At 42.1% G+C, this 56,307-nt stretch carries 59 protein-coding genes and 2 pseudogenes; 43 read left to right on the forward strand and 18 right to left on the reverse strand.

What is annotated here, in order from left to right; all coding sequences use genetic code 11:
• Nucleotides 1–100: 100 nt before the first annotated feature.
• Nucleotides 101–898, forward strand: a complete 798-nt coding sequence (locus J9317_RS07405; RefSeq protein WP_211557507.1) for a peptidoglycan-binding protein — start codon at nt 101–103, stop codon at nt 896–898.
• Between the two features lie 71 nt (nt 899–969).
• Here the strand turns inward: J9317_RS07405 and J9317_RS07410 are convergent, their stop codons facing one another.
• The gene (locus J9317_RS07410; protein WP_035408884.1) at nt 970–1,152 is read right to left on the reverse strand and encodes a YkvS family protein; all 183 of its coding nucleotides are present in this window, start codon (nt 1,150–1,152) and stop codon (nt 970–972) included.
• A gap of 234 nt (nt 1,153–1,386) precedes the next feature.
• Between J9317_RS07410 and J9317_RS07415 the strand changes: the two genes are divergently transcribed.
• From J9317_RS07415 to J9317_RS07425, 3 genes are all read left to right on the forward strand, one after another.
• Nucleotides 1,387–2,259: a patatin-like phospholipase family protein gene (locus tag J9317_RS07415; protein ID WP_211557509.1), complete on the forward strand. Its 873-nt coding sequence runs from the start codon at nt 1,387–1,389 to the stop codon at nt 2,257–2,259.
• 61 nt (nt 2,260–2,320) lie between these two features.
• A complete protein-coding gene (locus J9317_RS07420; protein ID WP_211557510.1) occupies nt 2,321–2,959 on the forward strand; it encodes an SDR family oxidoreductase in 639 nt (212 codons plus the stop codon).
• Between the two features lie 60 nt (nt 2,960–3,019).
• The gene (locus J9317_RS07425) at nt 3,020–3,214 is read left to right on the forward strand and encodes a hypothetical protein (protein ID WP_211557513.1); all 195 of its coding nucleotides are present in this window, start codon (nt 3,020–3,022) and stop codon (nt 3,212–3,214) included.
• Between the two features lie 49 nt (nt 3,215–3,263).
• Here J9317_RS07425 and J9317_RS07430 read toward each other — a convergent pair whose 3' ends face one another.
• Nucleotides 3,264–3,740: a sigma-70 family RNA polymerase sigma factor gene (locus J9317_RS07430; RefSeq protein WP_211557515.1), complete on the reverse strand. Its 477-nt coding sequence runs from the start codon at nt 3,738–3,740 to the stop codon at nt 3,264–3,266.
• A gap of 286 nt (nt 3,741–4,026) precedes the next feature.
• Here J9317_RS07430 and J9317_RS07435 point away from each other — a divergent pair, with 286 nt between their 5' ends.
• The 6 genes from J9317_RS07435 to J9317_RS07460 all read left to right on the forward strand — a co-directional run bounded on the left by J9317_RS07435 (nt 4,027) and on the right by J9317_RS07460 (nt 10,472).
• On the forward strand, nt 4,027–4,647 hold the full coding sequence (locus tag J9317_RS07435) for a cell wall hydrolase (RefSeq protein WP_249292043.1): 621 nt from the start codon (nt 4,027–4,029) through the stop codon (nt 4,645–4,647).
• Nucleotides 4,648–4,976: 329 nt separating this feature from the next.
• Nucleotides 4,977–6,452: a spore germination protein gene (locus J9317_RS07440; protein ID WP_249292406.1), complete on the forward strand. Its 1,476-nt coding sequence runs from the start codon at nt 4,977–4,979 to the stop codon at nt 6,450–6,452.
• A gap of 14 nt (nt 6,453–6,466) precedes the next feature.
• Complete coding sequence (locus J9317_RS07445) at nt 6,467–7,561, forward strand: GerAB/ArcD/ProY family transporter (RefSeq protein WP_211557517.1); 1,095 nt, start codon at nt 6,467–6,469, stop codon at nt 7,559–7,561.
• Nucleotides 7,558–8,628, forward strand: a complete 1,071-nt coding sequence (locus J9317_RS07450; protein ID WP_211557519.1) for a Ger(x)C family spore germination protein — start codon at nt 7,558–7,560, stop codon at nt 8,626–8,628. Before J9317_RS07445 ends, J9317_RS07450 begins: the two co-directional genes overlap by 4 nt.
• A 66-nt stretch (nt 8,629–8,694) precedes the next feature.
• The gene (locus J9317_RS07455) at nt 8,695–10,020 is read left to right on the forward strand and encodes a polysaccharide biosynthesis protein (protein ID WP_211557521.1); all 1,326 of its coding nucleotides are present in this window, start codon (nt 8,695–8,697) and stop codon (nt 10,018–10,020) included.
• 71 nt (nt 10,021–10,091) lie between these two features.
• Entirely contained in the window at nt 10,092–10,472 is a 381-nt protein-coding gene (locus tag J9317_RS07460; RefSeq protein ID WP_211557523.1) for a sulfurtransferase, read from the forward strand.
• A 202-nt stretch (nt 10,473–10,674) separates the two neighbouring features.
• Here the strand turns inward: J9317_RS07460 and J9317_RS20790 are convergent, their stop codons facing one another.
• Nucleotides 10,675–10,809, reverse strand: coding sequence for a hypothetical protein (locus J9317_RS20790; RefSeq protein ID WP_284143260.1), 135 nt, complete (start codon nt 10,807–10,809; stop codon nt 10,675–10,677).
• 318 nt (nt 10,810–11,127) lie between these two features.
• Here J9317_RS20790 and J9317_RS07465 point away from each other — a divergent pair, with 318 nt between their 5' ends.
• From J9317_RS07465 to J9317_RS07475, 3 genes are all read left to right on the forward strand, one after another.
• Entirely contained in the window at nt 11,128–11,562 is a 435-nt protein-coding gene (locus tag J9317_RS07465; protein ID WP_211557525.1) for a NucA/NucB deoxyribonuclease domain-containing protein, read from the forward strand.
• Nucleotides 11,563–11,565: 3 nt separating this feature from the next.
• Nucleotides 11,566–11,976 carry a competence protein ComJ gene (gene comJ / locus J9317_RS07470; protein WP_211557527.1) on the forward strand — a complete coding sequence of 137 codons (411 nt, stop codon included), beginning with the start codon at nt 11,566–11,568 and terminating at the stop codon, nt 11,974–11,976.
• 178 nt (nt 11,977–12,154) lie between these two features.
• Nucleotides 12,155–14,047: a heavy metal translocating P-type ATPase gene (locus J9317_RS07475; protein ID WP_211557529.1), complete on the forward strand. Its 1,893-nt coding sequence runs from the start codon at nt 12,155–12,157 to the stop codon at nt 14,045–14,047.
• 47 nt (nt 14,048–14,094) lie between these two features.
• Here the strand turns inward: J9317_RS07475 and J9317_RS07480 are convergent, their stop codons facing one another.
• The gene (locus J9317_RS07480) at nt 14,095–14,286 is read right to left on the reverse strand and encodes a hypothetical protein (protein WP_211557531.1); all 192 of its coding nucleotides are present in this window, start codon (nt 14,284–14,286) and stop codon (nt 14,095–14,097) included.
• A 273-nt stretch (nt 14,287–14,559) separates the two neighbouring features.
• On the opposite strand from J9317_RS07480, the pseudogene J9317_RS07485 reads away from it, so the two are divergent.
• Together J9317_RS07485 and J9317_RS20575 are read left to right on the forward strand one after the other, a co-directional pair.
• Nucleotides 14,560–14,763 (forward strand): annotated as a pseudogene (locus J9317_RS07485) (helix-turn-helix transcriptional regulator).
• Between the two features lie 11 nt (nt 14,764–14,774).
• The gene (locus J9317_RS20575; RefSeq protein ID WP_249292045.1) at nt 14,775–15,068 is read left to right on the forward strand and encodes a hypothetical protein; all 294 of its coding nucleotides are present in this window, start codon (nt 14,775–14,777) and stop codon (nt 15,066–15,068) included.
• Nucleotides 15,069–15,575: 507 nt separating this feature from the next.
• Here J9317_RS20575 and J9317_RS07490 read toward each other — a convergent pair.
• Entirely contained in the window at nt 15,576–16,697 is a 1,122-nt protein-coding gene (locus J9317_RS07490; protein WP_249292047.1) for a glycosyltransferase family 2 protein, read from the reverse strand.
• 168 nt (nt 16,698–16,865) lie between these two features.
• The gene (locus tag J9317_RS07495; protein ID WP_211557533.1) at nt 16,866–18,377 is read right to left on the reverse strand and encodes a phytoene desaturase family protein; all 1,512 of its coding nucleotides are present in this window, start codon (nt 18,375–18,377) and stop codon (nt 16,866–16,868) included.
• Nucleotides 18,378–18,589: 212 nt separating this feature from the next.
• On the opposite strand from J9317_RS07495, the gene J9317_RS07500 reads away from it, so the two are divergent.
• From J9317_RS07500 to J9317_RS07510, 3 genes are all read left to right on the forward strand, one after another.
• Nucleotides 18,590–19,705 (forward strand): glycosyltransferase family 2 protein, encoded by a 1,116-nt coding sequence (locus J9317_RS07500; RefSeq protein ID WP_211557535.1) that lies wholly within the window; start codon nt 18,590–18,592, stop codon nt 19,703–19,705.
• Nucleotides 19,702–20,187 carry a glycosyl-4,4'-diaponeurosporenoate acyltransferase CrtO family protein gene (locus tag J9317_RS07505; protein ID WP_211557537.1) on the forward strand — a complete coding sequence of 162 codons (486 nt, stop codon included), beginning with the start codon at nt 19,702–19,704 and terminating at the stop codon, nt 20,185–20,187. The genes J9317_RS07500 and J9317_RS07505 overlap by 4 nt, the downstream gene beginning before the upstream one ends.
• A gap of 88 nt (nt 20,188–20,275) precedes the next feature.
• Nucleotides 20,276–21,376 carry a M24 family metallopeptidase gene (locus J9317_RS07510; protein WP_211557539.1) on the forward strand — a complete coding sequence of 367 codons (1,101 nt, stop codon included), beginning with the start codon at nt 20,276–20,278 and terminating at the stop codon, nt 21,374–21,376.
• 84 nt (nt 21,377–21,460) lie between these two features.
• On the opposite strand, the gene J9317_RS07515 is transcribed toward J9317_RS07510, so the two are convergent.
• Entirely contained in the window at nt 21,461–22,483 is a 1,023-nt protein-coding gene (locus tag J9317_RS07515; protein ID WP_211557541.1) for an EAL domain-containing protein, read from the reverse strand.
• Between the two features lie 193 nt (nt 22,484–22,676).
• Between J9317_RS07515 and pfkA the strand changes: the two genes are divergently transcribed.
• Nucleotides 22,677–23,636, forward strand: coding sequence for a 6-phosphofructokinase (gene pfkA / locus J9317_RS07520; RefSeq protein WP_211557547.1), 960 nt, complete (start codon nt 22,677–22,679; stop codon nt 23,634–23,636).
• A gap of 36 nt (nt 23,637–23,672) precedes the next feature.
• Here the strand turns inward: pfkA and J9317_RS07525 are convergent, their stop codons facing one another.
• Nucleotides 23,673–24,137: a hypothetical protein gene (locus J9317_RS07525; protein ID WP_211557549.1), complete on the reverse strand. Its 465-nt coding sequence runs from the start codon at nt 24,135–24,137 to the stop codon at nt 23,673–23,675.
• A 157-nt stretch (nt 24,138–24,294) separates the two neighbouring features.
• Between J9317_RS07525 and J9317_RS07530 the strand changes: the two genes are divergently transcribed.
• From J9317_RS07530 to J9317_RS07545, 4 genes are all read left to right on the forward strand, one after another.
• Entirely contained in the window at nt 24,295–24,660 is a 366-nt protein-coding gene (locus J9317_RS07530) for a PilZ domain-containing protein (RefSeq protein ID WP_211557550.1), read from the forward strand.
• Nucleotides 24,661–24,750: 90 nt separating this feature from the next.
• Nucleotides 24,751–24,969 carry a DUF1659 domain-containing protein gene (locus J9317_RS07535; RefSeq protein WP_211557552.1) on the forward strand — a complete coding sequence of 73 codons (219 nt, stop codon included), beginning with the start codon at nt 24,751–24,753 and terminating at the stop codon, nt 24,967–24,969.
• 17 nt (nt 24,970–24,986) lie between these two features.
• A complete protein-coding gene (locus tag J9317_RS07540) occupies nt 24,987–25,205 on the forward strand; it encodes a DUF2922 domain-containing protein (protein ID WP_211557559.1) in 219 nt (72 codons plus the stop codon).
• A 53-nt stretch (nt 25,206–25,258) separates the two neighbouring features.
• Nucleotides 25,259–25,453 (forward strand): YvrJ family protein, encoded by a 195-nt coding sequence (locus tag J9317_RS07545; RefSeq protein WP_211557561.1) that lies wholly within the window; start codon nt 25,259–25,261, stop codon nt 25,451–25,453.
• Between the two features lie 42 nt (nt 25,454–25,495).
• On the opposite strand, the gene J9317_RS07550 is transcribed toward J9317_RS07545, so the two are convergent.
• Together J9317_RS07550 and J9317_RS07555 are read right to left on the reverse strand one after the other, a co-directional pair.
• The gene (locus tag J9317_RS07550) at nt 25,496–28,675 is read right to left on the reverse strand and encodes an efflux RND transporter permease subunit (RefSeq protein WP_211557563.1); all 3,180 of its coding nucleotides are present in this window, start codon (nt 28,673–28,675) and stop codon (nt 25,496–25,498) included.
• A gap of 189 nt (nt 28,676–28,864) precedes the next feature.
• Nucleotides 28,865–29,080 (reverse strand): hypothetical protein, encoded by a 216-nt coding sequence (locus J9317_RS07555; RefSeq protein ID WP_347880506.1) that lies wholly within the window; start codon nt 29,078–29,080, stop codon nt 28,865–28,867.
• Between the two features lie 119 nt (nt 29,081–29,199).
• Between J9317_RS07555 and J9317_RS07560 the strand changes: the two genes are divergently transcribed.
• Together J9317_RS07560 and J9317_RS07565 are read left to right on the forward strand one after the other, a co-directional pair.
• Nucleotides 29,200–29,409 carry a hypothetical protein gene (locus tag J9317_RS07560; RefSeq protein WP_211557565.1) on the forward strand — a complete coding sequence of 70 codons (210 nt, stop codon included), beginning with the start codon at nt 29,200–29,202 and terminating at the stop codon, nt 29,407–29,409.
• An 89-nt stretch (nt 29,410–29,498) separates the two neighbouring features.
• On the forward strand, nt 29,499–29,741 hold the full coding sequence (locus tag J9317_RS07565; RefSeq protein ID WP_211557567.1) for a hypothetical protein: 243 nt from the start codon (nt 29,499–29,501) through the stop codon (nt 29,739–29,741).
• Nucleotides 29,742–29,782: 41 nt separating this feature from the next.
• Here J9317_RS07565 and J9317_RS07570 read toward each other — a convergent pair.
• Nucleotides 29,783–30,142 (reverse strand): annotated as a pseudogene (locus J9317_RS07570) (GrpB family protein); the annotation flags it as partial.
• Between the two features lie 275 nt (nt 30,143–30,417).
• Here J9317_RS07570 and J9317_RS21025 point away from each other — a divergent pair.
• Nucleotides 30,418–30,501: a putative holin-like toxin gene (locus J9317_RS21025; protein WP_426845114.1), complete on the forward strand. Its 84-nt coding sequence runs from the start codon at nt 30,418–30,420 to the stop codon at nt 30,499–30,501.
• 336 nt (nt 30,502–30,837) lie between these two features.
• Here J9317_RS21025 and J9317_RS07575 read toward each other — a convergent pair whose 3' ends face one another.
• On the reverse strand, nt 30,838–30,978 hold the full coding sequence (locus J9317_RS07575) for a hypothetical protein (RefSeq protein WP_211557568.1): 141 nt from the start codon (nt 30,976–30,978) through the stop codon (nt 30,838–30,840).
• Between the two features lie 136 nt (nt 30,979–31,114).
• Between J9317_RS07575 and J9317_RS07580 the strand changes: the two genes are divergently transcribed.
• The 11 genes from J9317_RS07580 (at nt 31,115) to J9317_RS07630 (ending at nt 43,030) form a co-directional block, all read left to right on the forward strand.
• Complete coding sequence (locus J9317_RS07580) at nt 31,115–32,179, forward strand: oxidoreductase (protein ID WP_211557570.1); 1,065 nt, start codon at nt 31,115–31,117, stop codon at nt 32,177–32,179.
• A 45-nt stretch (nt 32,180–32,224) separates the two neighbouring features.
• Entirely contained in the window at nt 32,225–32,635 is a 411-nt protein-coding gene (locus tag J9317_RS07585) for a DUF6843 domain-containing protein (protein ID WP_211557572.1), read from the forward strand.
• A gap of 118 nt (nt 32,636–32,753) precedes the next feature.
• Nucleotides 32,754–33,599 carry a glucose PTS transporter transcription antiterminator GlcT gene (gene glcT / locus J9317_RS07590; protein WP_211557574.1) on the forward strand — a complete coding sequence of 282 codons (846 nt, stop codon included), beginning with the start codon at nt 32,754–32,756 and terminating at the stop codon, nt 33,597–33,599.
• A 236-nt stretch (nt 33,600–33,835) separates the two neighbouring features.
• Nucleotides 33,836–35,935: a glucose-specific PTS transporter subunit IIBC gene (ptsG, locus tag J9317_RS07595; RefSeq protein WP_211557577.1), complete on the forward strand. Its 2,100-nt coding sequence runs from the start codon at nt 33,836–33,838 to the stop codon at nt 35,933–35,935.
• Nucleotides 35,936–36,037: 102 nt separating this feature from the next.
• A complete protein-coding gene (locus tag J9317_RS07600; protein WP_035407000.1) occupies nt 36,038–36,304 on the forward strand; it encodes a phosphocarrier protein HPr in 267 nt (88 codons plus the stop codon).
• Nucleotides 36,304–38,022 (forward strand): phosphoenolpyruvate--protein phosphotransferase, encoded by a 1,719-nt coding sequence (ptsP, locus tag J9317_RS07605; protein WP_211557579.1) that lies wholly within the window; start codon nt 36,304–36,306, stop codon nt 38,020–38,022. Before J9317_RS07600 ends, ptsP begins: the two co-directional genes overlap by 1 nt.
• Nucleotides 38,023–38,236: 214 nt before the next feature.
• Nucleotides 38,237–39,781 (forward strand): ATP-binding protein, encoded by a 1,545-nt coding sequence (locus J9317_RS07610; RefSeq protein ID WP_211557586.1) that lies wholly within the window; start codon nt 38,237–38,239, stop codon nt 39,779–39,781.
• Between the two features lie 109 nt (nt 39,782–39,890).
• Nucleotides 39,891–40,136, forward strand: coding sequence for a transcriptional regulator SplA domain-containing protein (locus tag J9317_RS07615; RefSeq protein ID WP_211557587.1), 246 nt, complete (start codon nt 39,891–39,893; stop codon nt 40,134–40,136).
• Nucleotides 40,137–40,164: 28 nt separating this feature from the next.
• Nucleotides 40,165–41,193, forward strand: a complete 1,029-nt coding sequence (gene splB / locus J9317_RS07620) for a spore photoproduct lyase (RefSeq protein ID WP_211557588.1) — start codon at nt 40,165–40,167, stop codon at nt 41,191–41,193.
• A gap of 150 nt (nt 41,194–41,343) precedes the next feature.
• Entirely contained in the window at nt 41,344–42,129 is a 786-nt protein-coding gene (locus J9317_RS07625) for an SDR family oxidoreductase (protein ID WP_211557589.1), read from the forward strand.
• A 22-nt stretch (nt 42,130–42,151) separates the two neighbouring features.
• The gene (locus J9317_RS07630) at nt 42,152–43,030 is read left to right on the forward strand and encodes an NAD(P)-dependent oxidoreductase (RefSeq protein WP_211557590.1); all 879 of its coding nucleotides are present in this window, start codon (nt 42,152–42,154) and stop codon (nt 43,028–43,030) included.
• Nucleotides 43,031–43,085: 55 nt separating this feature from the next.
• On the opposite strand, the gene J9317_RS07635 is transcribed toward J9317_RS07630, so the two are convergent.
• Nucleotides 43,086–43,973 carry a CAP domain-containing protein gene (locus J9317_RS07635; protein WP_211557591.1) on the reverse strand — a complete coding sequence of 296 codons (888 nt, stop codon included), beginning with the start codon at nt 43,971–43,973 and terminating at the stop codon, nt 43,086–43,088.
• 382 nt (nt 43,974–44,355) lie between these two features.
• On the opposite strand from J9317_RS07635, the gene J9317_RS07640 reads away from it, so the two are divergent.
• From J9317_RS07640 to J9317_RS07650, 3 genes are all read left to right on the forward strand, one after another.
• Nucleotides 44,356–46,515: a peptidoglycan D,D-transpeptidase FtsI family protein gene (locus J9317_RS07640; RefSeq protein WP_211557592.1), complete on the forward strand. Its 2,160-nt coding sequence runs from the start codon at nt 44,356–44,358 to the stop codon at nt 46,513–46,515.
• A gap of 118 nt (nt 46,516–46,633) precedes the next feature.
• The gene (locus J9317_RS07645; protein ID WP_211557593.1) at nt 46,634–46,816 is read left to right on the forward strand and encodes a hypothetical protein; all 183 of its coding nucleotides are present in this window, start codon (nt 46,634–46,636) and stop codon (nt 46,814–46,816) included.
• 754 nt (nt 46,817–47,570) lie between these two features.
• On the forward strand, nt 47,571–49,358 hold the full coding sequence (locus tag J9317_RS07650) for a PAS domain-containing protein (RefSeq protein ID WP_211557596.1): 1,788 nt from the start codon (nt 47,571–47,573) through the stop codon (nt 49,356–49,358).
• Between the two features lie 16 nt (nt 49,359–49,374).
• On the opposite strand, the gene J9317_RS07655 is transcribed toward J9317_RS07650, so the two are convergent.
• Nucleotides 49,375–50,535 carry an aminotransferase A gene (locus tag J9317_RS07655; protein ID WP_211557598.1) on the reverse strand — a complete coding sequence of 387 codons (1,161 nt, stop codon included), beginning with the start codon at nt 50,533–50,535 and terminating at the stop codon, nt 49,375–49,377.
• Between the two features lie 196 nt (nt 50,536–50,731).
• On the opposite strand from J9317_RS07655, the gene corA reads away from it, so the two are divergent.
• Together corA and J9317_RS07665 are read left to right on the forward strand one after the other, a co-directional pair.
• Complete coding sequence (gene corA, locus J9317_RS07660) at nt 50,732–51,697, forward strand: magnesium/cobalt transporter CorA (protein WP_211557600.1); 966 nt, start codon at nt 50,732–50,734, stop codon at nt 51,695–51,697.
• Nucleotides 51,698–51,749: 52 nt separating this feature from the next.
• A complete protein-coding gene (locus J9317_RS07665; RefSeq protein WP_211557602.1) occupies nt 51,750–51,953 on the forward strand; it encodes a hypothetical protein in 204 nt (67 codons plus the stop codon).
• Nucleotides 51,954–51,968: 15 nt separating this feature from the next.
• Here J9317_RS07665 and J9317_RS20795 read toward each other — a convergent pair whose 3' ends face one another.
• Nucleotides 51,969–52,097, reverse strand: a complete 129-nt coding sequence (locus J9317_RS20795) for a hypothetical protein (RefSeq protein ID WP_284143261.1) — start codon at nt 52,095–52,097, stop codon at nt 51,969–51,971.
• A gap of 144 nt (nt 52,098–52,241) precedes the next feature.
• Here J9317_RS20795 and J9317_RS07670 point away from each other — a divergent pair, with 144 nt between their 5' ends.
• Entirely contained in the window at nt 52,242–52,796 is a 555-nt protein-coding gene (locus tag J9317_RS07670; protein ID WP_211557604.1) for a TIGR00725 family protein, read from the forward strand.
• Nucleotides 52,797–52,847: 51 nt separating this feature from the next.
• On the opposite strand, the gene J9317_RS07675 is transcribed toward J9317_RS07670, so the two are convergent.
• The 3 genes from J9317_RS07675 to J9317_RS07685 all read right to left on the reverse strand — a co-directional run bounded on the left by J9317_RS07675 (nt 52,848) and on the right by J9317_RS07685 (nt 56,177).
• Nucleotides 52,848–53,261: a hypothetical protein gene (locus J9317_RS07675; RefSeq protein ID WP_211557606.1), complete on the reverse strand. Its 414-nt coding sequence runs from the start codon at nt 53,259–53,261 to the stop codon at nt 52,848–52,850.
• A gap of 80 nt (nt 53,262–53,341) precedes the next feature.
• Nucleotides 53,342–54,313: a GGDEF domain-containing protein gene (locus tag J9317_RS07680; protein WP_211557608.1), complete on the reverse strand. Its 972-nt coding sequence runs from the start codon at nt 54,311–54,313 to the stop codon at nt 53,342–53,344.
• A gap of 337 nt (nt 54,314–54,650) precedes the next feature.
• On the reverse strand, nt 54,651–56,177 hold the full coding sequence (locus J9317_RS07685; RefSeq protein ID WP_211557609.1) for an MDR family MFS transporter: 1,527 nt from the start codon (nt 56,175–56,177) through the stop codon (nt 54,651–54,653).
• Nucleotides 56,178–56,307: the final 130 nt, after the last annotated feature.

The raw sequence follows: 56,307 nt of genomic DNA on the forward strand, positions 1-56,307 counted from the left end.
ATAGGGCGTCCGTTTTGTTTTTGGCCGGGTGCCATTATAAACAGAAAAACAGAACGAAGATTTTAGATGTTGATTTAGAATCTTAGGAGGAACGTACAGCATGATAAGAAAAACCACTGCTATATTAGGAGTTTGCCTACTGGGAACAGCTATACTTGCACCATCAAAAGGAGAGGCCGCTTTAGGTGATCAGCTGCTGCATAAAGGAATGTCAAATGGGGATGTTAAAGAACTTCAAACCTACTTGCTGGCTAAACAAGTATATCCTTATTACGATAATACCGGGATCTATGGGTCGATCACTGAGGAAGCTGTTCGTGATTTTCAAAGTAAAGCAGGAATAAAATCAGATGGAGTGGCCGGTCCTCAAACCATTGCAAAAATAAAAGTGCTAAAGCCTGGAAACATTGGAAAGCCGGTAGCCGATTTGCAAAGCAAGCTAAAAGCATGGGGTACATACTCAGGTTCAGCTGACGGAATATACGGGAAGGGCACGAAAAGCGCTGTGGCAAAATTTCAATCCGGTAAAGGGCTGTCAGCTGATGGAATCGCAGGCCCAATAACGTTAAATGAACTGAACAAAAGAGCAAATCCGGCTTCAGGTGCAGTGAAAGAAGTAACCGTCCACAGCACTGCCTATACCGCGGACTGTCAAGGCTGTTCAGGGGTGACTAAGATGGGGATTGACTTAAAGCGCTTTGATGAATCCAAGGTGATTGCAGTAGATCCTAATGTTATACCTCTTGGCACAACCGTTGAGGTTGAGGGATACGGTAAAGCTGTCGCAGGTGACGTCGGCGGAGCGATTAATGGCAGCGAAATTGATGTTTTCTTTAATGACCTTAATGAAGCGATGAACTGGGGAAGCAGGCAAGTAAAAGTAAAGGTGTATCAGTGAATTGAAAAGGGATGGCCATATGGGCCATCCCTTTGTTCATGAGATATAACGAGTGAAAAGAAGGAGTCCGTTCAGGATTCCTTTAGGATCTTATAGTTTTTATGGTTCACGACTGTGCGTCTCTCGAGTTCAAGGTCAAGAAAATTCTCCATATACGTTAAATCAACGATTACCGAATTTTCGTTCACCTTTTCAACGATGCCGCGCAGGCCGTTTTTAAATTCAATAAGGTTTCCAACTTTAGCAATCTTCATTTCCTCTCTCCTTCAAACGTACTAAATACCCCCATTAGAAAACATTTTGCACTATTTTGCCAATAAAGTAAAGACTATTTTGACAGCGCTGTCCAGCAGTGTCAAGTCCTGATTTAAGATCGCCCATTTCTATTGTGCTATCATAACAGGGAGGGTTACTTATAAATACGGGGAATTTTTATTTTTATGTTTCTGGTCACGTGTAAGGAGCATGTTTGAAAGGAGCAAGAGAAAGTGGAACAAACAGGTTTAGTGCTGGAAGGCGGAGGTATGAGAGGAGTCTATACAGCCGGAGTTTTAGAATATTTTATGGAAAACGAACTTTATTTCCCTTATGTAATTGGAGTATCGGCGGGAGCATGTATGGCCGCTTCTTATCTATCGAGACAAATGGATCGAAACCGTACAGTTAATATTGATTACGCAGGGGATCCTAAGTATTTATCACTCCAGAATTACATTAAAAGCAGGCAGCTGTTCGGAATGGATTATATTTTTGATGAAATACCGAATCGTCTCGTCCCTTTTGATTTTGAAGCATTCTCCAGTAATCCTGAGCAGCTTGTAATCGGAACGACGGATTGTGAAACAGGCAAACCTGTCTATTATAATAAGCCTGAAACGATGGGAGATTTACTTACAATCATCCGGGCTTCAAGCTCGCTTCCATTTATAGCCCCAATGGTCCCTTTCGGAGGGAAAATGCTCATGGATGGGGGCATTGTCGATTCAATTCCAATCAAAAAGGCCGAAAAGGATGGTATAGAAAGAAATGTTGTGGTGCTCACTAGAAACAAGGGGTATGTTAAGTCGCCGCCAAAGGCCCAATGGATGGTTAGGCGGACCCTTCGAAAGCATCCGATGCTTGCAAAAGCTATACTGGAACGTTATCGAATGTACAATGAAACCCTTTCGTATATAGATGAACTAGAAGCAAAAGGGCAAATTTTCGTTATCCGTCCGACAAAAAAGCTTGAGGTTGGGAGAATCGAGCGCGATCCTGTAAAGCTGGATGCTTTATATAAACAGGGGATAGAGGATGCGAAAAGATTGGCTGAGGATCTGCAAACCTGGCTTGATAAAAGCGGCCAGCCTTTATCGAAGTAAAAAGTTCATCGGTTTAAACTGCTCTTCAGCAGGGAACAGTACGAGCAGAGGAGTGATAACAATGAAAGTATTAATAGCAGGTGCTAATGGAAGCACAGGAAGATTGGTTATTGATAAGGCGGTAAAACAAGGATATCAGCCGATTGCTATGATTCGTGATCCGAAGCAGGCGGAAGAGCTGGAACAAAAAGGGGCTCAAACCGTTATAGCCGACTTAGAAGGGGACGTATCAGAAGCTGTTCAGCTGGCGGATGCCGTTATTTTTGCCGCTGGGTCAGGGTCAAGCACCGGTGATGATAAGACGATTGCAATTGATCAGGACGGAGCGAAAAAGCTGATTGATGCCGCAAAAAAACATAAGGTCAAAAAGTTTGTTATGCTGAGTTCAATCGGGACAGACTCTCCTGAACGGGCCCCTGAAGAAATGAAGCTTTATCTCCGTTCCAAGGCCGTTGCGGATGAGTATTTGAGGAATGCTGAAATTTCTTATACCATCGTCCGTCCGGGAGCTCTCACTGATGATGAAGGAAAAGGAAAAATAGCAGCCTCTAAGTCTGTGAACCCTGAAGGATCCATTCCGCGTGAAGATGTTGCAGAGGTGCTCGTATCGTGCTTAAGCGAACCATCTGCACAAAATCAAACCTTTGAAATTATCAGCGGGGACCGCGACATTTCTGAGGCAATCCAGTCTATCATGTAAAAAGCAATTGATTCACAAAAGCTCTCCCTGTAGACTTATACAGGTAAGGGAGGCTATTGTATGGATCATCAAACAATAAACGAGATGCTCAATCAGCTAAAAAACGGAGAGCGCATGGAATTTCCAGTCTCTAAAGAGGATTTCTTGCCTGTTCGTGAAGTCCTTGTTAAAAGAGATGATTTTAAGCATTTCCGCGGAATTGCCAGACACGGAGGCAACACCGTTTACCGGTATATAGAAACAGCGAGAAGCTGAAGAGGATTTCGCCCGGAAAAGGGCGGAATCCTCTTTTTTTTTGGAAAATTTATTTAGGAAGCTGTTTTTTCAATTTCCTCAACGCATCTCTTCTCCAGCTCTTAACGGCAGCGGGAGTCACTCCTTCAATGGAAGCAATTTCAGTTACTGTAAGTCCGTGAAAAGCATAGCCGTTCATCCATTTCTTCTGATTGTTGGTAAGGCCCTTTGTAAGTTCCTCCCAGTCATACAGGTCTTCGGTTTCCTTTGAAGAATGGCTTTCCTCTGCAAAACTGATATCGTCCTTCAAGTCCTCTCTTTTCAATAATCGGTTATGCCGAGTCATTTCGTTCATTAGCTTTCCTTTAATATACAGATAAAAATAGGCATCCATTGATCCTTTGCCTGGCCTGTATTGATTAGATGCCTCCCAAAGAGCGATACATGCAGTCTGGAAGAATTCCTCATGATTTCTGTAAATGGATAGTCTTTTCATTAAATGCAAGATCATGGGCTTATATCTCTCTAGCAGTTCTGAATAGGTCATTTTTCTTCTTCCCTGATGGGATGCATCCGCATATTTTATTCCGCCGGTAATTACATAGTAAAATTCTTTTTTTCTGAGCGAAAATTAACTTTTCCCCTATATAAGAACTGATTTTTTAAAAGAATTATGAATATGACATTCAATTTTGAGCGGTTTGGCAGGAAAGAAGAGAGACGGATTGCTAATAGGGGCTGAAATCTATTTGGAAACTATTCACTAATGAATTGGAGTGAAAAAGCTGGTAGGCTGAAGCATATGAATTTTTAATAATGACTGGAGGGCTGAAATGAAACAGACGATGAGAAAAATCATTCATATCGCTGCCATAGCCTGTGCAGCATTTATCATTTGCGCAGCACCTGCTTCTGCTAAAATGGCGCATACAGTGAAAAAAGGAGAAACAATGGAGAAGATTAGTTTTGCATACATTGTTTCGATTGACGATATAAAAAAATGGAATCATTTAGAGCGTAATACTGCCATAGAGGGTGATACACTCCGAATCCCTGAAAGAAGCTCAAAGCCGGGCAATGACAGGGGTGAACCGAGTATCGCTGTGTCTAAAGAGGAAAAGAAGCTTCTCGCCCAGCTTGTCCATGCTGAAGCAAAAGGAGAGCCGTATGAAGGGAAAGTTGCTGTTGCTTCGGTTGTACTAAATCGAGTTGAAAGCAGTGAATTTCCAGACTCTGTGAAGGATGTCATTTATGAGAAGAACGCATTCTCGCCAGTGGGCAATGGGACAATTCATGCAGAAGCAGATAACGAATCCAAAAAAGCCGCCGAAGAAGCACTCCGAAAGAAATCTGTAGATTACCTCTACTTCTTTAATCCTGAAACAGCAGAAAGCGAATGGATCAAAACAAGAAAAGTAGAAAAAACCATCGGGAATCACAGTTTTTCGATGTAATATGATAGGTTCAAAAACCCTTCCGCCTTGTGCGGAAGGGTTTTTTGTTATGTGGATGGAAGGGAGAGGTTTTTTGGCGGAAATTGCCGATTGGTTTGCATTCAAAAGAAGTTGGCCCGTATTCGGAAGAAGGTGGCCCGCATACGAGGAATCAATTGACCCATATTTGGTATCGCATAGCCGAGTTGCAGCGCCTGGTTTTTCAGCCGCTTTGCATCTTTGTGCAAGGCAAAGGATACAGGGCGCTACCGGATCCTTGTATAACTTTCTCCCATTTTTCGCAAAATAACCCTAATCATATCGGACCGGGGTTGAGGCTTGTGGATTTGATGAAAAACATGGATGGGTCACCGAAGACCTCGATGCCTGAGCTCATGGCAGTATTGAGGAGTTCTTCTGATTTTATTCAATACGGAAACAAGGGTGTGACCGCTAAGTATTGGATTTCTTATTTTAGGACATTGATTGATTCGAAAATGCTTCATGAAAGTGTTCTGGCAGTTCTTTCAAAAGAAGACTGGAGCTCGCTTGAGGAATTAAAAGATTCTGTGCCGGTTGAAAATATTATTTTAACCTCTGATACCGATGTAGTGAAGGAGAAGCTGCTTCAAGGGTTTATTATGGTAAGCCTTTCTGAGTATGGACAGTCGTGCCTGCTTATTAGGGTGTTTATGGAAAAAGCGAGGCAGGTTAGTCTTCCAGAGGTTGAATTCAGTGTGGTAGGACCGAAAGAAGCTTTTGTTGAATCGCTGGAATCCAACATTCACCTTATACGAAAGCGCATGCCCTCTGATCAGCTGAGAATAAGGGAAATCAATATCGGCAAGCTGACCCGTACGAAGGTTGCTGTTCTTTATGTGGAAAATATTGCGAATGATGAAAATGTGCGTACAGTGTGGCAGAGACTAAATGGAATTGAAATTGATCACATTAGTGACAGTTCCGTTTTAACACAGATTATGTCTGATAATCATCATTCTCCTTTCCCGCAGCTATTGGATTCAGAGCGGCCAGACCGGGTGGTATCCATTCTCTCGGAAGGGAAGATTGTCATCGTAGTTGACGGGTCGCCGCAAGTGCTGATTGGTCCAAGTACACTGGTTGAGTTTTTCTCGGCATTTGATGATTATTTTTTCAATTACATAGTTGCATCATTCTTCCGGATCGTCCGATTAGCGTCTGTTGCCTTTTCTATATTGGTTACGCCGGTATATGTAGCCGCTTTGAATTTTCACTATGAACTGATTCCAAGAGATTTGCTGAATACGCTCGTCAGTTCGAGGGAGGAGATCCCGCTGCCGCCGATACTTGAAGCGGTTTTTTTGGAGCTGACAATCGAGCTGCTCCGCGAAGCGGGGGCCAGACTACCAACAAAGGTCGGCCAGACGATTGGTATTGTAGGCGGTATCGTAATTGGAACCGCATCTGTTGAGGCGGGACTAACAAGTAATGTGCTCCTGATCATTGTGGCCCTTGCGGCACTGGCTTCTTTTACAACGCCAGTTTATAAAATGAGTAATACAATCCGTTTAGTACGCTTTCCGTTTCTGCTGTTTGCAGAATTTTATGGATTGCTTGGAATTGTATTTTGTTTCTGTGTTTTAGCCACTCATCTATTGAAGTTATCTTCGCTGGGAAGACCATTTTTGGAGCCAATCTATCCGCCAAGATCTGCTGATATGAAAGACGCACTGATCAGACTTCCGTTTTCCATGATGTCAAAGAGGCCGATCCAGCTTCGGACCCAACAGCCAATCCGGTTTGATAAAAAAAGGGCTTCTCAGAATAAGGACATTGATGAGTGAGGGAGTGATTCGAGTTGACTAAAATTGCTGAAAAATATCAAGTCTCTCATTTTCTCGTCTTCTATTTAGTTCATGGTCTTCAATTTGGAGTTGGTGTGCTTGGTTTTCAGAGAATTATTGCGAAGGATGCAGGGCAGGATGCTTGGATTCCCGTCATAGTATCCGGTGTCTTTTCCCATCTGATGGTATGGATGATCTACAAAATCCTGAAAGGGGCTGAGGGGAACATCCATGACATTCATCACCGTATTTTTGGAAAATGGCTTGGGAAAGGGGTTAATTTGCTCATTTCCTTATATTTTACTTTGCTCGCTATAGAGGTATTGAGGACGTTCGTAGAAATTATTCAAGTATGGATGTTTCCTGACATGAATGTCCTGATTTTCAGCACCCTGTTTTTAGCATTGGTTTATTATATTGTAACCGGAGGATTTCGAGTTGTGACGGGGATTTGTTTCTTTGGGGTTGTATTACCAGGCTATCTCATTTTAACCTTTTTCTTTCCTCTTGAATTCGCTGAATGGAAAAATTTAATGCCCATGTTTGATCATTCATTTGGTGAACTCCTATCCGGAACGAAAAGCATGTCACTGACCGTTCTTGGTTTTGAAGCGTTACTTGTTTATTACCCGTTCATTAAGAATGCTGAGAAATCTCAGAAATGGGCGCATGGAGCCATTTTATTTACAACATCAGTCTATTTGCTGATCATGGTGGTAACGCTTGTTTTTTTTAGTACTGAACAGCTGCAGAAAAATATTTGGGCGACCCTCACAATTTGGAAAATTGTTGAGATTCCGTTCGTGGAGCGATTTGAATACATTGGGATTGCCAACTGGAACCTTGTCATTCTTCCTAACATCTGCCTGACCCTGTGGTGTGCGAGCAGGGGGATAAAGCAAACACTGAACATCGCACAAAAAAAATCACTGCTGATTGTCTTGGGAATCACGCTGATTGCGGTTAATTTATTTGAGACAAGAGAACAAATTGATCAGTTTAACGGCATAATGGGAGATATAGGTTTGGGTTTTTATGTATACATACCGATTATTCTCTTTCTGCAATTTTTTATGAAAAAAGTGAAGAAGCAGGGGCGATCAGGATGAAGAAAATCATTTGTATATTCAGTCTCCTTTTCTTCATAATTTTTACGCAAACAGGATGTATACAAAAGGAAATCATTGATGATGTAAATATCATCCTTGCATCAGGCTATGATTTGGAGGAAAACGGAAAGCTTAAGGGAACCATACTTGTACCGGTTTACCAGAAGCAGCAGCCGGTAAAAAGTGAAATCCTTGAGGATGAAGCGGTTTTAACCAGAGATTTACTTACAAATCTTCAGCGTAAATCATCTGATCCGCTTGTGTACGGAAAGCTGCAGGTTGCCATTTTCGGAGAAGATTTAGCCAAGGAGGGCTTTTCAAATCTTCTGGATGCTTTGCAGAGGGATGCAAGCGTCGGATCAAGAGTTTATTTGGCCGTCGGGAAAAAATCAGCATCTGAAATATTAAAGGGAGAGTACGGTATTAGAGGAACGGCAGTATATTTAAGCAATCTGATCAAGCACAATATTGAAAGCAGGGATTTGTCCAGGGAGAATCTTCATTTGTTTTTATACAATCTTTATGACAAGGGGAAAGACGCATATTTGCCAATACTTGCTCTTTCAGGGAAAGACGAATTGGAAATAACCGGAGTCGCCCTGTTCAATGAGGATAAGATGGTAGGAGAAATATCAAATGAGAAAATGATTTTTTTTAAACTGCTGACAGATCAGTACATGGAGGGAACGTATACGCTTAATTTAAAGGATGGATCCATGGTTTCTGTGAAGAGTATTACCTCCAGCAAAAAAATAAAGATGAAAACGAAGGAGGAGGTAAGCTTTTCCATCAAACTGGAAGGTCATATCCGGGAGTATACGGGAGAAAAAATCACACCAGAAGTAATTAAAGAAATTGAAACAGAGTTTAAAAAGTCAGTAGAAACCGAATGCCTTGCACTGATCGAGCAGTTTAAAGCGTTAAATATCGATCCTACAGGCATCGGGGATGAGGCGTCCCATACGTTCCGTTCATTTGATATGAAAAAATGGAAGGAACATTATCAGGATATCAAGGCAAATATAAATGCGGAAATTACCATTAATGAATCAGGCGTTATTGAGTAGTCTCGAAATAATTTGTCCACCTCTCTCATAAGATGAAAAAGCAGGATTAAGATGGGAGTGCGGTGGATGAGTTCATTTGCAAAAGGTGCTTTTTTACTGGCACTGGCGGCTTTTTTTGGTGAGTGCCTGGAGTTTTTTTTGAATATGATTTTGGCTAAAGAACTTGGAGAACACGGGATGGGCATGTATATGCAGATATTGCCGGTTATCTTTTTTGTGGTGGTTATATCGAGTTTGGAGCTTCCCGTTTCTATATCAAAATTTGTAGCAGAGCAGAAAAAGGAATACCATTACAGTATGCTCAGGCATGCCCTCAGGTTTGTTTATAAGCTTACGGGAATGATTCTGATCATTGTTTTAGTGATTCTTCCGTTTCTTCCGATTTTCTCAGAATACCATCCGCTCGTGCGGTATATGATGTTTTTGCTGGTGCCGATTGTTTCGTTTTCATCAATTGCCAGAGGCTATTTTATGGGAGTTCAGCAGATGGATAAAATCGCTATCTCCAATTTTTTGAGGAAAGCGGTTCAGCTTTTAGTGCTCTATTTCCTCTTCCATGGAATGCAATTTAACGAGAGTGCCGCTTTATTTACAGCTTTGGCTGTTTTAATCGGCAGTGAAGCAGTCGTTTTCTTTTATTTGTTTACTCAATACCTTATTCAGTACAGGATGATGAAGCATGACCGGTATCACGAAATGAATGAAAAAGAAGTCCGGAAAAGTTTAATGGCGGTATCCGTTCCCACTACAGCACTTCGCATTTTTAACGCAATTACAAATGCTATTCAGCCGTTTTTGATCAAAGGAGCATTGGTTCTTTCCGGTATAGGCACGGTTATGGCGACTGAACAATACGGCCTTCTTGCGGGCGTTGCGATGAGCATTGGGTTTTTTCCTGCTTTTTTATCCCATTCACTAATGGTTGCATTGCTGCCTAATGTTTCAGAATCCTATGCTAAGCAGGATGGCGAGAGACTGCGGAGCTTGCTGCAGCAATCCATGTGGATTACCTGTCTATACGGTATCCCGGCCGTTTACCTCATGTACTGGTTTGCTGAGCCCCTGACACATTTGTTTTTTAAATCCCCGGAGGCTTCTCTTTATTTACAGCTATTATGGCCATATTTTCTTTTTCACTTCTTTATCCATCCGCTTCAGGCCTATTTAATTGGACTGGGTCTGGTTAAGGATGCATTTTATCATTCCGTATGGTCCCATGTTGTGTCTTTTCTAATGATGTACGTTCTCGGTTCAATGGGAGAGTTTCAAATGACGGGAATTATCCTTGGCATGAACATGGGAATTATCCTCCTGTTCCTTCTTCATTATGTAACCATTTGCAGAAAGATTGGGCTATCGCTGATCCTGATTTCAAGCAATCGGTTCACTTAAAGCAATCAAATTGAATATCCTTCTTGTGGAGTATATAATTGCCGTACGAATGAAAAATGAGGAGGATTTCCTTGATCGTGTTCGCAGCTTCAGCAGCCATTGTCCTAATTATTTATTTAATAAGAGAATGGTATAGAAGATACATCCCCGTACGAAACATTCCATGCTTGTCTGTAAAAAGGATGGATGGATTTCCAATCGTTGACGTAAGGGACTTCAACAATCGCCATGCCATTACTTTAGACCAAAGCATGAATATCCCTTATTCTTATTTGCAAAAAACATTTAATGATATCAATGCACAGGAAATCTATCTTATCGCTGCGACAAAACTTGAAAGGAATATGAGTATCCGTTTTTTGAAACGTAAAGGAATTTTGGTTAAAGGCTATGCTTTGTCCGACGAAAAAGAGTGCAATGGAAAGAGCCGGTTAGATACGATGCATATGTGACTCTTTTAACAAAGCTGGTTTCGTAAATGTTGGTGTTTTGACAAAAAAGGCTGATTACGGCTCCAGGTTGCTCGCTCTCCGCAGGGCCGTGGCTTGTGCGCCAGGCCCGCTCTTTAAGCTGGAATTAGCAGGAAACTTTTGCGGATTCAAAAAAATAGAGCAGGAACGAAAAAACGGCTTTCATGAGAATGAAGCCGTTTTTTTAATCTTTAAATGTTGCAGCTGTCTGTTTGCCTTTTCCATTGCAGCTGCTGCACTTTGTATTTAGCGGAAAAAAAGAAATGCGTTTTTGCTTCCCTGATCCGCTGCACGTTTTACAAATAATAACTAAAGCCATAAGCTCTCGCCTCCTCTACATAAATATTCTCTTGGCATAAGGAAAGAATAAAAAACTGAATATTCTATATTTTATATTATACTTAGTTTATGCTCGTTCATTCAATTTGCCTGCATCCTATGAAACAAAAGCTGACATAAATTCATCAATCCGCTAAATTTGTTTTTCTTTCGTGAGAAAGGTCTCGGTTCAATAAGCATAGGTTTACATAATCGAAAACTTTTATTTACATCACCTTTAGATTGGGGTAATGGAGCGTTATCATCCGTCAATTAAATTAAAAGGGTAGTAAAAAATGACATCGGAGGTAACAAATACATGAAATGGCTAAAAACTTTAGCAGCTGGTGCTGCGCTCGCTGCTGCCCTTGTATCCGGATCTGCTGTACAAGCTCCATTAACAGAAAACAAAGCAGAAGCTGCAAGTGCTTATGACGAGGTTTTATACTTTCCTTTGGACAGATATCCATTGACAGGTGACCACATTATTGATGCGATTGCAGCAGGACACTCCGATGTGTGCACCATTGACCGTGATGGCGCGGACCAAAACCGTACTGAATCCTTAAAGGGAATTCCTACTAAATCAGGATATGACCGTGATGAATGGCCAATGGCTATGTGTGAAGAGGGTGGAGCTGGAGCAGATATCCGCTATGTACCTTATTCTGATAACCGCGGTTCAGGTTCTTGGGTTGGAAATCAGCTTGAGGGATATCCAGACGGAACTAAAGTTCTTTTCATCGTTGAATAAACAATGGACGTAATAGGTCAAAATGAAATTCTTATATCTTATCATCAGTTTACGGTTTACCAGCATGGGATGAAACGTCCACACTTCGACTGGCTAGAGAGTGCTCTTGAAAAAGGGTATGTCGCAGATCAGTATGCAGCAGCATTTGCAGCTGAAACGAGCAGCAAAGCACTTATTGAAGTGCGGGTCAGTTCTTCGGGGCAGGAACCGGAATGCACCATTCAAATACCATTTCATGTGAAAGATACAGGAATCGAAGTCAGCAGTGTTATGTCTGAGAAATTGACATGCGAGCTGTCTTCTGGTGACTATATGCTTTGTATGAATGCCATTTCATTGGGAAAGCAAGAAGACACGGGTGAACATAAGATGAAATATGAGCTAACTTTTATACCAAGTGAGAAACCAGCTTAATTGCTGGTTTTTTTTGTGCTTAAATTATAATTATTATTAATTATAAATTAGAATAATTATTATTTAATTTTTTCTATCGTTCTGTTATAATCATACATATATTATTTATTAATCAAGTTTTCTTGGGATGTTTGAATAAACGATGATGATTAATATTCTCAATTAGAGGTGGTTTGGTATGGAGAAGAGTCTTGGAAAAGCGGATAGAAATTTAATTTGGCAGCAGCATGCTGAGTTAATTGCTGCCATCCTCTCAGGTTTATTTATAGCAGCTGGATGGGCATTTCAGCGAAGCGATGAGTTAGTTTCAGTGCCGCTGTTTATTTTGGCCTTCCTCATCGGCGGTTTTGCCAAAGCGAAGGAAGGAATTGAAGAAACGCTATCAGAACGGACACTGAATGTTGAACTGCTGATGATCTTTGCCGCCATCGGTTCAGCCATTATTGGCCATTGGATGGAAGGGGCCATCTTGATATTCATATTTTCACTGAGCGGAGCTTTAGAAACGTATACGATGAACAAAAGCCAAAGGGAAATTTCTTCATTAATGGAAATTCAGCCGGAGGAAGCAGTAAAGATTACCGGGGATGGTCAACAGAAAGTTCATGTCAGCGAGCTTATGAAAGGAGACCTGATTCTCATTAAAGCAGGTGAGCGGGTTCCGGCAGATGGAATACTGGTTAGCGGATCAACAACGGTTGACCAATCAGCGATAACGGGTGAATCAATACCGGTTGAAAAGAAAGAAAAAGATGAGTTTTATGCAGGCACAGTAAATCTGACCGGGTCTGTCACGCTTAGGGTAAGCAGACAAAGTGAGGATACGCTTTTCTCGAAAATTATCCAAATGGTTCAGTCCGCGCAATCAGAAAAATCTCCTTCCCAGCTTTTTATTGAACGCTTTGAAAGCACGTATGTGAAAGCTGTATTAGCAGCAGTCACTTTAATGATGATTGTCCCTCATTTTGCATTTGGGTGGAGCTTAGGTGAATCGTTTTACCGGGCAATGGTGCTAATGGTTGTTGCCTCCCCATGTGCGCTGGTTGCATCAATAATGCCGGCAAGTCTATCAGCTATTTCGAACGGAGCCAGAAACGGACTTTTGTTCAAAGGCGGCGTTCACCTTGAGAGGCTATCCCGGGCTAATGTCATTGCATTTGATAAAACAGGTACTTTAACAAAGGGCGAACCTGCCGTTGCGGATGTGAAGCTGCGGGATGGGCTTAATGCAGCCGAACTATACAGTGCCGTACTATCCATTGAAAATCAGTCCAACCATCCTCTTGCAAAAGCAATAGTGAAATTTGCCCGGCGAATGGCAGGAGTTCAGCTTAAATGGACAGAGGTTACAGAAGAATCCGGAATGGGCATTACAGCAGAATGGAATGGAAAGAAGTATTTTATAGGAAAAGAGGAATTTGTCGGGAAAAAGGAAGCGCAGATATTTGCTGATGGGGCGGCAAAGGAGTTTGCAGAAACGGGGAAGACCGTCGTCTTTGTAAAGGATGAGAAAGGAATTGCTGCTTTATTCGCGTTAAAGGACACTCTTCGTACAGAAACGAAAAAGGCAATTGAATCGTTTAGAGGAAATGGGATACGAACTGTAATGCTGACGGGTGACAGTGAACAAACAGCAAAATCAATTGCAGAAGAAGCTCGTTTGGATTCCTATCGTGCACAGTGCATGCCTGAAGATAAGCTTAATGAAATAAAACAGCTTAAGTCCAATGCCGGCGTAACCATTATGGTAGGGGATGGAATTAATGACGCACCTGCACTTGCACTCGCGGATATTGGGGTTGCTATGGGGGAAGGATCAGAAGCTGCTCTCGAAACAGCTGATATCGTATTGATGAAAAATGACCTGCAAAAGCTTTCGGATGCTATTGCACTCTCAAAAAAAATGAATCGGATCGTAAAGCAAAACATCATTTTTTCAATGGCTGTAATTGCTCTTCTAATTTGCTCGAATTTCCTGCAGATTCTGAGTCTGCCCTACGGCGTGATCGGCCATGAAGGAAGTACAATTCTTGTCATTTTAAATGGACTGAGACTCCTTAAAAGTGAATAATGCAGCAGCCCCCTGAGAGTGGAATCAGGGGGCTTTTTAGTACGCGCTTATGCCCCTGTTTCAGTCTCAGGCCTTCTAACAACAATAATATAGGCGAAGACAAAGCAGATGAAACCTGCAATCCACCCTATAAGGGAACTGAAATAATAAAAATCAATGAGCGCCATACCGATAAACGGACAGGCCAGCCCAAGCAAGGTTAAAATGATTACACTTCTTCTCTTAATAAAACCAGCCATATACACATCTCCTTAGGCATGCGAACAAAGTTATTATACAGAAAAACTGCGGGAAAGAGAAATGCGTTTACCATTAACTTTTCCATTATTTAAGAAATAAACTTACAAAATTGAAAAAGGGGGTTTTATCGTAAATTTGAGTAGAATGGGCATTGTGTGATAAGCAGCTCAGATTTTTAGTAAGGCCGTTTCATAAAAGATTGTTGTGTTATTATCAATTTTGTAAGAAAAATCTTACGTTTTGTAAGAAATATATTACAGTAAGTAGCAGAGGTGGTCCTATTGCTACGCAATAAATTAGGGATTTTTCGAGCGGGAAAAGGGTGGACTCAATAACAACTTGCAGGAATCGTTGGAGTTAGCAGATAAACAATTGCTACTCTAGAGAAAAATAAATATAATCCCTCACTAATTCTTGCCTTTAAAATCGCAAACGTTTTTGAAAAATCATTGACCGATGTTTTTGATTACGGGTAGGAGTGAAAACCATGTTATGGTTTATGATTTCTTTCGTTGTACTAATATTCATTAGTCAAATGTATTTATTGAAATTCCAGTCAAGTGCAGAAGGAAAAGATGAAAGAGGTAAAGGAATTCAATATAAAACAAATAGTATTTTGTTCAATATCATATATTTAGGTATGATCTTACTAATTGTTCTTCATTTAATTGACGTAGTTCCAACTAAAATTATCCCTGATATCTTGTTATATTTTACGGTTTCCTTGAGTTTATTTGGTAGCTGTTTTGTTTTTATTAACAAGAACAAGAAAAACTATTAAGAGCCGTTGTAGACCTCGAATTCGGGGTTTTTATTATGTGATATTTGGTGAAATATCATACAAAGAATGGGGAGGCTAAGCATTCAAGCAATGCAAGAGAATGAAAGATCCAATCATTTTAAAGCTAAAGAATGAAAGATCCAATCATTTTAAAGCTAAACAAATATCCCTTGTGATGATGTGATAATTGGACATGCTCGAGTATGATAAGAAAAAATTCACTGTTAAGAAAAACGGGACTGTCTGCAAAGTCACATTAACTTAAACAGGGAGACGCATTCTAAGCGTTTCCCTGTTTACAGTCTGAGTCAGCTGATTGAAGCGGAAGGGCGACACTCCAGCGGGAGCAGCGGGACAGGTGAGACCCCGCAGGCGCTTGCGCCGCGGAGGCTCACCGCCCGCCCCGCGGAAAGGGAGTCCTGCAGCGGAAATCAGCCTAAGCAAATCTAAGTTCTATAGCAAGTGGGATTCTAAGAAACTCTCTGGACAGCCCTGTTTTCGAATTTCTTAAGAATAAGACCGTCCCTTCCATTCATATCCCTTTTTTCGAATGGAGGTATACATAGATACAAGCATAAGGGAGATAAAAGCAGCAGCAGAAAGCGGCATAGAAAAGGACAGGGAAAGCTTTTGACTGGAACGCCAGTCGATAAACATTTTTTGAAGAACGATCAGGATATAGGGTAAGTACCAGTAGATCGAAAAAGATGAAGAGATGATCAGCTGAGCGGCTCCGTAAAAAACCAAAAGTCCCGGGAACACATAAAACAGAGTATAAAATAAGCAAAGGCTGATGGTAATTGGCAGTGAACGGCCAAAACCCGGGAAGATATTCTTTTTGAAGCCTTCCCATGCTTCCCTGCTTGATCTGTACATATAGCAGGTGACCATATCAGTGACATTTGCCAGCAGGACACGTTTTCTATTCTCTTTCATTTTTCGAGTGAGATGCACATCATCTACTATCGAGTTTTTAATACTCTCATGACCGCCTATTTCTTCATAAGCTGTCCGTTTAAACAGCATGAAAGCTCCATGAGCGGCTGTAGCAGCGGGAAATGCAGTTCGGTTAGCCAATAGGAGCGGCAGATGAAAATATACAAGAAAATGCTGCATTGGAACAAGCCATTTCTCAAGCAAATACTGAACAGGAAATTTAGGAAAGCCGGTTAAAAGGGAAACCTTAGAAGATTCCAGCGTGTGCACAGCACGTTCAATCGTCATTGGTGCTAAACGGACATCTGCGTCTAAAAAAAGGATGAGTTCTGTTTCAGCATGACGGCTCAATGTGTAGCACGCGTGGACTTTTCCAGCCCAGCCTTTGGGAAGACTTCTGCCAGACAGAATTTTAAACCTTGCATCAACGCCAGTATGTCTGTTTAAAAGCTCATATGTACGGTCTTCAGATTGATCATCCAAAAGCAAAAAACAAAGGTTAGGGTACGTCAGTTTTTTTAGCATTGAAATGAGATCTGGTACATTTCGTTCTTCATTACGGAGAGGAACAAGAATGCTTACTGCTGGGTAATGATTTATCTTCGAATCTTTAAGCTTAGGCATAAAAAAGGAGTTGGCTACAGTAAAGAGCAGAAAAATAAAGAGAAGAATGGTGTAGATGATGATCAGCAATTTGGGCAATGCCTCCTTTTTTAAAAAACTCCAAAAATATTGTTTTTACTTACCGGTATCAGCTATAGCATCAACAGAACCAAAAAAGAAGGACAGGCCCGATCAGGACCAGCCCTTCTTTATTAGTATAAATCTTTCTATGCCTTTAAGGGAAGGTTATGGACTGGTTCAGCCAATCTCTTTTTGTGTTGCTTTTGCAAGATCATCCTCTAAGATCAGATCTGCTGTAAGCTGTCCGGAAAGAGTAACCATTGGAACACCACCGCCTGGGTGGGTTGAGCCGCCTGTGAAATAAAGATTATGAAGCAGTTTGCTTCGGCTTGGAACTTTAAATCCTCCGTTTTTCTTCCGGTCTGTCGCGACCCCGTAGATGGACCCTCCGTTTGAACCGTATAATTCCTGGATATCGTCCGGAGTAAACTGGTATTCCCATTCAATGTGATTCCTTAAGTCTGCAACACCCATTCGTTCTAGTTTATCGAGAACCTTTTCACGGTATTGCTCCTTCATTCCCTCCCATGTTTCTCCTTCTTTCAATGGCGGAACGTGGGTAAGAACAAATAAATTTTCTTTTCCTTCCGGAGCTTGAGTAGGATCTGATTTGGAAGAGATGCCGATATAAACCGTTGGATCATCGGCTGGAATGCCTTCATTGAAAATTTGGTCAAATTCTTTCTTCGGATCCTCAGAAAAGAAGAAATTGTGATGGGCCAAGTGTTTGTACTCTTTGTTTACCCCCAGGAGAAGGACTAAGCCTGATACAGTCGGAACATATTTTTCAAGTTCCTCTGCGGCCTTTTGACTGCCGCTGTGGTTTTCCATAACTGTCTTATATGCAGGGATCGCCTCTAGATTGGAAACAATCAAATCTGCATGCAGAATGTCTCCGTCCTCAAGTTCCACGCCCGTTGCTGTATCGCCTTCTGTAATGACTCTTTTCACCTTGCAGTTGAGCCGGACGTCTACGTTAAGCTCACGCATCACTTTACTCATTGCTTCGGCTATTTTGTACATTCCGCCTTCGACGTAGTGAATACCTATGCCAAGCTGTACATAGACAAGCTGGGATAAAATGGCCGGAGCCTGATATGGAGATGAACCGATATACATGATCATAAAATTAAACAGCTGCTGAAGATGCTTGCTCTTGAAATGCTTTTTCGTTACCTGGTCCATTGACTTGATCGGATCCATGGCCAAAAGCTCTTTCATTGAGTGCATGTTCCTCAAATCGTTAATTCCTGTGAGGCTTCGTTTGTAAAAGCTTTTTAAGCTGTATTCATACATTTTGGTGCAGTAGGACATATACTGGAAAAATTCATGCTGATCTTCAGGATTATGCTCCTTCAGCTGTTCCATCATTAGCTGGAGGTCGCTGGTCAGGTCGATTGTTGTTCCATCTTCAAAAAAAGTCCTCCACTGCGGTTCAATCCGTTTAATTTTTATGTAGTCGTGAATATCCCGGTTGGCACTGCGGAAGAGCTGTTCCAATACCCATGGCATCGTTAAAATAGAAGGGCCGGTATCAAATTTAAATCCGTTTCCTTCTCTGACATTTAATTTCCCGCCAAGCCTTTCTCCTTTTTCAATAACCGTTACATCATATTGATCTGCTGCAAGGCGGATTGCGGATGACATTCCGCCAAGTCCGCCTCCGATAACAATCACTTTTTTTCTCAAATTTTCCTGCCTCCTTATGAATTTGATAAAAATGGATTACAATGGTAATTAGATCCGTCTATCATTTTATCCAAACGTGTGAATTTTTCATTCATTGCTATAAGAAGTATTTTCCACAATAAAGCAAGGCGGAAACCTGAATTAAGCCCTTAAGTACGCTTTATTAAAGAAAAAGGGTATAATGAAGGAACCATTTTAGTGAGGTGTCTCTTGTGGCAATTATTATATTCGCTCTATTAATCGGCATCTTTTTATTTTGGAGCATCCCGACCTTAGAATCGATTCCTGCAGAGAAGAGCAGGGTATACGTTCGCGAGAAGCTTTCAATTATTATTCCGGCAAGAAATGAGGAAAAGAATCTCCAAGTGCTATTTGCTTCCTTAGCCTCTCAGAGTGACGCTCCATATGAAATTATTGTGGCAAATGATCAATCTGATGACGGAACCAAAGATACGGCTGAATCGTTTGGAGCAAAAGTGATTGATGTTCCGGAACTTCCAGAAGGATGGTCCGGGAAATCCTGGGCATGCTGGAATGGTGCTCAAGCAAGCACTGGGAAATGGCTGCTGTTCTTGGATGCTGATACTTATTTTGAAAAAAACGGCTTAACAAGGCTGGCGGATTTCTATCGCCATATTGAATCAAAAGGTGTACTGACGATCCATCCGTTCCATGAAACGAAAAGGCTTTACGAAAGCGGCTCCTCTCTTTTTCATTTGATGACGGTAGGTGCCATTGGGGCCTTTGCTCCCGGCTGGGCAAGAAAAAAAGCAACCGGAGCATTCGGGCAGGCGCTTCTATGTACAAGAGAGGATTATTTCGGCTGGGGCGGACATGAATCAATAAAAAGCGAAATCGTTGAAAATATGGCCATGGGAGAACGGATAATCGAGTCCGGCAAAACCATCTTCTTCACAAGCGGCAAAAAAGCTGTATCAATGCGGATGTATCCGAACGGAATGAGAAGCATGACGTACGGCTGGGCAAAAAGTTTTGCATCCGGAGCAAAAACGGCAAAGCTTGTCTACTTAATCTTATCGTCTGTATGGATTGCAGGACTGATCTCTTTCTTGGTGAAAATTCCGCTTATCTTTACAGGCGTCTGGCTTCCTTTTATTCTCCTGTATGCAGCGGCAGCCATTCAGCTCGGAAGCGTGCTGTCAAAATTCGGCCGTTTCTCCAAGTGGAGTGTTCTGCTATTTCCGCTTCTCCTATTGTACTTTTTAGCTGTTTTTGGATTTTCGATCTATCAGACTTTCATCCGCAAAAATGCCAGCTGGAAGGGCAGAAGTATTGTAAAAAGCGCAGAGGGGGCCCATCGGAAATGAGTCCCTTTTTGCTCATCGCCGTTAATGCAATCCTTTTGCTGTTCATACAATTCGGGACAGCCTGGATTTTGTCCTGCATTTCTTCAAAAAACTTTCGCCGGTCTTCTTTTCTTTACAAAAAAAGAAAATGGGAGCGTGATGGAAGGTTTTATGAACGTTTAGCCATCAAATGGTGGAAAGACCGGCTGCCTGAAGCCGGAGGATGGTTTAAAAAAGGCTATTCGAAGAAATCATTGCGAAGCGGAAATGAAGAAAATTTAGACCTGTTTATCCTTGAGACAAGACGGGGTGAGCTTGCGCACTGGCTTCAGATTCTCCCATCCTTTCTCTTTTTTCTATGGAACAGCCCGTATGGCGGCTGGATCATCGTCATCTACTCATTCGCTTTTAATCTTCCTTTCATTGCGATCCAAAGGTATAACCGAATTAGGTTAATCAGAGCTTCAGAAACAAAGAAAAGAATACATAGAAAATTTTCATGAAAAGGGCAGAATTGGTTTACATAAAATTTGCCGTTCTGATAAGATAGCATCGGACCCATACATATATACGCGGAAAGGCGTGGCTTGAATGAATAGCAGAATAGAGCAATTACAGGAATGGATGAGGGAAGAAGCTGTGGATGCGGCATTTATCCACTCACCGGAAAATGTCTATTATTTAACTAATTTTCTCACCGACCCGCATGAGAGGGTAATGGGACTTTTTATTTTCCAGGAAAAGGAACCGTTTTTTATTTGCCCTGGGATGGAAACAGGACAGGCGAAAGAAGCAGGATTTCATAACGAAATTATTGGATATGGAGATCATGAACAGCCGTTTGAGAAGATTCGTGAAGCATTTGCTTCCAGAGGCATGCAAAAGATCAGCAAAGCAGCAATCGAAAGCGAACTCCTTTCCTATTCAAGAGTACAGGAATTTCTGAGCATAACGGGCTCATCGCAGCTTGTTTCAGCTGAGGATAAACTGAATGAGCTTCGTGTAATCAAGGATGCTGAAGAAATTGCTATAATGGAAAGAGCTGCAGCCTTAGCCGATTATGGTGTAGAAGCGGGAACAGCGGCGCTTAAAGAGGGCGTTACTGAAATGGACGTTCTCGCAAAGATTGAATATGAATTAAAGAAAAAAGGCGCTCAGGCTATGTCCTTCTCAACGATGGTGCTTTTCGGGAAGAAGTCAGGACAGCCTCATGGCAATCCAGGTACAGCTGTACTGAAAAAAGGAGATTTCGTTCTTTTTGATTTAGGAGTCGTTGTGGACGGGTATTGCTCGGATATTACAAGAACTGTTATGTTCGGCCAGCCGGATGAAAAGCAGCAGCACATCTACCAAACAGTATTGAAGGCCGAGCTCGCTGCACTTGAAGCGGCGAAGCCAGGTACCAGAATTGGAGATTTAGATAAAATAGCGCGCAGTATTATTGAAGAAGCAGGATATGGCGAGTTTTTTCCTCACCGTTTGGGTCACGGCCTCGGAATCAACGTACACGAATTCCCGTCAGTGGCCTTTACAAATGACGGCTTGCTGAAGGCAGGCATGACGTTCACGATCGAACCTGGTATTTACGTTCCAGAAGTGGGCGGGGTCAGGATTGAAGATGATGTTCTAATTACCGCAGACGGGGCACGTGCTCTGACAGCCTATCCAAAGGAACTTCAAATTATTGAATAAAGCAAACCACGCATGCCCTGGAGGACATGCGTGGTTTTTTAGGCTTCCTTCAGCTTAAAGAAAATTAAATGGCCGTCAGTTCATTTACTGAACCACACCAGCAAACAATTTTTCCTGTGCTGCAGGGGTTTCTTCAGGTTTTCCGATTAAATATCCCTGACCGAGGGGAATTCCGATTGATTGCAAAAAGGTGTATTCATCTTCCGTCTCGATCCCCTCTGCAAGAACGGTGATGGATAAATCGTTAGCAAGTGCCTGTACATTTTTAAGGAATGTTTGTTTTCCATAATTTTTATGGCAATCTGTAATATATTCACGGTCGATTTTCACGAAGTCAGGTTTCAGGTTCTCAAGGACCTCATAGGTAGAATAACCGCTGCCCATATCATCAAGCGCTACCTTCATGCCATTAGCCCGATACGTTTCCAGAATGCTTTTCAAGTGTTCCATATCACTGATTTTTTCGGTTTCTACTACTTCAAATATTAAGTCATCCGGACTGACTCCGTACTGCTTCACCATTTTAAATGTGTGCTGCAGGCAATGCTCAGGGTTGTAAATGGAGGACGGGATGAAGTTAATGAACGACTTGACACCGCGCTGAATTTTATTAGACCGTGCGATAATGGCAAGTTCCCTTGCCCTGCGGTCGAGAATCGATTGCATCCCTGTTTTAATCGCAGTATCAAAAAGCTTAAAAGGCGACACCGGAGGGTCAAAACTTCTAAGCAGCGATTCGTAGCCGAAAATCTTCCCGCTTTCCAGATTCACAATTGGCTGAAAGAAACTTAGAAAGTCCCCTTTGTTAATAATACTGACAAGGTCTTTATATATCACGCGTTCATAAATATAGCTAAAGGGGGAATAGGCAAGCGGCTGTTCAGGATCTTTTGAAAGAGCCCCTTTTAAAAGACTGGTATTTGTCTGTTCATGAAGGTCCTGCAGGAGGCTTGCGAGTTCTTTCACATTTGAATAGGGGATTGATAGGCTTCCATCAGCATACTCCGTAAATTTGCTGGGTTTAAAATTCCGCTCTAAGTTATGCAGAAGCAAAAATCCTTTATCTGGAAATGGAGGCGCGGGTGTACAGGAAGTGCAGAAGTTCATTGTCTCGCTCCTTTTTTGGTTTTTTAGACCAAATGTAATGAGTCTATTGTATCAAAAATAGAGGAAATTTTACAGAGATAAACAAGGATGAAATAATATCCTGTGACTGAAGGTTTTTGTTTTGAGAAATTGCCTGATGGGGATTATAGTAGAAGAGGACATAGTAAGCACGATACATATGAGGTGAAAAGAAATGAAAAAAATTGCTGTACTGACAAGCGGAGGAGATTCTCCGGGGATGAACGCTGCCATTCGGGCAGTCGTAAGAAAAGGGATTTACCTCGGTCTGGAGGTTTATGGTGTATATCAAGGCTACCAGGGTTTAATGCAGGGACAGATTAAAAAGCTAGAGGTAGGATCAGTCGGTGATATTATTCATCGCGGAGGAACCATGCTATATACAGCCCGCTCCGAAGAATTTAAGACAGATGAAGGTCAGCATAAAGCAATTGAACAGCTGCGGGCGCTTGGTATTGAAGGCTTGGTTGTGATTGGCGGAGATGGATCATACCAGGGGGCAGCCAAACTTACTCAAAAAGGTTTTCCATGCATCGGACTGCCGGGTACTATAGACAACGATATTGCAGGAACTGATTATACAATCGGATTCGATACAGCGTTAAATACTGTAGTAGATGCAATCGATAAAATAAGGGATACAGCTACTTCCCACGACCGTACTTTTATTATAGAAGTGATGGGACGCCGTGCAGGAGACATCGCTCTCTGGTCAGGTCTTGCAGGAGGAGCGGAGACCATCCTAATTCCTGAGCATCCTCACGAGCTTGAAGAAATGATGGACAGGCTGCGTAAAGGAATCAGCAGGGGCAAAAAGCATTCCATCATCGTTCTTGCGGAAGGAGTCGGCAGCGCAGCTGATCTTGCCAATGATCTGAAAGCGAAATTTGATCTTGAAACAAGAATCAGTGTACTTGGCCACATCCAGCGCGGGGGCAAGCCGACTGGAAGAGATCGTGTCCTCGCTTCACGCCTGGGCTCAAGAGCAGTAGAACTGCTTATGGAGGGAAAGTCCGGCCGCGCTATTGGAATCGTCAATGAAGTGATAACAGACCGTGACTTGATGGAAATTGCCGGACAAAAGGACCCCCTTCCTGAAAAGCTTTATACATTATCACAGGAACTCTCGATATAAAAGCCACAAAAGCCCGCTGCTGCCAGCGGGCTTTTCCTATTCTTTTTTAAACTTGAGAAGCAGGGATCTAAGGACAAAGCCGGCTGCGAGTCCGGGGATAAGGGAGAGCATAGGAAGCCAGACAGGTCCGGGCATTACTCCTATAAAAGAAACGCGGTCAGAAAACATGATTCCCACTGTAACAAAATAAGCAGAAAAGGCAAAAGGAAGGAAGGATAGACGGGGAGATGGCCCATCTGCAAATTTGTAGGCATCATACATCGCAAACATATATACACAGGGGTAAAACATAAGCCATTGGATATCTGCGGTATTAAACGCTTCAGTGATGTCCCCGTTGAAGCTGTATTTGATTGCAAGATTGAAGACTGCGTTCATATTAATCAAAAATTCCAGAGCAATGAAGACGATGCCTTTTCCGAAATGTCCGTTAAGAAACTGCCCGAACCCAGGCAGGGCGATGCTCCATAAAATGGCTTCCAGTTTGCCTGTTTTTTTCATTTAAAAAGCTCCGTTCACTCGTTTTTAATAGGTTTCCCGCATCTTGTCGGAACATACATGCCGGCTGGTCTTTGAGGAATGCAAAAAAACGATTGAAATATTTTCCTTTATCAGCTACCTTTACATTAGATGAATTGCTAGAAAGGGGACTTTTCTCATGCGCTACAATCGTTCTGAATCATTCCGATTTGTATTCTCAGATCCTATTCAAGCCACATTTTCCATTGTGGAAAAAGCGGGTGAGGAAATCAATACAAAGCCAGGTGATGCTGTCATAATGGATATAAGCCCTTCGGGACTGAAGCTTATTTCACATCTGGAGCTGCCGATGGAGGAGCCGATTATTTTAAATATCGCCTTTAGGATTAGAGATGAAGAGCTTGAACTTAAGGGTGAGCCGATGTGGAAGAAACCAACCGGTTCAGGATATCAGTATGGAATCAGAAGTTTAAATGACCAGATATTAAAAAATAGGATTGTAAAAGAGTTAAAGGAATACGCACAAAGCAAACCTAAAAATTAACAAAGAAACAGGCTTTTTTAAAAGCTTGTTTTTTTTTCGCTACTTTTTCATTCCTGCCGTGTATTGCTATAGCGAAAGGGGGTGAGAAATATGGCACAAGCAGTACTTACTGACAGACAGCTTCGCCTTGTATATGACCTTGGTCTTAATATGGAAGGAAAGCAGGTATTTAAGGCAAAAACTTACAGCAATGTAAAGCCGGCCGCTGACCCAGATCAGCTAATGGCAACAGCAGTCATTCTTTCCGGCCTGCAGAAATACCCGCTGTTCGCAGCGGAGCGTCTGGATACCAACGAAATTCAAAACTAAGAATCGGAGTGAAGTAAATGGCAAAGACACTTGAAATGCAATTTGTGAACGAACAGGGCAAAACCGTGACCATCACTGTGGATGCACCGAAAGATTCTTTAACAAAGGATGAAATTGCTGCAGCGATGGACGGTTTGATGACTGCAAATGTTTTCATCTCCGGAGGCGGAAATCTTACATCAAAAAAAGGTGCAAGAACGGTTGATCGTACAGTAACCGAAATGGACATAAAATAACAGGAGCAGGGGTCTGACATCGTCAGCCCCCTGTTTTGAAAGGAGGAAGCTGAATGGAACAATGGCTTCAGCTAATAGGGGATACGGGATTTCCCATTGTCGTTACCATGTATTTGATGCATCGGATTGAAGGGAAGCTGGATGTGTTAATTCAAACCATTCAAATGCTCCCGGTGCGAATGCAGGAGGAGAATAGGGAGTCAGGCGACCGGCTCAGCAGAATCCATTTAAGTGAAAAGGTGCAATGAAAAAGCCCGGTCTCTCCGAGAGACCGGGCTTTATTTCAAGAATTATGCTTCAGCAGACACGCTGTTTCTTTTACGTTCCTTTTTGGCTTGCTTGATGAAAAATAACTCATATACAACCGGTACGATAATTAACGTAAGCAAGGTTGATGAAGTTAATCCGCCAATTACTGTGATGGCTAGCCCTTTGGAAATCAGCGTTCCTGAAGAAGTGGTGAAAGCTAAAGGCAAAAGTGCCGCAATCGTTGCAAAGGCCGTCATTAATATAGGACGCAGACGGGTTTTACCAGCTTCAATAAGTGCTTCACGAATGACAAGCCCTTTTTGTTCGCGGTTTTGTCCAATCCGGTCTACCATAACAATGGCATTCGTTGTCACGATGCCGATTAGCATGAGCAGTCCAATCATAACACTTACACTAAGCGGTTCTTTCGCTAAATATAATCCTAAGAGAGAGCCGACCGGTACAAAGATCAGGGAAGAAAGAATGACAAATGGGATACGCGCCTGGCCGAAGGTAATCAGCATTGTAATATATACAAGCCCGATTGCCACTGCCATAGCAAGCCCAAGCTGCTGGAATGTCTGTACGGTATCATCGCTTCCGCCGCCGCCTTCAAGTGATACTCCCTTAGGAAGGTCAACGTCCTTCTTTACTCCTTCAATCACAGAGGACGAAACTTCAGCGATATTATCTGATGTAATTTGCGCGCTAACCTGTGCGTAAACTTTTCCATCCAAACGCTGAATGGATGTATAAGCGTCAGTTTCTTTCACATCAGCTACATTAGAAAGCTTAATTGGCCCCTTTTGGCTGAAAATCACCGTATCTTTCAGCTTGTCAACCGAAGTGACATCTTCACCATAGCTTAACTCAACACTGCGTTCCTGTCCGTCCAATTTCAAATCCCCTACATCGACAGGTTTTGTCTGATCAGAAACAGTGCCAAGCACTTGAAAGCCTGAAACGCCATATTCATCAGCCTTTTCAGGTTTGATTGTCACAACAGCCTGCTTTTGTTTTTCGGCAAAGTTGTTGGATACATATTTCAAATCTTTGTTTTTATTTAAGTAATCCTCTACCTTTTTCGCTGCATCGGATAAAGCATTTAAATCATTGGAATAAAGATCAATATTTACATTGTTGTTGGAAGGCGGGCCGCCGCTGCTTTGCTCCTGAATGCCAAGCTTAGCTTCCGGTGCCTGTTCCTCAGCGACTTTTTCCATTTTTGTCTGCAAATCTTTAATGTATTCCGAAACTTCTGTTCCGTCTTTTAAGGTAATAAAGTAACTGGCTTTATTTTCCCTCTTCAGGCCGGTAGTAAAATCACGGCTTCCGACTCCTGCAGTGATTTCTTCGATGGGTTCTTCTTTATCGAACATTTTTTCAAGCTCAAGTGAAACATCATTTGTTTTATCCAGAGTAGTGGAAGATGGAAGCTCAACACTCGCCACTAATGTTTTTTGCTCTTCGTTTGGAATGAAGGTAAAGCCAAGCCCGCTTACTAAGAATACAGATCCGAATAAAAGAAGCATAGATAGACCGATAACCGTGATTTTATGGTTAAGCGACCATTCAATCACCCCAGCATAAAACTTTTGAAGCGGTCCTTCTTTTTCTTCCTTAGGTACTTTTTTAAACGAAAACCTCGCAAGAATCGGAACGATGGTAACCGATACAAGAAGGGAAGTAATCAAAGAAAATATGATTGTTAAAGCAAATGGCAGGAAGAATTCACCAGTAATGCCCCCGACAAAACCGAGCGGAAGGAATACAACTACTGTGGTGATGGTTGAAGATGTGATTGCCTTCAAAATTTCTTTTGTGGAATCCTCAATCAGTTCATTTGTCACACCTGAATTTGTTTTCCTTACTCGTCTGAATACGTTCTCGATCACGACGATACTATCATCAACAACCCGGCCTACTGCAACTGCCATTCCTCCAAGCGTCATGATATTCAATGAAATATCAAGCTGATTTAAGAAAATGGATGTTACAAGCAGTGAAAGAGGGATGGATACAATCGCGATAATCGTTGCTCGGAAATTTCGCAGGAAAACCAAAACAGCAAGCGATGCAAACAGAGCACCGAGCAGACCTTCGCGAATCAGCGTCTCTACGGATTTCTCAATTCCTTCAGCCTGATCAAATCCGATGGAATAATCAAGCTCATCATTGTATTTTTCCAGGGTTTTGATTACTTCGTCTGCAACCTCAACCGTGTTGGCATCCTGTTTCTTTGTTATCGCCATTGATAATGAATCTTTTAAATTATATCTTGTCAGCTCCGGACGTTCTGTTATGGTTTCGATTGTTGCGATATCTTTCAATTTAACAGGTTCCTGCTGAGCTGCTTGAGGACCTTGCTGTGCTGAACCAGCTGCAGCTCCTTGAGGAGGACCTGCTTGTGTTTGGGCGCTTTGGCCTTGCTGGCCTTCAGGAGCCTGACCTTGTGATGCTCCGCCTTGAGCAGCTGATGGGGCAGAAGCTGCTGTGGTCAGCTGCAACTCTTTTAATGTATTGACTTCATTTAAGCCTTCCTGTACCCTGATTGGAATTTCTGTATCCTTTTCGACTACGCTGCCAGCAGGGAAGGATAAGTATTTTTCGTTGATTTTGTCTTTAATTTGCGAAAGGGATAGTCCGCTTTTTTCAGCCTTTTCTTTATCAACTGTTATTCGGACAACCTCTTCCTTTAATCCTCCGACCGATACACTATTGATTCCGGAAATTTTATTTAGCTCTGGGATCACATCGTCCTGAAGGAGTTTTTCAATATCGGCATCCTCTTTTGTGAAAAGTGAAATGTTGAAAATAGGGAAGGTTCCGAATGAAAAACGGTTTACTTTCGTCTCGGCTGTATCGGGCAGACTTGCTTCGCCGATTAAGGTGTTAATTTGATCCTCCACCTTGTCTATATCTGTGTTAAAAGGGAATTCCAGATTTATGATTCCGACACTTTCATATGAAGAACTTGTAATGCTTTTTACACCGTCAATGCCTTTGAATTCATCTTCAAGCTTTGAGGTTACCTGTTCACTTACATCGTCAGGAGATGCACCGGGATAAACTGCTTCAACCGACACTTGAGGAAATTCAATATTCGGCAGGAGATCTACCTTAAGCTGCGTAAAGCTGTATAGCCCTCCAAGAATCAGCAAAAAGGAAATAATAAAAACAGCTACTGCATTTTTAAGGCTAAATTTTGTTAAAAAATTCATGGCTACACCTCTTTGTTTTAGTTGTACAAAAGTTATACAAGATTTACTATACTCTCTTTTTCTTGAAATTGCATCTATTAAACGTTAATTATTTGTGACGAAATTGTAATAATTACATAAAAAAAGACCTCATTTTTAAGCGGCCTGTATGAGAAGGGGAATTAGAGCTTTCCATTCCAATTTGATGAGTCAGCTGTAATAACCGGAAGAAGGGAAACCTGCTGATAAAATCTGATCAATACGAAAAGCCCGCAGTTTTCCTCTGAGCAGGCATCTGGCAATAATCGATTTGGGGGTTTTCTTTAAGATGATGATATTTCTTTGTGTGATTTCACCATTATCTGACAAATAAATCACTTTTATTGGTTTTTGAAGTTCCATACTTTCCTTAAATAAAAAGTTCACCTGTTTCCCCTCCATAAAACTTGTTAAATATATTATATGCGAACGTATGTGCTTTATGCTACTATAAATAAACGAACGTTTGTTCTAATGAAGTTTGGTGATTTTGGAGGTGAATGGGTATGAGGCATTACATTATGTACACATATGTTATACAAGGAGAAAGGTTTGTAAAGGTTATGGATTTTCAAAAAGGGCGTATTATTCATGCCTCCGTTACAGAATGGGAAGAAGGCCGTCTATATGCTGAACTAGCAATGGATCTGGAGGGATTTAAGGGGAAAATTGCTGCAGGGCACTTTGATTATTCGCCTCCAAAAACAAATAAATGAAGGAGCTTAGGGAGATGGCATCGAATTACTTACTACTATAGAAATGACTTTTTACTGCAGGGCATACACTTTACAAAGGGGTGTTGGCTATGTCAGAAAAGGAACAAATCCAGGAAGTTCACAAGCTTTCGCAGGATATTTTAAGAACGCTCTTAAAGGATGGGTACGAAGGAAATAACAGCGGTTTGAGGAAAGCAGTGGAGCTCTTGTCGAGGTCAGTTGGGGATTTGTCGGTCATGCATGGTAAACGGGATATTTGCCACGAGGATTTACTGAAAGGGACACTAGCAAAAGTGCGAATATCCTACAATGCTGTTCAAAACAATAAATAGGCATAGAGTGAATCCGTTTCTTATTTTAGAAACGGATTTATTTACGCTTGTGCCAGTGCCCGCAAAATGAAGTCTGACTTCCCTTCCGTATATTTTTGCCGGTCATCCTGATATTTACCGGCAAGTGAAATCTTTAACGACTCATATTCTGTACGGATTTTCCGGTCCTTGCGAAGGATGTTTCTAAATGTGATGAGATTATTCCAGTAATCATTCTGATATTCGCAGATGTGGAGATGGCACGTTCCTGCTCCAAAGCTCCCTTTTCTAAAAAATACTCTGTATGGAAACTCCTCATGATCCACCATTTCATAGCCTATGCCCGTAAAAGCCTCTTTATAATGCCTAGTCTCTTCCAAAGACATCACACCGGCTGCCATGTCAATGATGGGCTTTGCAGAAAGCTGTTGGACTGGGTGCTGCCGATATGTTCAATATGCAAAAGGAGATCTCATAGAATTAAGCTTATTTTATCCTTCTCTTCGCTGTAAATGCTTCTCCAGTGCGGATTGTATTTGTGCAGAACGATTGTCATTGTGCTTCCCCCTAATGTGGGCTATAGGACTTATTTTACCAAACACATGTTCTGTTTTCATCAGATTATGTGCTATAATGGACTTGCAGCAGGTTGCCCGGATAACGGGAGAATCCCCTTGCGGAAAGGGGGTGAGGTGGCATGACCATTTATGAGAGTCTGATTTTGATGCTCACGTTTGGTTCTGTGGTTATCGCGATTCTTTCTTTTCCGAGAAAAAAATAACCTTCTCAAATAGAGAAGGTTAAAACACTGAGTAATTCTGCTGTGGCTGCATTAGATGTTGGCGCATCTAATCAGCCTTATACCGTTATTCAATCCATTTAAAGTATATCATACTTTCTGTCCTGACTGACCTTCTTTTTTATTGTACAGTTAGGAAAAAAATCTGCTCAAATATCAATGATTGCAGCCAGAATTCAATGTTTTAAAACATTTCGGTTTGTAAGATTCTTTGAACGTTTAGAGCGCTAATCAGCCATTCTCCAAGATTTAAGAAAACATATAAAAAAGAGGCAGAGGAATGCGAACCAGCTCCTTCTGCCTCTTGCTATGTAGCTTTTATTTTTGCTGTTGGTTTCCTTTTTGAGCATTCATTTCTTTGCTGAATTCAGTATCAGACTTCTGGTTTTGCTGATTTTGCTGATTCTGTTGTTTTTGCATTTTCTGTTCCTTGCTTTCGTTCTGGTTGCTGTTAGCCATTTCTAGTCCTCCTTTGCTTAAAAAATTACGTATGGGGTATTAAATCATCACATACGCATCCTATTTTTACCTTATTTCCTCATTTTATACATGGTCTTAACAAAAGATGGATTAACTTAAAAGGAGTGGCTTATTAATGGAAAAGATCCGGACAGGATTGGTTGGTTATGGATTATCAGGCCAAGTGTTTCATGCTCCATTTTTGCATGCAAACCCCCGGTTTGATCTTTCTATGGTAATGGAGCGATCCAAAAACCTTGCTAAAAATATCTATCCCTATACAGAAAGAGTGAATTCGTATGAACAGGTGATCGAGGATGACTCTATAGAATTGGTGATTATTACAACTCCAAATAATCTTCATTATGAAATGGTTCAGAGAGCGCTTTTAAATGGAAAACATGTTCTTGTAGAAAAACCTTTTACCATTTCTTCGTGTGAAGGCTATGAGCTTGCCAGGCTAGCTGAGGAACAGAAGAAGGTTCTCACTGTTTATCATAACCGCAGATGGGATGGGGATTTCCTTACAGTGAAATCATTGCTGGATCAGGGGATGCTTGGAAAGCCTGCAGCTTACGAAGCTCATTTCGACCGGTTCGAAAAGAACTTAAGCACCGATGCGTGGCGGGAGAAGGATCTCCCGGGTTCAGGTATTGTTTATGATTTGGGCTCCCATTTAATAGATCAGGCACTTACTCTCTTCGGCGTACCTAAGGAAGTCAGTGCGGACATTGATATTCAGAGAGAAGGCGGTGCAGCAGATGACGCTTTTGCCATCCGGCTTTATTATCCGGAATTAACAGCCGTCCTGAAATCAGGGATGCTCGTCAGGGAACCAGGTCCCCGCTTTCAAGTCCATGGTAGCAATGGTTCGTATGTTAAATACGGAATCGATCCGCAGGAAGAAAGACTGGGAGCCGGAAGAATGCCGGATGATGAAGAAATTGGCTCGGAGAATGAAGAGTTGTGGGGAATTTTAAATACGGATATCAGCGGGCTGCACTATAGAGGAAGGGTTGAAACGATTCCAGGGCAATACATGGCATTCTATGACGGCCTATACCGGTCAATCCGGAATGAGGAAGAGCCGCCAGTCCTGGCTGAGGAGGCGGCAGATGTGATCAAAATCATTGAATGTGCCAAAATCAGCGCGGCAGAAAAAAGAACTGTTTCCTTTTCTAAGGAGCAGGCTGCTGAATAGAGAAAAGATGATTATGCCACTCTAGTAAAAAGAGGAGTGAGTATAATGAAAAAACGTTTTATAGCTGCCGCTTTCGCCCTGCTGATTTCTTCAGGATGCAAGGAGGATGACCAGGCATCTCCAAGAACATTCTTAATTCCGGAAGGGTATACGGGCTGGGTGAAAATCGAATACGACAGCACAGTAAAAGCTTCTACTTCCCAAAATGAAGGGGAAGTCCTGAAGGCTGATTCCAAAGGGTTAATTAAAACGAGCAGCAGCAGCATTCATGAAGGATGGGCTGAAAGCGACTATTTCTATGTGAGTGAAAAAGGGAAAAAAAAGAAACTGAATCCGGATCAAATGATTCATGGGAACTCCAGCGGAAGAGAGTCAAATGAAAAAACCGAACAATATTTTTTTATTGGAACAAATGAAGAGTTTCAGAAAAATCAATACAAACCTGAACATCCTTAATGACTCCTTTTTGATTCTTGCTCTAAATTTCAACAATATCCGACATTATTCGTTGACGTCCGGCGTAAACACCTGTACGATATGAAGGGTTATAGCATGAAAAGGAGCTGGGTAGGTCGTGAGTACGCCCTTTATCGTTAAGAAAGTCCTTAATAATAATGTGCTGATTGCCGATCACCTGGAGTTTCATGAGGTCGTCCTTATAGGCAGGGGAATTGGTTTTGGCAGATCTAAAGGCGATCAAATTGAAGAGCATTCCTATGAGAAAATGTTTGTGCTCAAAAATGAAAAGGAACAGGAACAATATAAAATGCTTCTTCCTTATATTGATGAAGAGGTTATTGCCGTCATTCATGAAGTGATTCAGCATATTGAGGCAAGGCTTAATCAGCCTCTTAATGAACACATTCATATTGGCCTGACAGACCATATCTCTTTCGCACTGAAAAGAATTAAGCAAGGGATGGATCTGAAAAATCCTTTCATGATTGAAACAAAAACATTGTATCCTCTGGAGTATGAGCTGGCGAAGGAAGCGGTTGATATGATTGAGAAACGCTTGAATGTCTGTCTCCCGGAAGGAGAAGTAGGATTTATCGTTCTTCATATTCACGGTGCCATTACAGATAAGCCGTTACGTGAAGTGAACCAATCTTCACAGCTGATTGCCGTTTTAACAGGAATTATCGAGGACTCTCTTAAAATACAGATTGATCGCGAAAGCATCAATTATTTAAGGCTTGTCCGGCACATTCGCTTTACAATTGACCGGGTACAGGCAGGAGAGAAGCTCGAAGAACCAGAAAAAATGGCAGACCTGTTGAAAAACGAATATCCTCTATGCTATAATACTGCTTGGAAATTAGTAAAAGTGATGCAGCAAACGCTTAAAAAGCCTGTATATAATGCAGAAGCAGTGTACCTGACCATGCATTTATACCGTCTATCCAATAAAATATCGTAACCGGTATCAGCGTGTAACTGATTCGATCAGGCATGAGTGATCAAGGCTTAGGTTTTCCGGCTTCCTATTTTGGGAATGTTTTTTCGGGGAATCTACACACCTTGTTTCACCATGCCTTTTTTATTTGTTTTTTAGCATTTTTTGCTAACGGCTTATAAGAAAACGGTTGCAACTTGCATTTATAGGATTTTTTTGCCGCTGCACGCACAAAATAGGATCAAGGAGGATTGAATCGAATGTTCAAAAATTTATTTGGCGTTTTGCAGAAAATCGGGAAAGCACTTATGCTTCCGGTAGCGATTTTGCCTGCGGCAGGAATATTGCTTGCCTTTGGTAACGCGATGCAAAACCCTCAGCTAACAGCAAAAATACCTGCATTAACAAATGAAACCTTTACTTTAATCGCAAAGGTGATGGAATCCTCAGGGGACATCGTCTTTTCTAATCTCCCGCTTCTTTTCGCGGTAGGGGTAGCAATAGGATTAGCGAAGGGTGACGGCGTTGCCGGAATCGCGGCAATCATCGGATACCTTGTTATGAACGCGACAATGAGCGCCGTTCTTACTCAAACTGGCCAGCTTCCAACAGATGCTGTTGAATTGGCGAAATTTATGGCAGCAGGCCATCCTGAATATGCCAAAGTACTTGGAATGGCAACACTCCAGACCGGAGTTTTTGGCGGGATTATAATAGGTGTTCTTGCAGCTATGATGTACAACCGTTTTTATAATATTGAGCTTCCTCAGTACCTTGGATTCTTTGCAGGAAAGCGTTTTGTTCCAATTGTAACCGCTATTTCGGCTTTAATTATCGGATTGATCATGCTCTTTGTGTGGCCTCCGGTTCAAATCGGTCTAAACGCATTCTCAACTGGATTGCTAGATGCGAATCCAACGCTTGCAGCATTCGTTTTCGGTTTGATTGAACGTTCTTTAATTCCGTTCGGTCTTCACCACATTTTCTACGCACCGTTCTGGTTTGAGTTCGGTAACTACACGAATCAGGCCGGAGAGCTTGTACGCGGTGATCAGCGTATTTTCATGGCTCAAATTAAAGACGGCGCTGAATTGACAGCTGGTACATTTATGACTGGTAAATTCCCATTCATGATGTTCGGTCTTCCGGCAGCGGCTCTTGCCATTTATCACGAAGCACGTCCTGAAAACAAGAAGTTTGTTGCGGGCATCATGGGGTCTGCAGCACTAACTTCCTTCTTAACAGGAATTACAGAACCGCTTGAGTTTAGCTTCCTGTTCGTTGCACCGATTCTATTTGGTATCCATGCAGTATTTGCAGGTCTTTCCTTTATGGTAATGCAATTGCTTAATGTAAAAATTGGTATGACGTTCTCCGGCGGTGTTATCGATTATATCCTATTCGGTATTCTTCCGAACCGGACAGACTGGTGGCTTGTTATTCCGGTAGGACTTGTTCTGGCCGTTGTTTATTATTTCGGTTTCCGTTTTGCAATCCGCAAATTCAACCTCGGAACTCCTGGACGCGAAGAAGTTAAAGCTGATGAAGACGGCGACAGTGCACAAGCTGGCGATGGAGATCTTCCTTACGAAATTCTTCAAGCTCTTGGAGGACAAGAAAACATTAAGGATCTCGATGCATGTATCACCAGACTCCGTGTACAGGTTCAAGATGTAAAAGCAGTCAAAAAAGACCGATTGAAAAATCTTGGCGCATCAGGCGTATTAGAAGTAGGAAATAACATTCAGGCTATTTTTGGACCTAAATCCGATAATCTTAAAGGACAGATTCAGGATGTAATTAATGGTAAACGCCCTCGTCCGGCACAGCCTGTTAATGTGAAAGAGGAAATAGAACAGCAAATCGAAGAAGTGAATCCAGAAGCTCTTCAAAATCACTTTGATTCTGAGCATTTTGTTTCTCCGATTCACGGCCGTATTCACCCGATTACAGAGGTACCTGATCAAGTGTTCTCTGGAAAAATGATGGGTGACGGATTTGCCATCGAGCCAATTGAAGGTTCAGTCGTATCTCCTGTAGATGGAAAAATCCTGAACATCTTCCCTACGAAGCATGCCATCGGAATTCTTTCCGACAGCGGCCATGAAATATTAATTCACGTAGGAATTGACACGGTTAGCCTGAAAGGTGAAGGGTTCGAGTCATTTATCTCTGAAGGAGACCGAGTGAAAAAAGGACAAAAACTTCTTGAAGTCAATCTTGATTTCATTAAAGCTAATGCACCATCTACGATTACTCCGATCGTCTTCACGAATCTTAAGGACGGAGAAACACTTGAGCTTCTGGAAACAGGCGAAGTGAAACTTGAACAGAAAAACATTGTGAAAATTACGAAATAATTTGAATCATACCGTCCCACTTGTCAGATGATGAGCGGGACTGGTAAGATAACATATTGTGAACAATTAAAAATACGCATAATGATAAAGGAGAAGATTAACATGGCTGAAAAAACATTTAAAGTAACTGCGGAATCCGGAATTCATGCACGTCCTGCAACAGTATTGGTTCAAACGGCTAGCCGTTTCGATGCAGATATTAACCTTGAATACAACGGTAAAACAGTAAACCTTAAATCCATTATGGGTGTTATGTCACTGGGTATTGCAAAGGATTCTGAAATCAAAATCACTGCAAGCGGTTCTGATGAAAGCGAAGCTATTTCTGCTCTTGAAGAAACAATGAAAAACGAAGGGCTAGGAGAATAATGCTCGAGCTTAAAGGTATCGGAGCTTCTGCCGGTATTGCGATTGCGAGAGCATATCGCCTTGAAGAACCAGAGCTTACTGTTTCCAAAACAACAGTTGCGGATCAGGATGCAGAGATTCGCCGGTTTGAAGAAGCTATTCAAAAATCAAAATCAGAGCTTGAAAAAATTAAAGACCATGCTTTAAAAGAACTTGGAAAAGACAAAGCAGAAATTTTCGCTGCTCACTTGCTTGTTTTAAGCGATCCAGAGCTTTTAAATCCAGTTAAAGATAAAATCAGCAGTGAAGCTTCCAATGCTGATTTTGCAATGAAAGAGACAGCCGACATGTTTGTCAGCATGTTTGAATCAATGGACAATGAATACATGAAGGAACGTGCAGCGGATATCCGCGACGTAACGAAACGTGTCATTGCGCATCTGATTGGCGTAGAGCTTCCTAGCCCATCTCTTATTTCTGAAGAGGTTGTCATTGTAGCGGAAGATCTAACTCCTTCTGATACTGCTCAATTAAACCGCCAGTATGTACTTGGTTTCACTACGGATATCGGAGGCCGCACATCTCATTCAGCAATCATGGCCCGTTCTATGGAAATTCCAGCTGTTGTCGGAACGAAAGAAGCGACAGCGAAAATTGAAAATGGAACAATGGTTATTGTAGACGGACTTAGCGGAGATGTTATCATCGATCCATCTGCTGAAACGATTGCTGCTTATGAAGAGAAGAAGAAGAAACACGAAGCTCAAAAAGCGGAGTGGGCTAAGCTTGTTAACGAGCCTACCGTCTCTAAAGACGGACAGCACGTTGAGCTTGCTGCAAACATTGGTACTCCTAAAGATGTTAAAGGGGTCATTGAAAACGGCGGAGAAGCAGTTGGACTCTACCGTACAGAATTCCTTTATATGGGGCGCGATCAGCTTCCTACAGAGGACGAGCAGTTCGAAGCTTACAAAGCAGTTCTGACTAATATGGAAGGCAAGCCTGTCGTTGTTCGTACGCTTGATATCGGAGGAGATAAGGAGCTTCCTTACCTTCACCTTCCGAAGGAAATGAATCCATTCCTTGGTTTCCGTGCAATCCGCCTTTGCCTTGAGGAACAGGACATTTTCAGAACACAGCTTCGCGCATTGCTTCGTGCAAGTGTTCACGGAAACCTTCGCATCATGTTCCCGATGATTGCAACTCTTGATGAATTCAGGCAGGCGAAAGCGGTTCTTCTTGAAGAAAAAGCTGCTCTTCAGTCTAAAGGAACAGAAGTATCCGAGAACATTGAAATCGGAATTATGGTTGAGATTCCATCCACAGCTGTTATGGCTGATGTATTTGCTAAGGAAGTAGATTTCTTCAGCATCGGAACAAACGACCTTGTGCAATATACAATGGCTGCAGACCGGATGAACGAACGGGTATCCTACCTTTATCAGCCTTACAATCCTGCAATCCTGCGCTTAATCACACTTGTAATTGAGGCGGCGCATAAAGAGGGCAAATGGGTTGGTATGTGCGGGGAAATGGCTGGAGATCCAATTGCAATTCCAATTCTTCTCGGTTTGGGACTGGACGAGTTCTCAATGAGTGCCACTTCCATTCTGCCGGCAAGAACACAAATCCTTAACCTTTCCAAAGAAGAAGCCGCTTCTCATAAAGAACAGATCCTTGGAATGCAAACGACGCAAGAGGTTATTGATTTTGTAAAGAAAACTTTCAACGTAAAGTAAGACCATTTTTCAGGACAGGCGAAAGCCTGTCTTTTTTTTGCATTTTTTGTAGAAAAATGGGCTATTGGATAGAATTTACTGATATAATGACTATAATCATATACATATGAACGGGATTTTAGATACTGCCTCTATTCAATCCTCATACATTTGAAGGATGAAAAAGGGATGACAGGTCTGACTGCGATTAATCTGATGAAGAAGAGGTTTTACGATGGATAACAAGCAGTTAATTATAAAAAGGAACCGCTTTTTAATTAGGTTGCTGTGTCTTTTTTACATTTTGGATCTTGGATTTATCTACGCGATTGATGGCGTTAGGAATTACTGGCTCTTGTGCCTCTTTTTTGGTGTTCCTTTTGTTTTCTTATTTATTACCGAAAAAAAGATGTATCCGGTATGGCAGATGTACTCGCTTATTGCTCTTTTATACAGCTATTTATTCATGCTGAATCTAACGGTTCCATCCTTTGTTAATATCATGTTTCTTGTTTTGCCGATCTTGGTAAGCACAATCTACCAGGACCGCAGAATCCTGATTTTTTCAGGCCTTTTTACAGCATCGGCGCAAATGTTTTTTTTCTATTCCGATTATGATGTGCTGCTGCAGAGTGTAACAAGAAAAGAAATTGCCTATTATATGCTGTTCACGATTCTGGTGCTTTTCTTCCAGCTTTACTATCTTCAGTTCCTCGGGAAACTTTGGAAACAGGTGAATGAGCAAAAGGATGAAATGGCTGTCACCCTTGAATCAACCAAAGCGCAGCTGGAACTGCTTTTTTCCCAAAGTAAAGATGCCATTGCCCTGCTTGATACTGAATATAGAGTTACAGCTGTGAATCCTGCGTTTGAAGAGTTATATCAAATGAAGGAAAGTGATCTTAAAGGCAAGGTCTATCCGCACGGTGAATATGCATTCCTTGATGACTTCAAACACGTAAGGATAGAAAACAGGATCAGCCGCACGGATCGGACTGGAGATGGGGCCCTCGTAGAAGTGGAAGTGGCTGTTTCCCCTATATATGGTGACAAGGGCGCACTAATTGCCCACTCTGAAGTAATCCGCGACGTGACTGAGAGGAGAACAGAGGAACTCATGCTGATACAAGCTGAAAAGCTTAAAGTGGCTGGCGAAATGGCGGCAGGTGTTGCTCACGAGATCAGAAATCCGCTTACCGTTCTTCAGGGATTCCTCCAGATGCTCCATGAAAATGCACCGGCAAATTACCCTTATACAGAGATCATGCTTGCTGAACTTAAACGGCTTAATGAAATTGTCAGTGAGTTTCTCATTTTGTCAAAACCCCAATCCGTAACTCGGAAATTATTTAATTTAAGGGATATCCTGAATGAAACTATTACTTTTTTCGGTTCTGAAATGGCTCTTAATAACATTGTGATTGAGATTAGCGAAATTCAGTCATTTTCAATAAATGGAGATGGAAATCAGATTAAGCAGGTTTTGATTAATCTTTTGAAAAATTCCAGTGATGCGATGCCTAATGGCGGTGTTATTAAGGTTTCTTTGAAAAAGACAGAGGATCGAAAGGTTGTTCTCCTTATCAAGGACAGCGGAAAAGGAATTCCATCAAACGTTTTAAAGAAAATTAAAGAACCATTCTTTACTACAAAAGAAAAAGGGACAGGTCTAGGTCTTGTCATTACTGAAAAAATAATGAATCAGCATGGCGGTTCGATGGTTATTGAGAGTGAGGAAGGGATAGGGACGACGGTGAAGCTTTATCTCCCGCTGCCTTAAAAGGAATTGACTTTAAACGTCAGTTCCTTTTTTTATCGGGCATCATCATAAAATCTCCGCTATCCGCAAAGATTAAGACAGACGAATAGCAAAGGAGCTGACAGCAGCGATGGACAGACAGCAGGCAAAAGCGGGAGACACCGTCTATGTTATTTACCGGAATCCCCATACAGCGAATGTAGCCGTCATTAAAGAGGCTGAAGTAGTGCAGCATCCGGAAGATGAAAATGACGTCGCACTGTTCTTATATGAGACGTATCACGAGCTTCTGCCGGATGATGCGGTTTTCTCTTCCTATGAAGAAGCGGAACAACTGTACAATGAGCTGTTTAATCATAACCAATATGAAGGCTGAATGAACGTCAATAAAGGAGGAAGCAATCATGGTTAAACCGTTTGTTCCGCAGCTTGTATACATAGAGCCCAGGGCTCTTGACTATCCGCTCGGAGTAGAATTGAAAGAGAAGTTTGAAAACATGGGACTTGAAATCCGGGAAACAACATCTCACAATCAGGTTAGAAATATACCCGGGAAGAATCATCTTCAGCAATACCGCAATGCTAAATCAACCCTCGTTATCGGAGTGAGGAAAACTCTTAAATTCGATACATCCAAGCCTTCCGCCGAATATGCCATACCGCTTGCGACTGGTTGTATGGGACATTGCCATTATTGTTATTTGCAAACAACAATGGGGAGCAAGCCGTATATAAGAACGTACGTAAATGTAGAAGAGATTTTGGATCAGGCAAATGAATACATGAAGGAAAGAGCACCTGATATTACCAGGTTTGAAGCATCCTGTACATCTGACATTGTAGGCGTGGACCACCTGACCCACTCTTTGAAAAGAGCAATTGAATACTTTGGCCAGAGTGATCTTGGGCAATTGCGGTTTGTCACAAAATTTCATCACGTTGATCATTTGCTTGATGCAAATCATAATGGGAGAACCCGTTTTCGCTTCAGTATAAATGCGGATTATGTTATTAAAAATTTTGAACCGGGCACCTCTCCGCTTGATCAGAGAATAGAGGCAGCTGTTAAGGTGGCAAGAGCAGGATATCCGCTAGGCTTTATTGTAGCGCCTATTTATATACATGAAGGATGGCAGGAGGGGTATAAACAGCTTTTTGTTAAGCTTCATGAATCCCTGCCGAAGGATGCCATTCAGGATATTACATTTGAAATGATCCAGCACCGTTTTACGAAGCCTGCAAAACGGGTGATTGAAAAAAATTACCCAAAAACAAAGCTTGAGATGAGCGAAGAGGAAAGGCGCTATAAGTGGGGTCGGTATGGCATAGGGAAATATATTTATCAAAAGGACGAGGAACAAGAACTCAGAGATACGCTCGAAGATTATATTGAACAGTATTTTCCTCAGGCGAAAATCGAATATTTTACATGATGAGACAGCTATAACGGCTGTCTTTTTTCTAGAAGGGAATAATGCACCGCAATATCCGGAGCGGTTAGGGTGTGATAAGATTAATGTATTAAAGGGCTCCTTTTCAAAAAAAATTGGAAAAAAGCCTATTAAAATCAAGGGGTGGTAAAGATGGATTTAGAATTACAGCATAAAACAGCTCTTGTCATTGCCTCGAGCCAGGGGCTTGGAAAAGCCGTTGCCAAAAAACTTGCTCAAGAAGGCGCGAACGTTGTAATTACCGGCCGGAACGCTGAAAAACTGGAGAAAGTCCAGCAGGAGCTTGCTTACATTGGAGATGGCCGGATCATCAGTAAACAATGTGATATTACCAATTCTGAACAAATTAAAGATCTCGTTAAACATACAGTAGATGAGTTTGGAGAGATTGATGTCCTGGTGAATAATGCCGGCGGACCTCCAGCTGGATCCTTTGACCAATTGACAGATGAGAACTGGTATGATGCATTTGAACTGAATCTTCTCAGCTATGTCCGAGTTATCCGGGAGGTTCTTCCTTTTATGAAAGAAAACGGTGGCAGAATTGTCAATATCGCTTCATCTTCTGTAAAAGAGCCTATCTCAGGATTATTGCTTTCCAATACGTTTAGAATGGGTATTGTCGGATTGACAAAAACCCTCTCACAGGAATATGCTTCCCGCAATATCCTTATCAACACGCTGGCTCCCGGCAGAATTGCGACAGATCGGGTAGCCTATCTTGATGAATCTTCTGCTGATAGGCAAGGGATTACGGCTGAGGAAATGACGGAAAAAAATAAAGCGATGATTCCTTTAGGAAGATATGGAGAACCTGAGGAGTTTGCTAACTACGCCGTTTTCCTATTATCGGGCGCTAATACATATGTAACGGGACAAACCCTGCTTGTTGATGGCGGTATGGTTAAATCCGTATAAAAATATTTGAGAGGAAGAGACGATGACTGAAACGGTTGCTTTTATTGGAACAGGTGTAATGGGGAAAAGCATGGCAGGCCACTTAATGGATAAAGGCTATAAGCTGACTGTTTATACAAGAACAAAGGAGAAGGCGGAAGAGCTTCTTTATAAGGGGGCTCTTTGGGCGGAGACAGTAAAAGAAGCCGTGCAAAACGCTGATTTTGTCATCACGATGGTTGGCTATCCCCATGATGTGGAGAATATCTATCTTGGGGAAAACGGAATTGTTCAATCAGCCAAAGAAGGAGCGCACCTGATTGACATGACCACATCCAAGCCTTCTTTAGCCAAAACGATTGCTGACACAGCCCGTGAAAAAGGCTTGTATGCTATGGATGCTCCCGTTTCCGGAGGAGATGTTGGAGCGAAAGAAGCAAGACTTGCGATTATGGCTGGCGGAGACAAACAGGCTTTTGAAAAATGTCTGCCTCTTTTTGAAGCAATGGGGAACAATATTGTGTATCAAGGGGAAGCGGGATCCGGGCAGCATACAAAGATGAGCAACCAGATTGCGATTGCTGCAGGAATGATCGCGGTTTGCGAAGCCGTCGCCTATGCGGAGAAATCAGGGCTGGATCCGGAGAGTGTTTTAAAAAGCATTTCAACAGGGGCAGCGGGAAGCTGGTCTCTCAGCAATCTGGCACCGCGCATGCTTCATGGCAATTTTGAACCCGGATTTTACGTCAAGCATTTTATAAAGGATATGAGAATTGCCAAAGAGGAATCCGAGCTCTTCGGAATGAAAGCACCAGGACTTGATTTAGCCCTCTCCTTATACGAGAAGCTTGAAGCTCTTGGGGAGGAAAACAGCGGAACACATGCCCTATATAAGCTTTGGAAACAGGAACAACTATCATAAAAAGAACAAAAAAAACAGCCGCTGAAAAGCGGCTGTCTGATAATCTCAAACTCTATTATTTACCGATGAACTGCTGAGTCCAGTAGTTGCCTTCTTCAACATGTCCGACACCGATATGAGTGAATTCTGGGTTCATGATGTTTTTGCGGTGCCCTTCACTGTCCATCCAAGCTTGTACAACTTCTTCTGGAGATTTTTGTCCCATAGCGATGTTTTCACCGGCAGTTTGGTACTCAATGCCGAATTTTTTCATCATATCAAACGGAGATCCGTAAGTTGGGCTGTTGTGATCAAAGTAGTTGTTCTTTTGCATATCTGCAGATTTTTCTTTCGCTACTTTGCTTAAGCTTTCATCAACTGCAAGCGGTTTAAGACCTTGTTTTTCACGCTCTTTATTTGTTAGTTCAACAACTTGCTGTTCGAATTCGCTTAGAGCGCCGGATTTAGCTGTTTCTTGCTTAGGCTGCTCAGAAGCCTGTTCTTTTGCCGGAGCTTGCTGCTGTCCTTGAGCTGGAGCTGGAGCTGGAGCTTCTTGCTTAGGCTGAGCTTGCTCACCTTGAACTGGAGCTGCTTCTTCTTTCGGCTGAGCCTGTTCAGGTGCTTGCTTTTGCTCAGGCTGCTGTCCAGCAGGGCATGGCTGACCTTGGCTGTTCTGTGCCTGCTCTTGATTAGGCTGAGCTTGCTGTCCTTGAGCTGCTTGTGCTTGTTTGCCAAGAAGCTGCTGAACTTGTTCTTGAATTTGTTTTTGGCTGCCGTTGCCTTCAGCTGCTTGCTGAACCTGCTCCGGGCTGATATTGAATTTCTCGCTAAGCTGCGTTACTTTAGCCTGTACGTTCTGCTGTGAAAGCTCCTGTGCGCTTGCCGGGTTGCCTCCAGCGAAAGTTACGAATCCTGCCGCCGCTGCGACTGATATAATGAAAGATTTCTTAGTAGTGTTCTTCATAAGTTAAAGCCCTCCTAAAAAATGTTTGTTTTTGTTTTTGCGTGTTGCTCTCTTGCACAAACTCATCATAACACGCTAGATTCGTAATATAAGAACCACCGTTTTCCATTGACATCGCTGGTTTTGAAACAGTATTTTCCTTTTCTCTCAATCTCTTATTTTCCAATGGTTTGCAGAACTTTCTTTAAGTAAGTTAAGGATTTTTTGATAGTGTTTTGCTTCCAGAAAATTCAACGGTTTGAAGTTATTTCATTGAATTTAATGTTGACACTAAAAATAGGCCGTTCGACATATGACAACTGTTACGTAAGTGTTACAATAGGAATGTTATTTTACAAAACTGCCCTTGATATAGATATAAATTTTGAAAGGAGTCAATAAATTGACTGAGCAAGCTGCTAATTCCTCTGAGAATCGAAAGCTGAAAAGATCCCGGCAATTTCGAATCAACATTTTCTTCTTTGGTGTATTCCTGATTTTTACCCTCCTCATCATTCGGCTCGGAGTTATTCAGATTGTGAAAGGGGAAGAGTATACGAAGGAAGTTTCCAGAACGGAAGCAAATATCTCTTCCTATCCGGCACCGCGCGGTAAAATGTATGACCGGTATGGCCGTGTTGTAGTGGATAACATAAGTGTTCCTGCAATTACCTATACAGTAGAAAAAAGCACGAAGACAGCAGATAAGCTGAAGACAGCTAAAAAATTAGCCGAATATATTGAGGTTGAAGAAAAAGACCTTCAATATACAGCCGGGCAGGAAAGTGAGCGCGATATCCGCGATTATTGGCTTGCTTCCCATGAAGAAGAAGCGAAAACCCTTCTAACTGAAAAGGATTTGGAGAAGAGCGGCAAGGAGCAATATAAGCTGCAGGTAGAGCGGGTGCCCGGCAATGAAGTAGATGAGATCCGCAATAATCCGGAAGAGCTCGAAATGGCTGTACTTTTTAAACGGTTTTCAGCGGGATACCAATATGAGCCTCAAGTGATTAAATCACAGGCACCTCCAAAGGATGAGATGCCAAGCGCTAAAAATATGCTGACCAATGACGAAATGGCCAGAGTTTCTGAAAACATCGAATCCATGCCTGGAATCAATATCATAACGGACTGGAACCGGAATTATGTTTATGGCGATACACTAGTGAGCATCCTGGGCGGAGTCACTTCTTCCTCTCAGGGAATTCTGCAGGAGCGTAAAGCGTATTATCAAGCACGCGGATACGCCCGCAACGACCGTGTCGGTAAATCAAGACTTGAATATCAATATGAAGAATACTTAAATCCCCGTAAGGCGAAAATCGAATATGTGACAGATAAAAACGGAAACACCATTTCAGAAAAAGTAGTCGATCCGGGAAGAAGAGGTTTGGATCTTCAGCTAACCTTTGATGCAGAACTGCAGAAGGAAGCAGAAAAAATCATTGAAGAAGAGCTGAAAAAGGTAGTGGCTGTAAGCCCATATGCAGATCGTGCATTTGCTGTCATGATGGATCCTTACCAAGGCGATATTATCGCGATGGCAGGAAAAGGGTATGATCGCTATAACTCGAAAAAGTATTATGATTTTTCATATGGAGCCTACACAACCCAATATGAAATGGGTTCTGCCGTTAAGGGTGCGACGCTTTTGGCAGGCTTCCAGGAAGGTCTTCAGCCTGGAACTTCATTTAATGATAGTTTACCGATTTTGCTAAAAGGTGCAAAACCGAAAAAATCCCTGCATCCAAGCGGCTGGGTCGATGACCGTGAAGCTCTGGAAGTAAGTTCGAACGTTTACATGTTCCGGACTGCGATGGAAATTGCCGATATCCCTTATGTACCGAACGGCAAATTTCCGGCTGGACCTGCTGCATTGCAGAAGTTCAGGAATTTAAATGACCAGTTCGGACTGGGAGTGCCCACAGGCATCGATTTGCCGGGCGAAGCACACGGACAGCGTTCGCATCCGGATACAGTCGGAGGACTGCTGCTTGACGTTGCTATTGGCCAATACGATACGTACACGCCTCTGCAAATGGCGCAGTACATTTCTGTAATTGCCAATGGCGGCTACCGTATAGAGCCCAGAGTGGTGAAATCCATTCATGAACCGATCAATGAAAACAAGCTTGGACCGCTCGTTGTTGAAAAAGAACCTGAAATCCTAAATGCCATAAACAACACCCAAAATGAAATTGAACGGATTAAGGCCGGCATGAAGCTTGTTACGAAAGGATCCAAAGGTACAGCCAGAGCTTACTTTAAGGGACTGGATGTAGCAGGAAAAACAGGTACGACCCAATCCTTCTATACAAATATTCAAATGGGAATTAAAGCACAGCCTGTGAGCAATGTTACCTTTGTTGGTTATTACCCGACTGACCATCCTAAGGTTGCATTCAGTGTCACTGTTCCTGGAGTCAGAGAGAAATCATCTGCAACAACTGCAAGCAGAGTCATCGCTGACCGATTAATGAAAGCCTACACAGAGCTTGAAAAGAAATACAAGGGCCAGGAAAATATGTCAGAAGTTAAAATTGAAGAAACAAAAGAATCGTAAACGAAATCATGAGCCGAACCGCATCTCCCTGCGGTTCTTTTTTTTGCCAACTATATTCCCGGCTCATTAGCTGCAAAATAAATTGAACACTCACATCACGAATAAGAGGTGAATGATAATGGCTAAGCGCACAAAGAAACATGATGCAGATCAAAAAAATAAAAAAGGGTTTGACTCTGCAAAGTCGGATACAGAATTTGCTCATGAATCTGGAAGCCATCATGTAAATGAGCTTCATCATGAGAAGGCAAAAAAGGAAAAGGCGTCTAAAAACCAGGGTGAATATAAGGGAATGAATTAATGAATGAATTAATGGAGAAAGAAATTGGGCTGTCTAAAAAGCCCTAGTGAGAGGAAATGTCCGAATGGTAAACCCAAGAGCACTCGCTGAGTGAACTTGGGTTTTTATTATTGTCTCGAGGATGTTTTTCAATGATGTGCTTTGAACAAAATGCAGTAGGCTGATTCGAGGGGAAAGGCGCAGCTGCTTGGGGAGGCTCACCGCACGCTTAGGATAAGCCCGGTCCTGCAGGGGAAGTCAGCCAACCCCCGTCCCATTTTAAAGCGCAAAGTTTACGAGAACAGACTTAAATACGACTTTCTGGACGGCACTTTTTCTGCCTATCCTCTTCTTAGCACACGGAAAGCTGATTCGCTTCCCGCAGCATTTAGCTGATTTTCAAAAAAGTACGTGAGCATCTGTTCTTATAATAAGGGAAAATTTTGAAAGTATTTGAAGGATTCGGCAATCATTTCTCGAATGTTTTATAGTTATTAAGCCTATTAGCGCAGAAGGTGTTTTCTTAATAAGGCTAAGTTAAAGCATGGTGGTAATTTATTAACACCTGTTGATTGGAGTGGAGGCTCACCGCCCGCAGCGGAAATCAGCAGCCAAGTTTAACAGAGCTCTTAACAACAAAATGCTCTGCTAAAATAACGGATGATTTATCATTATGCTATAGCGGAAATCAGCCGATACATTTATCAGAGCTTTAAAAAAAAGAACAAAGATAAAAGGATTCATCTGATTGCTTTTCCGAAAAGGGGGGGAAGCCATGGATCAGCAAAGGGAAAAAACAGACTACCTGTACACGGTACTTAATGCAAATGGGAAAATACTGTATGCTTCCGCAAATACCTTTGATTTAATTGGCTTTAGGAATGAAGAACTGATTGGCAAATACTTTGTTGACTACGTACATAGGGATGATGTTCAGACACTTGTAAGCTACCTGCAGAATCAGCATCATATGTATCCGTGTATTTTCAGGATGGGATATGGAGAAGATTTCGCCTGGGCAGAAGCTACACTGGATTATATTCAGAGTGTGGTTGGGGATGCAGACCGTGAAGAGATTGTTCTGAAGGTGATCCTTTGTGACGGAAAGCAGATAATCCCAACTGAGCACAAAAATGTGTATACGGATGGAATTGATGAAAAAAGTTATTTAAATAATCTGCCGAGTCCGCTATTAATCACCGTTAACGGAATCATTCAGTATGCAAACAAGGAAGCCATTGGTCTTTTGAATGCCGGGACAGATGATTCTAAATTAATTGGCCTCAATTCTCTTGAGCTGATTCACGATGAATATAAAGAAATATTCCGCAATCGAATTGAACGGCTTCAAAAAGGCGGCAAGATCGGCATTGTGGAGCAAACGTGGAGAAGACTCGATGGGGTCCCAATTGAAATAGAGGTGAAGACCTCTTCCATACAATACGAACAGCAGCGGGCTGAACTTGTTGTCCTGCTTGATATCTCTGCCCGCAAACGATTTCAGAAAATCCTGCAGAAAAGCCGTGAACGCTATCAGAGGCTTATTCAAAATTCATTGGACACCATTGCGGTTATCCATCGGAACAAATGGGTCTTTATCAATGAATCCGGTGTTAAGCTCTTTCAGGCTTCCGGCTATCAGGATATGCTCGGCAAGAACTATGGCAATTTCATGGAGGCCGAACAGCAGCAGATAGCGCAAGCTTTGCTAAACGAAGTTCTATTTGGACAATCTGATTCGGAAATCGGGGAAGTCATCTGGAGAACGTATGAAAACAGGCTGATTTATACAGAAATGGTCTGCATTCCAACTTCGTATTTCGGAGAGCCTGCCGTGCAGGTGATATTGAGGGATTTATCCGAGAAGAAAAAAACTGAAGAACTGATGCTCAGGTCCGAAAAATTATCTGTAGCAGGGCAGCTTGCGGCAGGCATTGCCCATGAAATTCGAAATCCCCTCACAGCCATAAAAGGCTTTTTGCAGTTAATGAGAACAAATGAAAGAAGCAGTGATCAGTACTTTAATATCGTGTTTGGCGAATTAAACCGCATTGAGCTTATTTTAAGCGAGCTTCTGGTGCTGGCGAAGCCTCAAAACAGCATGTTTATTAAAACCAATCTGAAAAAACTGATTTTAGAAGTAACAACCTTGCTTGAGACTCAGGCAAATTTGAACGGTGTATTTATTGAAACCATCCATTCTGACAATGAATCCATCCTTTTTGGAGATCCAAACCAGCTTAAACAGGTCTTCATCAATTTAATCAAAAATGCAATTGATGCCATGCCAAAGGGAGGGACAGTAAGAATTTGCACAAGTTTGATGGAAGATCAAATTAAAGTCACCGTTCAGGATGAAGGGGAGGGCATTCCCGAAGCCGTCCTGAAAAAGATGGGAGATCCGTTTTTTACTACAAAAGAAAAAGGGACCGGACTGGGTTTAATGATTACGTATAACATTATTGAAAACCATTTTGGAAAGGTCAGTCTTATCAGTGAGAAGGGGAAAGGAACAACCTTCACTATCTGCTTTCCAATAAAAGAAGGACGCCCGGTAAAATGAGCGTCCCTCTTTTGCATTAAATCGGCTGAACAACATTGCGGATATAGTGATCCAGTCGGTCCATTCCCTTTTCGAGCTCTTCCATTGAATAAGCATAAGAAATTCGCACAAAACCTTCGCCATGTTTTGAAAAAGCACTCCCCGGAACGACAGCCACTCCGCCATCGCTTACAAGAGAGAGGGCAAAATCGAATGAAGAAAGTCCGAATTTCCTAATTGATGGAAAAATATAAAAAGCCCCTGTAGGCCTCGCTGTTTCAATTCCCATCTTAATAAGCCGGCCGTAAACATATTCCATTCTTTTCCGGTACTGGTCGCGCATGATCAGAGCATCATCTATTCCATTTGTCAGCGCTTCAAATGCAGCTTTCTGGGAAATCGAAGAAGCACAAGAAACATTGTACTGGTGGACCTTCAGCATATGCTTTGCAATCTGTTTACGGGCAAATACAAAACCAATTCTCCACCCTGTCATGCTATGGGATTTAGAAAGCCCGTTAATGACGATGGTCTGCTCGGGGAGCATGGATGCTATAGAGTGATGGGCCTCGGTAAATACCAGCTCACTGTATATTTCATCAGATAAAACAAAAATCTCTCTTCCTCTTAACAGCTGAGCGATTTTCTCAAGCTCCTCTTTTTCAAGAGTCATACCAGTAGGGTTAGAGGGGTACGGCAGGATGACGCATCTGGTTTTATCTGTCAAACGCGCTTCAATTTGCTCAGCCGTCAGCTTAAATTGAGTTCTTGTCGTATCTGCGTGGACCGGAATAGCCCCGCAGAGTTTAATGATTGGCTCGTAGCCTGGATAAACCGGGCCCGGCAAAATGACCTCGCTGCCTTCAGCTAAAATGGTCCGCAGAGTAAGATCAATTGCCTGGCTGGCCCCGGCAGTCACAATCACTTCATCCTCGGGGCGGTAGGAGAGCTTATATTTTTTAAATAAATAATCGCTGGCCGCTTTTCTAAGCTCTAAAAACCCTGCATTATGGGTATAAGAAGTAAAATTGTCGTCAATTGCTTTTTTAGCTGCCGCTTTTACATGATGGGGAGTGAAGAAATCAGGCTGTCCAATTGTTAGAGACACGACATCATCGTAGTCTGCCACTAAGTTAAAAAATTTTCGGATTCCTGACATTTCAAGTTCTTTCACTCTTGGCTGGATTAAATGTTCCATACAATCACCTTTTCTTCCTCGTGCTTATGTCTCATTTTAACAAATCTTATGAGGGATTTGTATAGATAAACTTTTTCGCTGCTAAATCCTCCTTACAATGGAACACAATCCTATGTATACTTAAAGAAGGTGGTTTGATTCCAGCATGAAAGGGTAAATTCATATGGAGTAAAACTGTAAATCGGAGTTGGAGAAAATGATACGGACTGTAGCCATAACTAACACAGGAGATGTTGTATACGATTTGCCGCTAAGTTCTTTAAAGAAAGAGGATTATAGGTGGTATTGGGTTGATTTTCAGGAACCTACTGAAAAAGAAATTCTGCTTCTTTCAAAATTTTTCCGCTTTCATCCTTTAGCGATTGAGGATTGTGTTGAATTTACCCAAAGACCAAAAATGGACTTTTACGATGGATATTTTTTCCTTGTTCTTCATGCAATTCATCAGAAAACCCTTGATGCAGAGGAAGTTGATCTCTTTGTAAGCGATCAATATCTTGTCTCCTTTCATAAAAAACCTATTAGGGAAATCAGCAATATGTTTCTGCGCGTCAAAAAGGACCCTGTCATGCAGGCAGGCCCGCTCCAGATTATGTATCAAATTCTGGATAAACTTGTCGACGATTACTTTCCTCCCGTATACCGTCTAGAGGACGTTTTAAATTCGCTGGAGGATAAAGCGGAAGAAAGAACAATCAGTTCAATTATGGAAGAGGTCTTTACCATACGTACAGATTTGTCCAGTGTGCGAAGAAGCATTATTCCGATGCGGGATTTATTGTACAGAATGATTTCTTCAACGAAGCTGAGCGGATTGAAGGAAAAAGAGATTTACTTGCAGGACGTATATGATCACCTGCTTAAGCTTGTTGAAATGATTGATGCAAATCGGGAACTGACTGCAGATATTCGAGACAGCTATCTTTCCATAAGTTCTGATAAAATGAACCGGATTATGATGACCCTAACGGTTATGTCTTCCATATTTCTTCCTCTTACATTTATCGCAGGACTTTACGGGATGAACTTCCAATACATGCCGGAGCTGCAGGGGAGAAACAGTTATTTTATCGTTTTAGGCATCATGATTGTCATAGCGCTGCTCATGATTGGCTTCTTTTGGAAGGTCGGCTGGCTTCGTTATAAAAAATCGAAGCTGTAGTCAGATCTCTTAAACAGAAAAAGTAATTATCCCTCTTAAGAAGGTGAAAATTGTGCTTCCAGATGATGCCTATCTTACACCGGAAGAGAAAATACTTGTTGTAAAGCTCAGAAGCGAAATGTTTAATGCGATGACATTAGAACATATGAAATTTTATAAAGCTGAAATGGAAAAAATCTATGAGCAAGCTGAGCGAAGAGAAGAGTTTAAAGAAAAAGTGAAGAAGATGGAAGAAGAAATTCGGTCTCACGTTTAGAGAGACCGAATTTTTTTATTTAGCTGGAGGGTGTGATTTTCTGGCGGCTGGATCAGATGCTTTCGCTTCAGCAGAAAATTCTGTATCGGTAATTGCTTTTGCATGCTGCAGCCCGGATTTGGATTTGCGGTTTCTCTTCGTCATGATGACGCCTCCTTTCTTTGATTATGATGACCAGTTCCACGAATTATTTTACTGGTAAAAGAAAGGTGACTTTCATGTGCGCGCGTGAAAAAAGCTGCTGATTTCAAGTATAATAAAGATAATAGATCAATGCGGGGGGCCATTATGATTAGAATAGCGATTATCGGTCAATCTGGGGTTATTCCTGAGGAAATATGCACAATTGCAGAGGAAGCAGGAGCTGAGGTTGCGAAAAGAGGGGCTGTTCTCCTCACAGGCGGCGGGAGCGGGGTAATGGAGCATGCTTCAAAGGGGGCAAAAGAAGCAGGGGGGCTGGTCATCGGTATTTTAGCGGGAGACAAGACGGATGTTGCAAATGATTACCTGGATGTCCCTATCACGACAGGCCTGGGCTTTGATTACCGCAGTCTTATTCTCGTTCATTCCTGTGATGCCATCATTATGATTAGGGGAGGAAACGGGACTCTCGGTGAACTGTCAGCCGCATACATGAACAGTAAGCCGGTGGTTATTGTTGAAACGTCCGGAGGCTGGGCCGCTAAAATAAAAGATGCTGCATTTGAAGGCAGCTATCTCGATGAACGGAGAACCGTGGAAATGCATTATGCGCATTCCGGAAAAGCGGCAGTTGAAAGAGCATTCGAACTCCTTGATATGAAACGGGATACCGTGAAAAATACAGGACTGACAGGCGATTAAGATGCGAAAAAAACAGGCTGATCGGCGAGATCAGCCTGTTTTTTTGTCTGCTTAGAAGCAAGTAAATGAACTGATTTGGCGAAGATCAATTCCAAAATAAAACCATTGTCTGTACCTAGGGAACCATCTAAATCCCGCTACAGAATTTCTGCCGACAAATGTCGGATAGAACCAGAATTGCTGCCCGTTATTCAGCCATACATAAGTGTTTCTGAATAAACACCTGCGAATTCCACCCGGATCAACAGCAAACGCAGTTGCCTGCTGCTGAGGTGTGAAACCAGGGGGAGGACCTGGAGGCTGTCCCTGCCCTTGTCCTTGGCTGGGGAATCCGCCTCCTCCTGGCGGTGGTGGCGGTGGAGGCATCATTTGACGGTCAAATGGTTCGAAAGCATAGGAATATGCATCATACGGATTAGGAGCGTATGGATAAAAATCATAGGGATTTGCTAAATAGGGATACATAAATTTCCTCCTTCTTGAGGGAAAGTGTAGTCAATGTACCCTATGCATAACCCCAATCATGGGTGTTTGCCCGCCTGAATTTACGTGTGGATTTTTTGCTTCGGTGAATAATGAAAGTAGCAGCTGTGATGAATTGATTTGCACTTCTTTTTGGTCTGTGCAGCCGCGTTGCTCAATTCCTCGCTTGATGAAAATCGTATCGTTTGATTTGTTACAACTGCGATGGAAAGGCTTACGAGGGGAATTTCCTCATATACATTTTTTCTGGATAGCCCAACGGTATATCCGCGGTTCCAGTCCTCCTCTTCATAATACTTTTTAGCCACAACAGTAAACTCATTGATAATATTTTTGCAAAGCTGCTCGTAGTCGAAATGCGGTACAACGGCCAGGAAGTCGTCACCGCCAATATGGCCCAAAAAAGCGTTTTCGTTATTTTTGAAAAAAAGATATTTGATTAGAATATTGGCTGTCTCTTTTATAAGAAGGTCACCTCTCTTAAATCCAAACAAATCATTATATTCTTTAAAATGATCCAGGTCTGCATAAAGGAGGGAGAAAGGATGCTCCGTACTGATGATTTCGTTAAGCTTTTGCTCAATGAGCACATTTCCGGGCAAACCAGTAAGCGGGTTCGTCCACGTGGCAAGATCGGCTTGGACTTCTGCAAATTTGATGAGGAGATTCCTGATGCTGATGATTCCGGAGTATTTACCTTCTGAAGTCACGATGATGTAATCATAAAGATGCTGCTCTTCGCGGTTCATGGCGAGAGAGCTAACCTCGGTTATGCTGTCTTCACGGTCTACGATCAAAGGCTTGGAATCCATAATTAACTCAATAGGGCGACCCATAAAAAGATCGTAGCCATATTTGGCTGAAAGCTTATGATTATAGCGGGATTTCATCACGAGTCCAATTGGGCGGTCATTTTTTAAGACAACAATCCCTTGGGCGGCCGGCTGTTCTTCAAATATGGTTCCGGCGGTTTGGGTTTTGACATCCCCTGTAATAACCGGCGCTTTTTCGGTTATATCTCCAATCTTTATCATGAGCATGACTCCTTGACTAGTTCACGTTATACCTTAATTACTACTATTTTACTATAAGGCTCGACAATATTATATTAATTTTATGTAAAGAAAAGAAAATGTGCTTGCTATAAAACGGCGCTGTCCAGAAAGCAGTTTTCAAAGCAGCTTTCGCTGTTTGAAATTGGATTGGTTTTCGCTGATTTACGCTCCAATAGCCTTACCAAATATCGATAAAGAAAAATTTAAAAAACAAACGTAATCCTTAATGTAAAACAAAACCCGGAAAGCCAGCGTTTCCGGGTTTTCATAATATTGCTCTGGCAAGGCTTTTTAGACAGCCCCATTGATTCAATGACTATTTAGCCTGCTTAACAGGAGTTTTCTTATTCTGCTGCCTGATACCGGGTACTTCCAATCTGGCATTTGGCATTAGTGCAACAAATACGAGAGCAAGCACACCTGCAGCCAGTGACCACATAAACATTTCCGCAATAGATCCAGCCATGGCATCCTGAATGGCAGAAAGGACATTCGGCGGCATTTGATCCCTTGCTTCAGGTGAAAGCATGGCTCGTGAATCTCCTGTAGGACTGAATTTTTCAAAGTCAGGCATCGTTTTTTTCAATTCATCCATTAAGAGGTTATTTTGAAGAGTTCCGAATACAGTTACACCAAGGGTCATGCCGATTGTACGAAAAAAGGCGTTCGTAGAGTTCGCTGTTCCGCGCTGTCTCATGCTGATTCCATGCACAGATGCCATACTGAGCAGAGGGAAGGAAAATCCAACGCCAAGCCCTAAAATCACCATATAAATAGTTAAATATAACCTTGGAGTATCCGCAGAGAGCGTACCAAGAAGAAACAGACCGGCAATGAATAGAACAGCTGAGATCAGCATCAGGCTGCGATAGGATGTCTTCGATGCGAAACCTCCCCCTGCCTGGCTGCCGGCAACACTTCCAAGCATCATCGGCATCAGTATCAACCCAGCATTGGTTGCAGATCCTCCATAAACACCCTGTACAAAAATTGGAATGAATATTGTGCCTAATATAAAAGCGGCCCCGTAAAAGAATCCTGCTGCCTGGCTTGAGGCAAACAGCCTGTTTTTAAATAAATCGAATGGAATGATAGGATCTGAGGCTTTTCTTTCAACAAAGATAAAGGATATAAGCAAAATGGCAAAACCGCCGATCAGACCTGCCATTAACGGTGAATTCCATGGAATTTCATCTCCGCCAAGCTCAAGTGAAAACATGAGACATAATACAGAAGCTACCAGCAGAGAAGCTCCCGCCCAGTCAATTTTTTGCTTCCTGCGTTCAAGAGATTCAAAATAAAATTTAACTACTAGGAAAAAGGCAATCAGGCCAAGAGGAATGTTTACGTAAAATACCCAGCGCCAATTAAGAAAATCCGTTAAATAGGCGCCGAGAAGCGGACCGAATACACTTGATATTCCAAAAACAGCACCAAACAGACCCGACATTTTGCCGCGTTTTTCAGGTGGGAAAATATCGAACATAATCGTAAATGCAATAGGCATAAGCGCGCCTCCGCCAATGCCCTGAATGGCACGGTAAATACTAAGCTGAACCATATCCTGAGCAGTTCCGCATAGGATGGATCCAATAATGAAAATGGTTAATCCCGCAATAAAAAACCTTTTTCGGCCGTACATGTCGGATAGCTTGCCGAATATAGGCATCCCGGCAACACTGGCAATCATATAGGCTGACGTTACCCAGATAAACTGGTCCAATCCCCCTAAATCGCCTACTATGGTTCCCATAGCGGTCGCCACGATTGTGTTATCCATTGCAGCCATCAAAATTCCAAGCAGGAGGCCTGTGACGACGAGTCCTTTTTTACTGTCTTTCATGTCTTTTGCTCCCTTAAAATAAAGTGTCTATCCAATTGAATTATGAATCCATTATCCAAATTTGTACAGAATGGAATAGGCAGCTCTTCAATAATTTTTTTAGATGCATTTTTTTATACGGCTTACGGCC

Origin of the sequence: Metabacillus flavus, assembly GCF_018283675.1 — a bacterium.
GTDB lineage: Bacteria > Bacillota > Bacilli > Bacillales > Bacillaceae > Metabacillus_B > Metabacillus_B flavus.

What these genes read in the sequence shown, in the direction of transcription:
- J9317_RS07405 (WP_211557507.1), top strand. Translation starts at nt 101, where the DNA reads ATGATAAGAAAAACCACTGCTATATTAGGAGTTTGCCTACTGGGAACA.
- J9317_RS07410 (WP_035408884.1), bottom strand. Translation starts at nt 1,152, where the DNA reads ATGAAGATTGCTAAAGTTGGAAACCTTATTGAATTTAAAAACGGCCTG.
- J9317_RS07420 (WP_211557510.1), top strand. Translation starts at nt 2,321, where the DNA reads ATGAAAGTATTAATAGCAGGTGCTAATGGAAGCACAGGAAGATTGGTT.
- J9317_RS07425 (WP_211557513.1), top strand. Translation starts at nt 3,020, where the DNA reads ATGGATCATCAAACAATAAACGAGATGCTCAATCAGCTAAAAAACGGA.
- J9317_RS07430 (WP_211557515.1), bottom strand. Translation starts at nt 3,740, where the DNA reads ATGACCTATTCAGAACTGCTAGAGAGATATAAGCCCATGATCTTGCAT.
- J9317_RS07435 (WP_249292043.1), top strand. Translation starts at nt 4,027, where the DNA reads ATGAAACAGACGATGAGAAAAATCATTCATATCGCTGCCATAGCCTGT.
- J9317_RS07440 (WP_249292406.1), top strand. Translation starts at nt 4,977, where the DNA reads ATGAAAAACATGGATGGGTCACCGAAGACCTCGATGCCTGAGCTCATG.
- J9317_RS07450 (WP_211557519.1), top strand. Translation starts at nt 7,558, where the DNA reads ATGAAGAAAATCATTTGTATATTCAGTCTCCTTTTCTTCATAATTTTT.
- J9317_RS07455 (WP_211557521.1), top strand. Translation starts at nt 8,695, where the DNA reads ATGAGTTCATTTGCAAAAGGTGCTTTTTTACTGGCACTGGCGGCTTTT.
- J9317_RS20790 (WP_284143260.1), bottom strand. Translation starts at nt 10,809, where the DNA reads ATGGCTTTAGTTATTATTTGTAAAACGTGCAGCGGATCAGGGAAGCAA.
- J9317_RS07465 (WP_211557525.1), top strand. Translation starts at nt 11,128, where the DNA reads ATGAAATGGCTAAAAACTTTAGCAGCTGGTGCTGCGCTCGCTGCTGCC.
- comJ (WP_211557527.1), top strand. Translation starts at nt 11,566, where the DNA reads ATGGACGTAATAGGTCAAAATGAAATTCTTATATCTTATCATCAGTTT.
- J9317_RS07475 (WP_211557529.1), top strand. Translation starts at nt 12,155, where the DNA reads ATGGAGAAGAGTCTTGGAAAAGCGGATAGAAATTTAATTTGGCAGCAG.
- J9317_RS07480 (WP_211557531.1), bottom strand. Translation starts at nt 14,286, where the DNA reads ATGGCTGGTTTTATTAAGAGAAGAAGTGTAATCATTTTAACCTTGCTT.
- J9317_RS20575 (WP_249292045.1), top strand. Translation starts at nt 14,775, where the DNA reads ATGTTATGGTTTATGATTTCTTTCGTTGTACTAATATTCATTAGTCAA.
- J9317_RS07505 (WP_211557537.1), top strand. Translation starts at nt 19,702, where the DNA reads ATGAGTCCCTTTTTGCTCATCGCCGTTAATGCAATCCTTTTGCTGTTC.
- J9317_RS07510 (WP_211557539.1), top strand. Translation starts at nt 20,276, where the DNA reads ATGAATAGCAGAATAGAGCAATTACAGGAATGGATGAGGGAAGAAGCT.
- J9317_RS07515 (WP_211557541.1), bottom strand. Translation starts at nt 22,483, where the DNA reads ATGAACTTCTGCACTTCCTGTACACCCGCGCCTCCATTTCCAGATAAA.
- pfkA (WP_211557547.1), top strand. Translation starts at nt 22,677, where the DNA reads ATGAAAAAAATTGCTGTACTGACAAGCGGAGGAGATTCTCCGGGGATG.
- J9317_RS07525 (WP_211557549.1), bottom strand. Translation starts at nt 24,137, where the DNA reads ATGAAAAAAACAGGCAAACTGGAAGCCATTTTATGGAGCATCGCCCTG.
- J9317_RS07530 (WP_211557550.1), top strand. Translation starts at nt 24,295, where the DNA reads ATGCGCTACAATCGTTCTGAATCATTCCGATTTGTATTCTCAGATCCT.
- J9317_RS07535 (WP_211557552.1), top strand. Translation starts at nt 24,751, where the DNA reads ATGGCACAAGCAGTACTTACTGACAGACAGCTTCGCCTTGTATATGAC.
- J9317_RS07540 (WP_211557559.1), top strand. Translation starts at nt 24,987, where the DNA reads ATGGCAAAGACACTTGAAATGCAATTTGTGAACGAACAGGGCAAAACC.
- J9317_RS07545 (WP_211557561.1), top strand. Translation starts at nt 25,259, where the DNA reads ATGGAACAATGGCTTCAGCTAATAGGGGATACGGGATTTCCCATTGTC.
- J9317_RS07550 (WP_211557563.1), bottom strand. Translation starts at nt 28,675, where the DNA reads ATGAATTTTTTAACAAAATTTAGCCTTAAAAATGCAGTAGCTGTTTTT.
- J9317_RS07560 (WP_211557565.1), top strand. Translation starts at nt 29,200, where the DNA reads ATGAGGCATTACATTATGTACACATATGTTATACAAGGAGAAAGGTTT.
- J9317_RS07565 (WP_211557567.1), top strand. Translation starts at nt 29,499, where the DNA reads ATGTCAGAAAAGGAACAAATCCAGGAAGTTCACAAGCTTTCGCAGGAT.
- J9317_RS21025 (WP_426845114.1), top strand. Translation starts at nt 30,418, where the DNA reads ATGACCATTTATGAGAGTCTGATTTTGATGCTCACGTTTGGTTCTGTG.
- J9317_RS07575 (WP_211557568.1), bottom strand. Translation starts at nt 30,978, where the DNA reads ATGGCTAACAGCAACCAGAACGAAAGCAAGGAACAGAAAATGCAAAAA.
- J9317_RS07580 (WP_211557570.1), top strand. Translation starts at nt 31,115, where the DNA reads ATGGAAAAGATCCGGACAGGATTGGTTGGTTATGGATTATCAGGCCAA.
- J9317_RS07585 (WP_211557572.1), top strand. Translation starts at nt 32,225, where the DNA reads ATGAAAAAACGTTTTATAGCTGCCGCTTTCGCCCTGCTGATTTCTTCA.
- ptsG (WP_211557577.1), top strand. Translation starts at nt 33,836, where the DNA reads ATGTTCAAAAATTTATTTGGCGTTTTGCAGAAAATCGGGAAAGCACTT.
- J9317_RS07600 (WP_035407000.1), top strand. Translation starts at nt 36,038, where the DNA reads ATGGCTGAAAAAACATTTAAAGTAACTGCGGAATCCGGAATTCATGCA.
- ptsP (WP_211557579.1), top strand. Translation starts at nt 36,304, where the DNA reads ATGCTCGAGCTTAAAGGTATCGGAGCTTCTGCCGGTATTGCGATTGCG.
- J9317_RS07610 (WP_211557586.1), top strand. Translation starts at nt 38,237, where the DNA reads ATGGATAACAAGCAGTTAATTATAAAAAGGAACCGCTTTTTAATTAGG.
- J9317_RS07615 (WP_211557587.1), top strand. Translation starts at nt 39,891, where the DNA reads ATGGACAGACAGCAGGCAAAAGCGGGAGACACCGTCTATGTTATTTAC.
- splB (WP_211557588.1), top strand. Translation starts at nt 40,165, where the DNA reads ATGGTTAAACCGTTTGTTCCGCAGCTTGTATACATAGAGCCCAGGGCT.
- J9317_RS07625 (WP_211557589.1), top strand. Translation starts at nt 41,344, where the DNA reads ATGGATTTAGAATTACAGCATAAAACAGCTCTTGTCATTGCCTCGAGC.
- J9317_RS07630 (WP_211557590.1), top strand. Translation starts at nt 42,152, where the DNA reads ATGACTGAAACGGTTGCTTTTATTGGAACAGGTGTAATGGGGAAAAGC.
- J9317_RS07635 (WP_211557591.1), bottom strand. Translation starts at nt 43,973, where the DNA reads ATGAAGAACACTACTAAGAAATCTTTCATTATATCAGTCGCAGCGGCG.
- J9317_RS07645 (WP_211557593.1), top strand. Translation starts at nt 46,634, where the DNA reads ATGGCTAAGCGCACAAAGAAACATGATGCAGATCAAAAAAATAAAAAA.
- J9317_RS07650 (WP_211557596.1), top strand. Translation starts at nt 47,571, where the DNA reads ATGGATCAGCAAAGGGAAAAAACAGACTACCTGTACACGGTACTTAAT.
- J9317_RS07655 (WP_211557598.1), bottom strand. Translation starts at nt 50,535, where the DNA reads ATGGAACATTTAATCCAGCCAAGAGTGAAAGAACTTGAAATGTCAGGA.
- corA (WP_211557600.1), top strand. Translation starts at nt 50,732, where the DNA reads ATGATACGGACTGTAGCCATAACTAACACAGGAGATGTTGTATACGAT.
- J9317_RS20795 (WP_284143261.1), bottom strand. Translation starts at nt 52,097, where the DNA reads ATGACGAAGAGAAACCGCAAATCCAAATCCGGGCTGCAGCATGCAAAA.
- J9317_RS07670 (WP_211557604.1), top strand. Translation starts at nt 52,242, where the DNA reads ATGATTAGAATAGCGATTATCGGTCAATCTGGGGTTATTCCTGAGGAA.
- J9317_RS07675 (WP_211557606.1), bottom strand. Translation starts at nt 53,261, where the DNA reads ATGTATCCCTATTTAGCAAATCCCTATGATTTTTATCCATACGCTCCT.
- J9317_RS07680 (WP_211557608.1), bottom strand. Translation starts at nt 54,313, where the DNA reads ATGATAAAGATTGGAGATATAACCGAAAAAGCGCCGGTTATTACAGGG.
- J9317_RS07685 (WP_211557609.1), bottom strand. Translation starts at nt 56,177, where the DNA reads ATGAAAGACAGTAAAAAAGGACTCGTCGTCACAGGCCTCCTGCTTGGA.